This window comes from Microbacterium lacusdiani, from assembly GCF_054779895.1.
In genome coordinates this window covers 57672-111394 of sequence record NZ_BAAGXJ010000029.1, presented here as the reverse complement: position 1 = coordinate 111394, position 53723 = coordinate 57672, and the positions used below count along the sequence as shown (strand labels likewise).

Annotated in this window: 67 protein-coding genes (2 of these 67 cut by a window edge); 9 read left to right on the top strand and 58 right to left on the bottom strand. The window is 70.2% G+C overall.

Annotated elements, in window-relative coordinates:
- The 8 genes from rimI to coaA form a co-directional block, all read right to left on the bottom strand.
- Window positions 1–344 carry the 5' portion of a ribosomal protein S18-alanine N-acetyltransferase gene (gene rimI, locus ACYVGN_RS12895; RefSeq protein ID WP_460791229.1) on the bottom strand. Its footprint begins 154 nt before the window's first position, so the window shows 344 of its 498 coding nt (coding positions 1–344); the start codon lies at window positions 342–344; its stop codon lies off the left edge, out of view.
- On the bottom strand, window positions 341–988 hold the full coding sequence (tsaB, locus tag ACYVGN_RS12890; protein ID WP_460791228.1) for a tRNA (adenosine(37)-N6)-threonylcarbamoyltransferase complex dimerization subunit type 1 TsaB: 648 nt from the start codon (window positions 986–988) through the stop codon (window positions 341–343). The genes rimI and tsaB overlap by 4 nt, the downstream gene beginning before the upstream one ends.
- A 113-nt stretch (window positions 989–1101) precedes the next feature.
- A complete protein-coding gene (locus tag ACYVGN_RS12885; RefSeq protein ID WP_460791226.1) occupies window positions 1102–1434 on the bottom strand; it encodes a GIY-YIG nuclease family protein in 333 nt (110 codons plus the stop codon).
- Between the two features lie 445 nt (window positions 1435–1879).
- Window positions 1880–2302, bottom strand: coding sequence for a tRNA (adenosine(37)-N6)-threonylcarbamoyltransferase complex ATPase subunit type 1 TsaE (gene tsaE, locus ACYVGN_RS12880; RefSeq protein WP_460791335.1), 423 nt, complete (start codon window positions 2300–2302; stop codon window positions 1880–1882).
- Window positions 2303–2366: 64 nt separating this feature from the next.
- Window positions 2367–3464 (bottom strand): alanine racemase, encoded by a 1098-nt coding sequence (gene alr, locus ACYVGN_RS12875; protein WP_460791333.1) that lies wholly within the window; start codon window positions 3462–3464, stop codon window positions 2367–2369.
- Window positions 3465–3481: 17 nt separating this feature from the next.
- Entirely contained in the window at window positions 3482–3943 is a 462-nt protein-coding gene (locus ACYVGN_RS12870) for a holo-ACP synthase (RefSeq protein WP_460791225.1), read from the bottom strand.
- 4 nt (window positions 3944–3947) lie between these two features.
- Window positions 3948–5801, bottom strand: coding sequence for a glutamine--fructose-6-phosphate transaminase (isomerizing) (gene glmS, locus ACYVGN_RS12865; protein WP_460791224.1), 1854 nt, complete (start codon window positions 5799–5801; stop codon window positions 3948–3950).
- Window positions 5802–5972: 171 nt separating this feature from the next.
- Window positions 5973–6926: a type I pantothenate kinase gene (gene coaA, locus ACYVGN_RS12860; RefSeq protein WP_460791222.1), complete on the bottom strand. Its 954-nt coding sequence runs from the start codon at window positions 6924–6926 to the stop codon at window positions 5973–5975.
- An 80-nt stretch (window positions 6927–7006) separates the two neighbouring features.
- Here coaA and ACYVGN_RS12855 point away from each other — a divergent pair, with 80 nt between their 5' ends.
- The gene (locus tag ACYVGN_RS12855; RefSeq protein ID WP_460791220.1) at window positions 7007–7939 is read left to right on the top strand and encodes a Ppx/GppA phosphatase family protein; all 933 of its coding nucleotides are present in this window, start codon (window positions 7007–7009) and stop codon (window positions 7937–7939) included.
- On the opposite strand, the gene glmM is transcribed toward ACYVGN_RS12855, so the two are convergent.
- The 10 genes from glmM to ACYVGN_RS12805 form a co-directional block, all read right to left on the bottom strand.
- On the bottom strand, window positions 7936–9291 hold the full coding sequence (gene glmM, locus ACYVGN_RS12850) for a phosphoglucosamine mutase (RefSeq protein WP_460791218.1): 1356 nt from the start codon (window positions 9289–9291) through the stop codon (window positions 7936–7938). The two genes, ACYVGN_RS12855 and glmM, sit on opposite strands and share 4 nt — an antisense overlap.
- A gap of 20 nt (window positions 9292–9311) precedes the next feature.
- Window positions 9312–9779 (bottom strand): 30S ribosomal protein S9, encoded by a 468-nt coding sequence (gene rpsI / locus ACYVGN_RS12845; protein ID WP_308068649.1) that lies wholly within the window; start codon window positions 9777–9779, stop codon window positions 9312–9314.
- 23 nt (window positions 9780–9802) lie between these two features.
- Window positions 9803–10249 (bottom strand): 50S ribosomal protein L13, encoded by a 447-nt coding sequence (gene rplM, locus ACYVGN_RS12840; RefSeq protein WP_134747314.1) that lies wholly within the window; start codon window positions 10247–10249, stop codon window positions 9803–9805.
- Window positions 10250–10423: 174 nt separating this feature from the next.
- A complete protein-coding gene (locus tag ACYVGN_RS12835) occupies window positions 10424–11548 on the bottom strand; it encodes a polysaccharide pyruvyl transferase family protein (protein WP_460791216.1) in 1125 nt (374 codons plus the stop codon).
- Between the two features lie 186 nt (window positions 11549–11734).
- Window positions 11735–12211 (bottom strand): RrF2 family transcriptional regulator, encoded by a 477-nt coding sequence (locus ACYVGN_RS12830; RefSeq protein WP_460791214.1) that lies wholly within the window; start codon window positions 12209–12211, stop codon window positions 11735–11737.
- 43 nt (window positions 12212–12254) lie between these two features.
- Window positions 12255–13418 (bottom strand): adenylyl-sulfate kinase, encoded by a 1164-nt coding sequence (gene cysC, locus ACYVGN_RS12825; RefSeq protein WP_460791212.1) that lies wholly within the window; start codon window positions 13416–13418, stop codon window positions 12255–12257.
- A gap of 76 nt (window positions 13419–13494) precedes the next feature.
- Window positions 13495–15795, bottom strand: coding sequence for a hypothetical protein (locus ACYVGN_RS12820; RefSeq protein WP_460791210.1), 2301 nt, complete (start codon window positions 15793–15795; stop codon window positions 13495–13497).
- Window positions 15796–15910: 115 nt separating this feature from the next.
- A complete protein-coding gene (gene cysN, locus ACYVGN_RS12815; RefSeq protein ID WP_460791208.1) occupies window positions 15911–17161 on the bottom strand; it encodes a sulfate adenylyltransferase subunit CysN in 1251 nt (416 codons plus the stop codon).
- 2 nt (window positions 17162–17163) lie between these two features.
- Window positions 17164–18075, bottom strand: a complete 912-nt coding sequence (gene cysD / locus ACYVGN_RS12810) for a sulfate adenylyltransferase subunit CysD (RefSeq protein WP_460791206.1) — start codon at window positions 18073–18075, stop codon at window positions 17164–17166.
- 11 nt (window positions 18076–18086) lie between these two features.
- Complete coding sequence (locus ACYVGN_RS12805) at window positions 18087–18860, bottom strand: inositol monophosphatase family protein (RefSeq protein WP_460791204.1); 774 nt, start codon at window positions 18858–18860, stop codon at window positions 18087–18089.
- A gap of 163 nt (window positions 18861–19023) precedes the next feature.
- On the opposite strand from ACYVGN_RS12805, the gene ACYVGN_RS12800 reads away from it, so the two are divergent.
- From ACYVGN_RS12800 to ACYVGN_RS12790, 3 genes are all read left to right on the top strand, one after another.
- Complete coding sequence (locus tag ACYVGN_RS12800) at window positions 19024–19971, top strand: sulfite exporter TauE/SafE family protein (protein WP_460791202.1); 948 nt, start codon at window positions 19024–19026, stop codon at window positions 19969–19971.
- 94 nt (window positions 19972–20065) lie between these two features.
- Complete coding sequence (locus ACYVGN_RS12795) at window positions 20066–21049, top strand: GDP-mannose 4,6-dehydratase (RefSeq protein ID WP_460791201.1); 984 nt, start codon at window positions 20066–20068, stop codon at window positions 21047–21049.
- 1 nt (window position 21050) lies between these two features.
- Window positions 21051–21953 (top strand): NAD-dependent epimerase/dehydratase family protein, encoded by a 903-nt coding sequence (locus ACYVGN_RS12790; RefSeq protein ID WP_460791199.1) that lies wholly within the window; start codon window positions 21051–21053, stop codon window positions 21951–21953.
- 2 nt (window positions 21954–21955) lie between these two features.
- Here ACYVGN_RS12790 and ACYVGN_RS12785 read toward each other — a convergent pair whose 3' ends face one another.
- Genes ACYVGN_RS12785 through ACYVGN_RS12750 form a run of 8 tightly spaced genes read right to left on the bottom strand, consistent with a single transcriptional unit; the run spans window position 21956 to window position 30329 of the window.
- The gene (locus ACYVGN_RS12785) at window positions 21956–22852 is read right to left on the bottom strand and encodes a sulfotransferase family protein (RefSeq protein ID WP_460791198.1); all 897 of its coding nucleotides are present in this window, start codon (window positions 22850–22852) and stop codon (window positions 21956–21958) included.
- A 40-nt stretch (window positions 22853–22892) separates the two neighbouring features.
- Window positions 22893–24335, bottom strand: coding sequence for an oligosaccharide flippase family protein (locus ACYVGN_RS12780; protein WP_460791196.1), 1443 nt, complete (start codon window positions 24333–24335; stop codon window positions 22893–22895).
- A complete protein-coding gene (locus tag ACYVGN_RS12775) occupies window positions 24332–25585 on the bottom strand; it encodes an acyltransferase family protein (protein WP_460791195.1) in 1254 nt (417 codons plus the stop codon). Before ACYVGN_RS12775 ends, ACYVGN_RS12780 begins: the two co-directional genes overlap by 4 nt.
- The gene (locus ACYVGN_RS12770; RefSeq protein ID WP_460791193.1) at window positions 25582–26706 is read right to left on the bottom strand and encodes a glycosyltransferase family 4 protein; all 1125 of its coding nucleotides are present in this window, start codon (window positions 26704–26706) and stop codon (window positions 25582–25584) included. Before ACYVGN_RS12770 ends, ACYVGN_RS12775 begins: the two co-directional genes overlap by 4 nt.
- Window positions 26703–27617 carry an NAD-dependent epimerase/dehydratase family protein gene (locus tag ACYVGN_RS12765; protein WP_460791192.1) on the bottom strand — a complete coding sequence of 305 codons (915 nt, stop codon included), beginning with the start codon at window positions 27615–27617 and terminating at the stop codon, window positions 26703–26705. Before ACYVGN_RS12765 ends, ACYVGN_RS12770 begins: the two co-directional genes overlap by 4 nt.
- The gene (locus ACYVGN_RS12760) at window positions 27617–28687 is read right to left on the bottom strand and encodes a glycosyltransferase (RefSeq protein ID WP_460791190.1); all 1071 of its coding nucleotides are present in this window, start codon (window positions 28685–28687) and stop codon (window positions 27617–27619) included. Before ACYVGN_RS12760 ends, ACYVGN_RS12765 begins: the two co-directional genes overlap by 1 nt.
- A complete protein-coding gene (locus ACYVGN_RS12755; protein ID WP_460791188.1) occupies window positions 28687–29805 on the bottom strand; it encodes a hypothetical protein in 1119 nt (372 codons plus the stop codon). Before ACYVGN_RS12755 ends, ACYVGN_RS12760 begins: the two co-directional genes overlap by 1 nt.
- On the bottom strand, window positions 29802–30329 hold the full coding sequence (locus tag ACYVGN_RS12750; RefSeq protein ID WP_460791186.1) for an acyltransferase: 528 nt from the start codon (window positions 30327–30329) through the stop codon (window positions 29802–29804). The genes ACYVGN_RS12755 and ACYVGN_RS12750 overlap by 4 nt, the downstream gene beginning before the upstream one ends.
- Before the next feature lie 284 nt (window positions 30330–30613).
- Here ACYVGN_RS12750 and ACYVGN_RS12745 point away from each other — a divergent pair, with 284 nt between their 5' ends.
- The 5 genes from ACYVGN_RS12745 to ACYVGN_RS12725 all read left to right on the top strand — a co-directional run bounded on the left by ACYVGN_RS12745 (window position 30614) and on the right by ACYVGN_RS12725 (window position 35780).
- On the top strand, window positions 30614–32050 hold the full coding sequence (locus tag ACYVGN_RS12745) for a tyrosine-protein kinase domain-containing protein (RefSeq protein WP_460791184.1): 1437 nt from the start codon (window positions 30614–30616) through the stop codon (window positions 32048–32050).
- A 6-nt stretch (window positions 32051–32056) separates the two neighbouring features.
- Entirely contained in the window at window positions 32057–32659 is a 603-nt protein-coding gene (locus tag ACYVGN_RS12740; RefSeq protein ID WP_055992229.1) for an arsenate reductase/protein-tyrosine-phosphatase family protein, read from the top strand.
- A gap of 44 nt (window positions 32660–32703) precedes the next feature.
- The gene (locus ACYVGN_RS12735) at window positions 32704–33588 is read left to right on the top strand and encodes a hypothetical protein (protein ID WP_460791182.1); all 885 of its coding nucleotides are present in this window, start codon (window positions 32704–32706) and stop codon (window positions 33586–33588) included.
- Between the two features lie 4 nt (window positions 33589–33592).
- Window positions 33593–34843 carry a hypothetical protein gene (locus ACYVGN_RS12730; protein ID WP_460791180.1) on the top strand — a complete coding sequence of 417 codons (1251 nt, stop codon included), beginning with the start codon at window positions 33593–33595 and terminating at the stop codon, window positions 34841–34843.
- Between the two features lie 124 nt (window positions 34844–34967).
- Window positions 34968–35780: a hypothetical protein gene (locus tag ACYVGN_RS12725; RefSeq protein WP_460791179.1), complete on the top strand. Its 813-nt coding sequence runs from the start codon at window positions 34968–34970 to the stop codon at window positions 35778–35780.
- 10 nt (window positions 35781–35790) lie between these two features.
- On the opposite strand, the gene ACYVGN_RS12720 is transcribed toward ACYVGN_RS12725, so the two are convergent.
- From ACYVGN_RS12720 to rplD, 32 genes are all read right to left on the bottom strand, one after another.
- Window positions 35791–36462, bottom strand: a complete 672-nt coding sequence (locus ACYVGN_RS12720) for an endonuclease/exonuclease/phosphatase family protein (RefSeq protein WP_460791177.1) — start codon at window positions 36460–36462, stop codon at window positions 35791–35793.
- 52 nt (window positions 36463–36514) lie between these two features.
- The gene (locus tag ACYVGN_RS12715; RefSeq protein ID WP_460791175.1) at window positions 36515–37366 is read right to left on the bottom strand and encodes a tRNA pseudouridine synthase A; all 852 of its coding nucleotides are present in this window, start codon (window positions 37364–37366) and stop codon (window positions 36515–36517) included.
- 29 nt (window positions 37367–37395) lie between these two features.
- The gene (gene mtnN, locus ACYVGN_RS12710) at window positions 37396–38091 is read right to left on the bottom strand and encodes a 5'-methylthioadenosine/S-adenosylhomocysteine nucleosidase (protein WP_460791173.1); all 696 of its coding nucleotides are present in this window, start codon (window positions 38089–38091) and stop codon (window positions 37396–37398) included.
- Window positions 38088–38567 carry an S-ribosylhomocysteine lyase gene (locus ACYVGN_RS12705; RefSeq protein WP_460791171.1) on the bottom strand — a complete coding sequence of 160 codons (480 nt, stop codon included), beginning with the start codon at window positions 38565–38567 and terminating at the stop codon, window positions 38088–38090. The genes mtnN and ACYVGN_RS12705 overlap by 4 nt, the downstream gene beginning before the upstream one ends.
- A gap of 180 nt (window positions 38568–38747) precedes the next feature.
- Window positions 38748–39287 (bottom strand): 50S ribosomal protein L17, encoded by a 540-nt coding sequence (gene rplQ, locus ACYVGN_RS12700; protein WP_460791170.1) that lies wholly within the window; start codon window positions 39285–39287, stop codon window positions 38748–38750.
- Window positions 39288–39326: 39 nt separating this feature from the next.
- Complete coding sequence (locus tag ACYVGN_RS12695) at window positions 39327–40316, bottom strand: DNA-directed RNA polymerase subunit alpha (RefSeq protein ID WP_055992209.1); 990 nt, start codon at window positions 40314–40316, stop codon at window positions 39327–39329.
- A gap of 164 nt (window positions 40317–40480) precedes the next feature.
- Window positions 40481–40879 carry a 30S ribosomal protein S11 gene (gene rpsK / locus ACYVGN_RS12690; protein ID WP_055992206.1) on the bottom strand — a complete coding sequence of 133 codons (399 nt, stop codon included), beginning with the start codon at window positions 40877–40879 and terminating at the stop codon, window positions 40481–40483.
- 25 nt (window positions 40880–40904) lie between these two features.
- Window positions 40905–41279: a 30S ribosomal protein S13 gene (rpsM, locus tag ACYVGN_RS12685; RefSeq protein WP_055992202.1), complete on the bottom strand. Its 375-nt coding sequence runs from the start codon at window positions 41277–41279 to the stop codon at window positions 40905–40907.
- 154 nt (window positions 41280–41433) lie between these two features.
- The gene (gene rpmJ, locus ACYVGN_RS12680) at window positions 41434–41550 is read right to left on the bottom strand and encodes a 50S ribosomal protein L36 (protein ID WP_005050492.1); all 117 of its coding nucleotides are present in this window, start codon (window positions 41548–41550) and stop codon (window positions 41434–41436) included.
- A gap of 63 nt (window positions 41551–41613) precedes the next feature.
- Complete coding sequence (infA, locus tag ACYVGN_RS12675; protein WP_055992200.1) at window positions 41614–41835, bottom strand: translation initiation factor IF-1; 222 nt, start codon at window positions 41833–41835, stop codon at window positions 41614–41616.
- A 171-nt stretch (window positions 41836–42006) separates the two neighbouring features.
- Window positions 42007–42693 carry a DsbA family protein gene (locus ACYVGN_RS12670; protein ID WP_460791168.1) on the bottom strand — a complete coding sequence of 229 codons (687 nt, stop codon included), beginning with the start codon at window positions 42691–42693 and terminating at the stop codon, window positions 42007–42009.
- 23 nt (window positions 42694–42716) lie between these two features.
- Window positions 42717–43565, bottom strand: a complete 849-nt coding sequence (gene map, locus ACYVGN_RS12665; RefSeq protein ID WP_460791167.1) for a type I methionyl aminopeptidase — start codon at window positions 43563–43565, stop codon at window positions 42717–42719.
- 20 nt (window positions 43566–43585) lie between these two features.
- A complete protein-coding gene (locus tag ACYVGN_RS12660) occupies window positions 43586–44185 on the bottom strand; it encodes an adenylate kinase (RefSeq protein WP_460791165.1) in 600 nt (199 codons plus the stop codon).
- A complete protein-coding gene (gene secY, locus ACYVGN_RS12655; protein WP_055992191.1) occupies window positions 44182–45504 on the bottom strand; it encodes a preprotein translocase subunit SecY in 1323 nt (440 codons plus the stop codon). The genes ACYVGN_RS12660 and secY overlap by 4 nt, the downstream gene beginning before the upstream one ends.
- 102 nt (window positions 45505–45606) lie before the next feature.
- A complete protein-coding gene (gene rplO, locus ACYVGN_RS12650; RefSeq protein WP_082543140.1) occupies window positions 45607–46107 on the bottom strand; it encodes a 50S ribosomal protein L15 in 501 nt (166 codons plus the stop codon).
- Window positions 46107–46292, bottom strand: a complete 186-nt coding sequence (gene rpmD / locus ACYVGN_RS12645; RefSeq protein ID WP_055992188.1) for a 50S ribosomal protein L30 — start codon at window positions 46290–46292, stop codon at window positions 46107–46109. Before rpmD ends, rplO begins: the two co-directional genes overlap by 1 nt.
- The gene (rpsE, locus tag ACYVGN_RS12640) at window positions 46292–46984 is read right to left on the bottom strand and encodes a 30S ribosomal protein S5 (protein WP_134745969.1); all 693 of its coding nucleotides are present in this window, start codon (window positions 46982–46984) and stop codon (window positions 46292–46294) included. Before rpsE ends, rpmD begins: the two co-directional genes overlap by 1 nt.
- A complete protein-coding gene (gene rplR / locus ACYVGN_RS12635; RefSeq protein WP_055992182.1) occupies window positions 46981–47340 on the bottom strand; it encodes a 50S ribosomal protein L18 in 360 nt (119 codons plus the stop codon). The genes rpsE and rplR overlap by 4 nt, the downstream gene beginning before the upstream one ends.
- A gap of 2 nt (window positions 47341–47342) precedes the next feature.
- On the bottom strand, window positions 47343–47879 hold the full coding sequence (rplF, locus tag ACYVGN_RS12630) for a 50S ribosomal protein L6 (protein WP_460791163.1): 537 nt from the start codon (window positions 47877–47879) through the stop codon (window positions 47343–47345).
- A 6-nt stretch (window positions 47880–47885) separates the two neighbouring features.
- Window positions 47886–48284, bottom strand: a complete 399-nt coding sequence (rpsH, locus tag ACYVGN_RS12625; RefSeq protein ID WP_055992177.1) for a 30S ribosomal protein S8 — start codon at window positions 48282–48284, stop codon at window positions 47886–47888.
- 172 nt (window positions 48285–48456) lie between these two features.
- Entirely contained in the window at window positions 48457–49044 is a 588-nt protein-coding gene (gene rplE / locus ACYVGN_RS12620; RefSeq protein WP_082543139.1) for a 50S ribosomal protein L5, read from the bottom strand.
- A gap of 2 nt (window positions 49045–49046) precedes the next feature.
- The gene (gene rplX, locus ACYVGN_RS12615; RefSeq protein ID WP_055992171.1) at window positions 49047–49406 is read right to left on the bottom strand and encodes a 50S ribosomal protein L24; all 360 of its coding nucleotides are present in this window, start codon (window positions 49404–49406) and stop codon (window positions 49047–49049) included.
- Between the two features lie 3 nt (window positions 49407–49409).
- Window positions 49410–49778 (bottom strand): 50S ribosomal protein L14, encoded by a 369-nt coding sequence (rplN, locus tag ACYVGN_RS12610; RefSeq protein ID WP_055992168.1) that lies wholly within the window; start codon window positions 49776–49778, stop codon window positions 49410–49412.
- On the bottom strand, window positions 49775–50083 hold the full coding sequence (gene rpsQ / locus ACYVGN_RS12605) for a 30S ribosomal protein S17 (protein ID WP_055992166.1): 309 nt from the start codon (window positions 50081–50083) through the stop codon (window positions 49775–49777). The genes rplN and rpsQ overlap by 4 nt, the downstream gene beginning before the upstream one ends.
- Window positions 50083–50388: a 50S ribosomal protein L29 gene (gene rpmC / locus ACYVGN_RS12600; protein WP_460791160.1), complete on the bottom strand. Its 306-nt coding sequence runs from the start codon at window positions 50386–50388 to the stop codon at window positions 50083–50085. The genes rpsQ and rpmC overlap by 1 nt, the downstream gene beginning before the upstream one ends.
- Window positions 50388–50807 carry a 50S ribosomal protein L16 gene (rplP, locus tag ACYVGN_RS12595; RefSeq protein WP_055992161.1) on the bottom strand — a complete coding sequence of 140 codons (420 nt, stop codon included), beginning with the start codon at window positions 50805–50807 and terminating at the stop codon, window positions 50388–50390. The genes rpmC and rplP overlap by 1 nt, the downstream gene beginning before the upstream one ends.
- Entirely contained in the window at window positions 50807–51565 is a 759-nt protein-coding gene (gene rpsC, locus ACYVGN_RS12590) for a 30S ribosomal protein S3 (RefSeq protein ID WP_055992158.1), read from the bottom strand. The genes rplP and rpsC overlap by 1 nt, the downstream gene beginning before the upstream one ends.
- Window positions 51565–51960 carry a 50S ribosomal protein L22 gene (gene rplV, locus ACYVGN_RS12585; RefSeq protein ID WP_055992155.1) on the bottom strand — a complete coding sequence of 132 codons (396 nt, stop codon included), beginning with the start codon at window positions 51958–51960 and terminating at the stop codon, window positions 51565–51567. Before rplV ends, rpsC begins: the two co-directional genes overlap by 1 nt.
- A 25-nt stretch (window positions 51961–51985) precedes the next feature.
- On the bottom strand, window positions 51986–52267 hold the full coding sequence (gene rpsS / locus ACYVGN_RS12580) for a 30S ribosomal protein S19 (protein WP_055992152.1): 282 nt from the start codon (window positions 52265–52267) through the stop codon (window positions 51986–51988).
- Between the two features lie 11 nt (window positions 52268–52278).
- On the bottom strand, window positions 52279–53118 hold the full coding sequence (rplB, locus tag ACYVGN_RS12575) for a 50S ribosomal protein L2 (RefSeq protein WP_055992148.1): 840 nt from the start codon (window positions 53116–53118) through the stop codon (window positions 52279–52281).
- A gap of 22 nt (window positions 53119–53140) precedes the next feature.
- Window positions 53141–53440 carry a 50S ribosomal protein L23 gene (gene rplW, locus ACYVGN_RS12570; protein ID WP_055992145.1) on the bottom strand — a complete coding sequence of 100 codons (300 nt, stop codon included), beginning with the start codon at window positions 53438–53440 and terminating at the stop codon, window positions 53141–53143.
- A protein-coding gene (gene rplD / locus ACYVGN_RS12565) for a 50S ribosomal protein L4 (protein WP_055992142.1) crosses the window boundary here: on the bottom strand, window positions 53437–53723 show its final stretch. Its footprint extends 373 nt past the window's final position; the window shows 287 of its 660 coding nt (coding positions 374–660); the start codon falls outside the window, past its right edge — the gene reads right to left on this strand; its stop codon occupies window positions 53437–53439. The genes rplW and rplD overlap by 4 nt, the downstream gene beginning before the upstream one ends.

Below are 53723 nucleotides of genomic sequence, written 5' to 3'. Positions count from 1 at the left end.
TGCGCCACGGGGTTGTCCGCGCGCACCTCCAGGAACACCTCGCGCACGCGACGACGCTCGGCCTCCTCGAGCAGCGCGCGCAGCAGGGCGCGGCCGCGCCCGCGGCCGCGCGCCGACTCGGCGAGCGCGATGGTCTGCACGTCGGCGTCGCGCGATCCGGGCAGTGCCCGCAGGCCCGCGTAGCCGGTCACGCGGCCGGCGAGCTCGTCCACGAGGTAGTGGCCGTGCGGGCCGGCGAGCTCCTCGCGCATCATGGCCTCCGACCAGGCGTCGGTCGGGAACGAGGCGCGTTCGAGCGCCATGATCGCGCCCAGGTCGTCGAGGGTGGCGGGACGGATGGTCATGCGCTCACCTTCTTCGGGGCGTGGCCGATCGTGACATCCGGGGAGCGCAGGTACAGAGGCTCGGTCTCGGCGAGCTCGCCCGTCGGCTCCCAGCCGGCGGCGAGCGCGAGCGCGGCGACGCGGCCGAGCGCGGCGGCCGAGATGGCGGGGGTGTCGACGATGTCGGCGTCGGCGGTCAGCGGGTCGGCGCCGAGGTCGGCCGTGCGGGGGCGCAGCTCGGGCCCCGCGACGCGCCGGGGAAGGCCGCGGTCGTCGGCGCCGTCGTAGACCGTGATCGCGTTCTCGCGGCGACGGGCGTCGGTGACGATCGCGAACGCCCCGGCGGGGTTCGTGTCGAGGTGCCGCAGCGCCGCCGCGTCGTGGCTCGCGACGGGCACGACGGGGATGCCACGGCCGAGCGCGAACGCGCGTGCGGCGGCGATCCCGATGCGCAGGCCGGTGAAGGCGCCGGGGCCCATGCCCGCCGCGACGTGCGTGACGTCGGCGGGCGCGATGCCGGCCTCGTCGAGCGCGCGGACCAGCAGCGTGCCGATCAGCTCGGCGTGACCGAGCGTGACCTCGCTGCCCGCCTCGGCGCGCACGACCCCCGACGGCTCGACGACGGCGACGGTCGAGCCGATCGACGTGTCGATGGCGAGGATCACCCCTCCAGGGTATCGACGCCACCTGACGGGACGCCGGGACATGACGCCCCGCGGCCACTGCTGCTCGCCGGTCGTTGAGCGGAGTGAGCGCCAGCGAACAGAGACGAAACGCCCTAAGCATCGCCGGTCGGCCTCCTGCCGCGCGTCACCCGTCGGTCGCTCCGAGAAGGGTGCGCGTCGCTCCAGCGCCGGATCGCCGCGATGCCGCCGTCGATGAAAGCCTCCCTCTTCGCATGGCTCCAGCCCTGGATGCTCTTCTCCAGCGCGAAGGCGTCTTCCACCCTTTCGAAGTCACACGACCACACGAGCTCCACAGGAAGCCGCCGCTTCGTATAGGCGGCGCCGAGCCCCTGCTTGTGGGCCGCGACGCGATTGTGCAGATCGATCGTGCTGCCCGCGTAGTAGGTACCGTCCGCGCAGCGGAGGATGTAGGTCCAGGCCGTCATGCGAGGACCGTACCGATCCAAGCGCCGGCAGCCGAAGCAGAGCGGAGTCGGGGCGCACGACTCGCGGCCTGTGGACGAGCGGCTCGCTTGGGCCGTTTCGTCTCCGCTTCGCTCCGCTCAACGACCGGGGCCTACGGGTCGTTGAGCGGAGGCGCGCCAGCGCCGGCGACGAAACGCGTCGAACCCCTGCCGGTCGTTGAGCGGAGGCGCGCCAGCGCCGGCGACGAAACGCGTCGAACCCCTGCCGGTCGTTGAGCGGAGGCGCGCCAGCGCCGGAGACGAAACGCACCGAACCCCTGCCGGTCGTTGAGCGGAGGCGCGCCAGCGCCGGAGACGAAACGCACCGAACCCCTACCGGCGTTTCGTCTCCGCTTCGCTCCGCTCAACGACCGGCCGCACGCGCTCGGTCGCTCAACCACCACGGCGCCGCGCCGCGCCACGCCCGTCAGCCGCGCACGCGCGCGATCGTCACCACGCGCGGGGCGTCGGCGTCGAGGTCTTCGGTGTCCGCGGCGGCGCCGACGGGGCGTTCGATCTCGATGTCGATCCATTCCTCGCGCAGGCCGTCGACCTTGCCGCGGCCCCACTCGACGATCGTGACGGAGCCGTCCACGTCGACGTCGAGGTCGTCGAGCTCCATGGCCGAGTCGAGGCGGTACGCGTCCGCATGCACGAGGGGCGCTCCGCCCACGAGCGAGGGATGCGTGCGCGCGATCACGAACGTCGGGCTCTGCACCGGCCCGCGCACGCCGAGCCCCTCCGCGATCCCGCGGGTCAACGTGGTCTTCCCCGCGCCCAGCGGCCCGGTCAGCACGATCAGATCTCCCGCGACCAGCCCGGCGCCGAGGCGGCGCCCCAGCGCCTCCATGTCCTCGGACGTCGCGATGTCGTGCCGCCCGAGCAGCTCGCCCGCAATCACAGAGCCGTCCTGTTCACCGCGCCACCCGCGGCACGCGGGCGCCGATCCGCGTGACGATCTCGTAGTTGATGGTTCCCGCGGCGTCGGCCCACTCGGTCGCCGAGGGCACGCCGGCGGCCGGATCGCCGAACAGCACGACCTCGTCGCCCACCTCGACCGGGTGATCCCCCACGTCGACCACGAACTGGTCCATCGCGATCCGCCCGGCCACGCGGAACCGCTCCCCGCGGATCACGACGGGCCCGGCGCCGGAGGCCTGGCGCGGCACCCCGTCGGCGTAGCCGAGGGGCACGAGCGCGAGGGTGCTGTCGCCGTCGGTGCGGTGCGTGTAGCCGTACGAGACGCCGTGGCCATCCGGAACGCGGCGCACCGCCGCGACGCGGGCGCGCAGCGTCATGGCGGGGCGCAGGCCGAGGTCGGCCGCGTCGCGGTCCTCGAACGGCGAGAGTCCGTAAAGGCCGATCCCGATGCGCACGGCGTCGAGCCGCGCCTCGGGCAGGTCGATGGCGGCGGCGGTCGCGGCGATGTGCGTCACGCTGGGGGTCAGGCCGGCCCCGTGCGCGGCGGCGACGCCGACCTCGAAGCGGCGCAGCTGCACGCGGTCGTCCTCGAGCGAGGTGTTCGACAGATGGCTGAACAGGCCGTCCACCCGCAGGACGCCCTCGCGCTCGAGCGCGGCGGCCTCGCCGAACACGGCCGACCAGTCCTGCGGCGCGAGGCCGTTGCGGGCCAGGCCGGTCTCGAGCTTCAGGTGCACGACGGCCGGATGCCCCTCGGTCGCCGCGCGAGCGGCGTCGCGCAGCTGGCGCAGGCTCGAGATGCCGAGCTGCACGTCCTGGGCGACGGCATCCGCGAACTCCGTCTCGGGCCCGTGGAGCCAGGCCATGATCGGCGCGTCGACACCGGCGGCGCGGAGGGCGAGCGCCTCGTCGACGTCCGCGACGCCGAGGCGCGTCGCTCCCCCGGCGAGCGCGGCGCGCGCGGCGGGCACCGCGCCGTGCCCGTAGGCGTCGGCCTTGACGACCGCGATGAACTCGCGGGTCCCGGTGACCTCGCGCAGCGTGCGGGTGTTGTGCGTGATGGCGTCGAGGTCGATGAGCGCCTGGCGCATCCAGGTGCCGGCCCCCGTCACCGGGGCTCCTCCGGGTCCATCGGCTCCGGCACATCCAGCAGCGCGGCCTCGTCGTCGGCCGGGACGTATTCGGCGCCGACCGCGTCGACCACCGCCGGACCGCCGTCGCCCTCCGCCGTGACGTACGCGATCGCGAGGCCCGCGTCGTGCGAGAGCGACAGGTGCAGCGTGGTGATGCCGCGCGCGGCGACGACCGCGGCGGTCGAGCCGGACAGCGAGAACAGCGGCGGCTGGCTGTCGCCCAGGCGGGCGATCTCGATCTCGTCCCAGTGCACCCCGTCCGAGCCGCCGAGCGCCTTGATCAGCGCCTCCTTGGCGGCATAGCGCGCGGCGAGCGAGCGCAGCGGCAGCTCGCGCTCGTGCGGCGTGAAGAGACGCTCCAGCAGCTTCGGCGTGCGCTCGATCGTGCGCTCGAAGCGCGGGATGTCGACCAGGTCGACGCCGATGCCGACGATCATGGCGTCACTCGACCGTGACCGACTTGGCGAGGTTGCGCGGCTGGTCGACGTCCAGGCCCTTCGCATTCGCGAGGCCCATGGCGAAGATGTGCAGCGGCACGACCGCCAGGATCGGCTCGTGCAGCGGCGACGCGAGCGGGATGCGCAGCACCTCGTCGGCGAAGGGCAGCACGGCGGCGTCGCCCTCCTCCGCGATCGCGATCACGCGGGCGCCGCGCGCGCGGATCTCCTGGATGTTCGAGACGACCTTGGCGTGCAGCACCGAGGCGCCGCGCGGCGAGGGGACGACCACGAACACCGGCTGACCGGGCTCGATCAGGGCGATGGGCCCGTGCTTGAGCTCGCCGGCGGCGAAGCCCTCGGCGTGGATGTACGACAGCTCCTTGAGCTTGAGCGCGCCCTCGAGGGCGATCGGGTAGCCCACGTGGCGACCGAGGAACAGGACGGCGCGGGTGTCGGCCATCCAGCGCGCGAGCTGCTCGATGCGCTCCTGCTCGGTGTCGAGGATCCACTGGATCTTCTCGGGCAGCGCCGCGAGCTCCTGGATCTGCGCGGCCTGCTCCTCGGGGGCGAGCGTGCCGCGGATGCGGGCGACGTGCAGCGCGAACAGGTACAGCGCCGTGATCTGCGCGACGAAGGCCTTGGTCGACGCGACCGCGACCTCGGGGCCGGCGTGCGTGTAGACGATCGCGTCGGACTCGCGCGGGATGGTGGCGCCCTGCGTGTTGCAGATGGACAGCGTCCTGGCGCCCAGGCGCGCGGCCTCCTTGACGGCCATCAGCGTGTCCATGGTCTCGCCGGACTGGCTGATCGAGATCACGAGCACGTCCGGCCCGACGAGCGGGTCGCGGTAGCGGAACTCGTGCGCGAGCTCCACCTCGACGGGGATGCGCGCCCACTGCTCGATCGCGTACTTGCCGACAAGGCCCGCGTAGGCGGCGGTGCCGGCGCCGAGGATGACGATGCGCGAGATGCCCGCGAACAGCTCGTCCATGCCGTCGAGCTCGGGGATGACCACCTGGCCGTCCTGGACGCGGCCGCGGATGGTGTTGGCGACGGCTTCGGGCTCCTCGGAGACCTCCTTGGCCATGAAGCTCGACCAGCCGCCCTTCTCGGCGGCGGACGCGTCCCACATGACCTCGAACGGCGACGTCTCGACCGGGGCGCCGTCGAAGTCGGTGACCTCGACGCCGTCTGGCGTGATGGCGACGATCTGGTCCTGGCCGATCGCGAGGGCCTTGCGGGTGTGCTCGACGAACGCGGCGACGTCGGAGCCGAGGAAGTTCTCGCCCTCGCCCAGACCGATCACGAGGGGCGAGTTGCGGCGCGCGCCGACGACCAGCCCGGGGTGGTCCTGGTGCATGGCCAGCAGCGTGAAGGCGCCTTCGAGGCGGCGCGCGACGGCGCGGAACGCGGCGACCAGGTCGCCCCCGCTCGCGCGGTACTCGCGGCCGAGGAGCACCGCGGCGACCTCGGTGTCGGTCTCGCTGCGGAACGCGAATCCCTCGGCGACGAGCTCGGCCTTGAGCTCCGAGAAGTTCTCGATGATGCCGTTGTGGATGACCGCGAGGCGGTCGTCGTCGGCGAGGTGCGGGTGCGCGTTGACGTCGGTGGGGCCGCCGTGGGTGGCCCAGCGGGTGTGGCCGATTCCGGTGGTGCCGGCCGCGATCGGATGCGCCGCCAGCTCGTCGCGCAGCATCGCCAGCTTGCCCGCCTTCTTGGCGGCGTGCAGCGCGCCGTCGCCGTCGATCACGGCGATGCCGGCCGAGTCGTAGCCGCGGTACTCCAGGCGGGCGAGGCCCGCGATCAGGATGTCCTGGCTGTCACGGGGCCCGACGTATCCGACGATTCCACACATGCGCTCCATCCTACGGTTCCGCCGACTGGAACCCGCCTGGGCGCCCCTCGGTCGTCGAGCGGAGCGCAGCCCCCGTCGCCGAGCGGAGCGCCCCCCGGTCGTTGAGCGGAGCGCAGCGGAGTCGAAACGGGCTGAGCGAGCGCAGCGAGCCGAAGCCGGCCGTCCCGGGCGCTACAGCTTCCGCAGCAGCACGGACTCGACCGAGTGGTCCACGCCCTTGCGCAGGACGAGCGAGGCGCGGTGCTTGGTCGGCAGCACGTTCTCGAGCAGGTTCGGCAGGTTGATGTCGTTCCAGTAGCCCCGCGCGGTCTCGGTCGCCTCCTCGTCCGTGAGGTGCGCGAAGACGTTGAAGTGCGAGGCGGGGTTGGAGAAGGCGCCCTCGCGCAGCGCGAGGAAGCGGTCGATGTACCACTGCTCGATGTGCTGAGCGTCGGCGTCGACGTAGATCGAGAAGTCGAACAGGTCGCTGATCGCGACGTCGTTCGGCGCGGGCGGGGGCTGCAGCACGTTCAGACCCTCGACGATCACGACGTCCGGTCGCCGCACCACCACGTGCGCGTCGGGCATGATGTCGTACTTCATGTGCGAGTAGAACGGGGCGCGCACCTCATCCGCCCCGCTCTTCACCTTGGTGACGAACTCGACCAGCGCGCGACGGTCGTAGGACTCCGGGAAGCCCTTGCGGTCCATGAGCCCGCGCCGCTCGAGCTCGGCGTTGCTGTAGAGGAAGCCGTCGGTGGTGACGAGCTCCACGCGCGGGGTGTCGGACCAGCGGCTCATGAGCTCGCGGAGCAGGCGCGCGATCGTCGACTTGCCGACCGCGACCGACCCGGCGACGCCCACGACGAACGGCGTGGTCTGGTCGTCGCGGCCGAGGAAGCCGCTGACGTCGCTGCCGAGGCGCTTGGTCGTCTTGGCGTAGATCGAGAGCAGGCGGCTCAGCGGCAGGTAGACCTCGCGCACCTCGGCGACGTCGAGCCGGTCGCCGATGCCGCGCAGCTGCACGACCTCCGCTTCGGTGAGCGGCTGATCCATGCCCGCCGCGAGGCGCGACCAGTCGCCACGGGCGATCTCGCTGTAGAGCGAGAGCGGGGCGGGGGGAGGGACGGCGCTCATCCGGCCCATCGTATCCGCGCATCCGCCCGTCGTTGAGCGGAGCGAAGCGGAGACGAAACGCGTCTGCACCCGCCCGATACCCTGGCCCCATGCGCCTGGGAGTCCTCGACATCGGGTCCAACACCGTGCACCTGCTGGTCGCCGACGCCCATCCGGGCGGACGCCCGCTGGCGGCATCGAGCCACCGGACCGTGCTGCGCCTGATGCGCTACCTCACGCCCGAGGGCGCGATCTCGGAGGAGGGCGTCCGCGCGCTGGTCGACGCCGTCACGCGCGCGAAGGAGCTCGCCGCCTCGGAGAACGTGCGCGAGCTGCTGCCGACCGCGACGTCTGCGGTGCGCGAGGCGGCGAACGGCCCCGAGGTGATCGCCCGCATCGAGGAGGCGCTGGGCCAGAGCCTGCAGGTGCTGGGCGGCGAGACCGAGGCGCGCTTCACGTTCCTGGCGGTGCGGCGCTGGTTCGGATGGTCGGCGGGGCGCATCCTGCTGTTCGACATCGGCGGCGGATCGCTCGAGATCGCGGCGGGCGACGAGGAGCTGCCCGACTACGCTGAGTCGGTGCCGCTCGGCGCCGGCCGGATGACGCTGGCGTACCTTCCGGAGGATCCGCCCGGCGAGCACGCGGTGGCCGAGCTGCGCGCGCACGCGGCCGCCACCCTGGCCCCGATCGCGGACGGGTTGAAGGGATCGCCGCGCCCGGATCACGTCGTCGGGTCGTCGAAGACCATCCGCTCGCTCGCGAAGCTCGCCGGCTACCCGCGGCCGGGATGGTCGGGCTCGCCCCGCATGGTGCTCCCGCGCCAGTCGCTCGGCCAGTGGATCCCGCGCCTGGCGCGCATCCCGGCGGCCGTGCGCAAGGAGCTGCCCGGCATCACGCCCGAGCGGACCGTGCAGATCACCGCGGGCGCGGTCGTGCTGCACGAGACCATGAAGGCCTTCGGCGTCTCGGAGCTCGAGGTCTCCCCCTGGGCCCTGCGCGAGGGCGTCATGCTCCGCTACATCGAAGAGCTCGGCTGGGCCTAGAGCCCGATGCGCTCCCGCACGACCTCGGCGAGCTGCTCCGCGTAGCGCTGCGCCGACTCCTCGTCGGCGGCCTCGACCATGACGCGCACGAGCTGCTCAGTGCCCGATGCGCGCAGCAGCACGCGCCCGGTGTCGCCCAGCTCGGCCTCGACCTCGCGCACCGCCTGCTGCACGCCCTCGTCCGAGACGCGCCCGCGGTCGACGTTCTTCACGTTCATCAGCACCTGCGGGTACACGGTCATGATCGACGCCAGCTCGGCGAGGGTCTTGCCCGTGCGGGCCATCTCGGCCACGAGGTGCAGGCCGGTCAGGAGGCCGTCGCCCGTCGTGGCGTAGTCGCTCATGATCACGTGGCCCGACTGCTCGCCGCCGAGCGAGTAGCCGCCCTCGTCCATCATCTCGAGCACGTACCGGTCGCCGACCGCGGCCTGCAGCACGGTGATCCCGCGCTCGCGCATGGCGACGTGGAGTCCGAGGTTGCTCATCACGGTGGCGACGAGCGTGTCGTCCTTGAGCCGGCCGCGCTCCTTCATGGAGCTGGCGAGGATGGCCATGATCTGGTCGCCGTCGACGACGCGGCCCTGCGCATCGACCGCGAGGCAGCGGTCGGCGTCGCCGTCGTGGGCGATGCCGACGTCGGCTCCGACGCGCACGACGGCGTCCGAGAGCTGCTCGAGGTGCGTGGATCCGACGCCGTCGTTGATGTTGACGCCGTCCGGGTCGGCGCCGATCACCGTCACGGTGGCGCCCGCATCCCGGAACGTCTCGGGCGAGACGCCGGCCGCCGCGCCGTGGGCGCAGTCGAGCACGACGTGGATGCCGTCGAGGCGGTGCGGCAGCGACTGCAGCAGGTGCACGACGTAGCGGTCCTCGGCGTCGGCGAAGCGCTTGATGCGGCCGACGTCGCCGCCCGTGGGGAGGAGCTTGGGGCCCTGGAGGGCCTCCTCGATGCGCTGCTCGACCACGTCGGGCAGCTTGACTCCGCCGTGAGCGAAGATCTTGATCCCGTTGTCCGGCGCCGGGTTGTGAGATGCGGAGATCATCACGCCGAAGTCGGCGTCGCGGTCGGCGACGAGGAACGCCAGGCCGGGGGTCGGGATGACGCCCGCGTCGTACACGTCGATGCCCGACGCGGCGAGGCCGGCCGACACGGCGGCGCTCAGGAACTCGCCGGAGATGCGCGGATCGCGGCCGATGACCACGGCCGCGCGCCGGCCTTCGGCCCGTCGGGCCTCGGCCGAACGGCCCTGGCCCAGGACGACGGCGGTCGCCTGGGCCAGGGACAGAGCAAGGTCGGCGGTGAGGATGCCATTGGCGAGTCCTCGCACGCCGTCCGTGCCGAAAAGGGGCATTCGGATGTGCCTCGTGCGCCTTAGCGCTTCGAGAACTGCGACGCCTTGCGGGCCTTCTTGAGACCGGCCTTCTTGCGCTCGATGACGCGGGCGTCGCGCGTGAGGAAGCCGGCCTTCTTCAGGGTCGGGCGGTTGTTCTCACGGTCGATCTCGTTCAGCGCACGGGCGATGGCGAGACGCAGCGCGCCGGCCTGACCCGAGGGGCCGCCACCCGAGATGCGCGCGATCACGTCGTACGCACCGGCGAGGCTGAGCACCGTGAAGGGGTCGTTGATCAGCTGCTGGTGCAGCTTGTTCGGGAAGTAGTCCTCGAGCGTGCGGCCGTTGACCGTGATCGTGCCCGAGCCCGGGACGACGCGCACGCGGGCGATGGCCTGCTTGCGGCGACCCACGGCGGCGCCGGAGACGTTGAGGACGGGGCGCTCGGCGACGGGGGCCTCGGCGGCCGGCGTCTCGGTCGAGTAGTTCTGGATGTCGTTGTCAGTCACGTTGAATCCTTGGATGCCGGCGCTTACTGGGCGACCTGGTCGAGGGTGTACGTCTTGGGCTGCTGCGCGGCGTGCGGGTGCTCGGCACCGGCGTACACCTTCAGCTTGGCGAGCTGCTGACGGCCGAGGCTGTTCTTGGGGAGCATGCCACGGATGGCCTTCTCGACAGCGCGGACCGGGTTCTTCTCGAGCAGCTCGGAGTACGAGACGGCCTTGAGACCACCCGGGAAGCCCGAGTGACGGTAGGCCATCTTCTGCTGGAGCTTCTGGCCCGTGAGCGCGACCTTCTCGGCGTTCACGATGATGACGAAGTCGCCCATGTCCATGTGGGGGGCGAAGGTGGCCTTGTGCTTGCCACGCAGGAGCGCGGCGGCGTGCGAGGCGAGGCGGCCGAGGACGACGTCGGTGGCGTCGATCACGAGCCACTCGCGCTGGGCCTCACCGGCCTTCGGGGTGTAAGTGCGCGTCACAGTAGTGCTGCTTTCTGTTCGAACGGAGTCGTTCGTGAATCCCGCTCCGGGGCGGTTCTCCCGACGATGTCGGGCAAACCAGCCGGTGGAGGGCTCACGTTCGCTGTGCCCGCAGTTGGGCACCAAGGGTCTACCTTACCGCACGACACGCCCGGGCGCGAATCGGCCCCCCGATCACGCTCCGGGCATCCACGGAACGCCGATGGACCGGAGGCGCCCGCTCGCGGCCGTGATCGCGGCGCGACGCGCGTCCCGCTCCGCCCACACCCGCTGCGCGACCGCCAGCGCTTCACCCGCGTCGCCGTTCGCGGGCGTCACCGCGTCACCCTGGCCGTACCACTCGAACTGCCCTCGGAACTTGTCGAGATAGTCGAGACCGACCGTCGGGACTCCCGAGCTCAAGGCCGCGACGGCAGCGTGCATGCGCGCGGTCACGCACAGGTCGACGCCGCCGAGCAGCCCCTTCGCCGAAGCCGCGCTCACAGGCGACACGGCGGAGGCACGCTCTCCGAGCTCGCCGGCGATCCGCTCCGCGAGGGCCGGGTCGCCCGGAGTCGGTCTCAGATCGTGGGCGACCACGAGGACCCGGTCCGCGCGCTCGAGCAGGCCGCTTCCCAGTGCGAGGAAGTAATCGTGGACGCGCTCGGCCGCTCCGAGCCCGAACAGACCCAGGTGACCGTTCACGACGAGCGCGATCGTGCCCGGCGAGGACCGGCGCGCATCATCGGGCATGAGACTGAATGCGATGTCGGGCACGGCCCCGACTCGCCGGCCGAAGATGTCCTCGGCGCGACCTCGTGACGCCTCGTCACGGACCCAGATCCCGACGTCCGGCTCGAGCCGGCGCAGCAGTCGCGCGACGACGGCGGGCACCCCTTCTCGGATGCTGAAATTGACCAGGCGCGCCGGGATTCCCGCACGGGCGGCCTGGTTCAGGAAGTCGATGCGCGCGCTGACGCCACGAGCCCCGTAGGCGGCGTCCATCGCGTCAGCCCCCAGGACCACCGCCGCCCCGGCGCCATCCAGGGCCCGGCGCCGCACGAGGAAGCCGGCACCCACCGCGTCGTCGTCCATCGCGCGCACATCTGCGAGCCCGGCATCGGCCCAGCCCGATGCGCTGCCCGGCGTCAGGAGCGACACGTCCCACCCCTGAAGGGCGGCCGCCTGTCGCGTGGCGACGACCATGGCCTCATCGCCGAGCGACCCGTGGACCGCCGGAGAAGCGAGGAGCAGGCTGCGGGTCGGCTGCACCCGGATGGCCGGATCGCGCGGATCGAGGACATGGCTGAGCGTCGCCATGCGCAACGCCGCGGGCCGGATCGCCCGCTTGAGCATCCGCCACGCGGCGTCCCCTCGCGCACCGGCCGCATCAGTTCCTTCGAGCCGTGATCCGCCCATCGGAGCGATTCCCCTTTTCCGTGTTTTCCGACTGTTTTTGTCGAGAATAGCCGAAGCAACGTCGCCCGACAGGTCCTGCCGACTCGGTCAGTCGCCGAAGGGGCTGGACTGCTCCCAGGCCGACGGATCGTCGACCAGCGCCCGCACGACGGACGGAAGCCTTCCCTCCGCGAGATCCGCGATGCTCGTCGTCTCGAGCACGTTGCGGACGCTCGCGCGGAGGGCGACCCACAACTCGACCATCGCGCGGCCGCCCGCCTGCGGATACTCCATCTCCGATGGCCGCACGTCCCGCACGTAGACGAGCGGGCCGTCGACCGCTCTGACGACGTCCGCGACCGTGACCTCCTCCGCCGGGCGCCGGAGCCGGAAGCCACCGCCGGCACCACGACGACTTTCGATCAGACCGGCACGACGCAGCTGGGTCAGGATGCTCTCGAGGAAGGCCGTCGGGATCTCCTCGTCCGCGGCGATCGTCTCGGCGCGGATGAGGCCGTCGAGGCGGGCCTGCGCCAGCGCGACCACCGCACGCACCGCGTAGTCGGCCCGGGCGGAGATGCGCATCGCCCCATTATCGCCGCCCGCTCGCAGACGTCTCGTGCCCGCGTCAGCCGCGGGCCGCCTGGGCGTCGAGACGGCGGAGCGACGCGAGGATCCGCTCCACCGCCTCGCCCGGCTCCACCTCGGAGGCGTCGATGACGACGTCCGCGTCGGAAGGCACCTCGTAGGGATCGCTGATGCCGGTGAACTGCGGGATCTCGCCCGCACGAGCCTTGGCGTACAGTCCCTTGCGATCACGCTGCTCGCACACCTCGAGCGGAGTCGCGATGTGCACGAGCAGGAACCGCCCGACGCTCTCGACCCGCTCGCGCATCTCAGCGCGCATCACCTCATACGGGGCGATCGGCGCACACACCGCGATGCCACCGTGCTTTGCGACGAGTGCGGCGACCCAGCCGAGGCGTCGCACGTTCATCATCCGGTCGTCACGCGAGAACCCGAGGCCCGACGAGAGGATGAGGCGGACCTCGTCCCCGTCCAGGAGGCTCACCGTGCGGTCATCCCGTGCCGCGAGCTCCTGCACCAGAAGCTTCGAGATCGTCGACTTGCCGGATCCGGACAGCCCGGTCAACAGGATCGCACGCCCGCGCGAACCCTCGAGCGGGGTCTCCACGAGGTCGATCTCGTCGGCGACGAGCGCACGCGCCGCCGACACCACGGCCTCACGCCACTCCTCCGGGGAGCGATCCCGCACATCGGGCGACGGCAGCACGACGACGCGGCGCCCATGGGCCTCGGCAGCCTTCACGCCATCCGCGAGCGCGTGGGAGTCGCCGTGATCGAGCACGACGACCGCGGCGCCCTCCCCAGCCTGCACCGGAAGCTCCCCCGGCGGCGGAACAGCGCCGGTGAACACCACCGCCCTCGGCGAGCGCTCGGCGCCCGCTCGCGCACGGATATCCATCCAGTCGCGGTGACCGAGCTCACGCCGTTCGGCCACGGCGCCGGTGAACACGGCGCGGCGAGGTGGTGCAGGCGCCTCCCCCGCACCGATCCGTGCGGGCTCACCCGCCGCGGAGGCCTCGGCTGCCGCCACCGCCTGCACTGCCAGCTCGGCGACGTCCGTCCCCTCGCTGTCGAGGAGCCTCAGCCGATCGCCGGCTCCCGCCTCGACACCCGCGAGAACGAGTCGCAGGCGCATCGCCCCCGCGAGGGCGAGTTCGACATCTCGCAGCTGCGGCTCGGTCAGAGTCACATCGTGGACGCTCATCTTCTCCCATTCGTCGTCGGGGCGGCCGTCGCATCAATCCAAGCATCGCCGCACGGATCGCGAGGCGCGCCTGCGATCATCGGGTCAGAGCCGCTTCGAGTCGCGGGACGTCCAGGCCGTAGTACATGCTCGGCGCGCCGTCGAGCGCGATCCGCACTTCGCCGTCCTTCACGGGGACGGCGCTGCGACGCCCGATCACGTCGATTCGGGTCACCGCTCCGCTTGCGGGCACCGTGACCTCGTCACGGGTGCGCCAGGTGTCCTCCCACGGTTCGGGCGAGGGAAAGAAGTCGCCGTCGCGCGCCCCTTCCGTGTTGAGGATGTACCCGTCGGCCCGGGTCCACAGCAGCGTGAGCAGACCGCGCGGCGTATCGAACACCATGCCCCGCCGGGCGGTCCCCCTGAAGTCGAGCCACCTCCGGAACGAGGACTGGTCGAGCTGCTCGGCGATGTTCGCGAAGGCGAGCAGCGAGGGCTTCGGACTGCGGTCCCGCAGCATGAGACCGAAGTGGTACTCGCGATTGCCCGGATCGGCCCGGTGCAGGTCCGCATACAGTCCGTCGTACAGCTGATACCAGAGCAACGCCGTCACATCGTGCGCCTTCGCGATGGCCGCCGAGAGCACGACGTTCTCGGCGGCGTGCCGATAGGTGTCGCTCCACCAGGAATTCGGCTTGGTGACCGCGTACGCCTCGGTCAGCCAGAGCTCGAGAGCGCCGCCGGCACGCTGCTCGATGAGCCGTCGCGCCTCCTTGAGCGCGCCGAGGAAGTTCCAGTACACGCCTTCGCCGCGCGTCCAGTCTGCGGGAGGCGGCGCATAGTCCGGCGTGACGTTCGCGCGGCCCGGATGGAGGTTGAACGCGTGCGCGTACTTCGCGAGGCCGGCGTCGTACATCCCCTCGGCATAGGCGAGGTCCATCCCGGCGAGTCCCTGAGCGAGAAGGCGCACGGTGCTGCTCCGGCGGTCGAGCTCGCGACGGAACGCGGTCAGCCACTTCTCGACGTAGCGCCGCGCGCCGTCGCCGCTCAGGATCCCGTCTCCCAGCATGTTCCACTCGTTCGCGCATTCGTAGTGGGTCGCGCCACCCGCCTCGGCCTCGTCGATGACCTTCGCCGCGTACGCCTGGAGTGCCGCGTCATCTCCATCGAACTGCCCGGGGGTCTCCGGGATCGTCAGATGGCTCTGGGTGAATCCCAGACGGGCCGCCTCGCCGCTCGGGTAGACCAACCGGCGCACCTTCCGGACGCCGATCCGCTTGAGGAGCGTGCGCTCCTCCGGCAGGTCGAACAGATGCCCGGCGGCCGTGCCGAACATCGACGTCGCGCCCTCCACGAAACGATGCGGAGGAAGAACCGCGACGTTCGTGCGCACGAGATCGCGGTCGGCGCCGGCGGACACCGTCAGCTCGACGAACGCGATGCCTCGACCCGGCAGCCGGACCTCGACGTCGTCGGTCGCGGTCGAGCCCTCGTCCGCGACCACGGTGCGCCGGCGGTCCGCGACGACCCGTCCGTCGAAGTCGTGCGCCAGCCAGCGGAACGTGATGGCCCGCTCCGGCCCTTCGTTGTGCGCCACCCCGTGCACCACGAGCGGCCTGTCGGCTCGATCCCAGATGTTGAAGGGCCTGTCCGTCCATACGCCGGCCGCGAGCGGCTTGCCGAATGCCGCGGCGGCGTACACCGCCGGGTGCGGCGCGTCGCCGATGAGCACGACGGACCGGGCACGGAACACTCCGGCAGAGAGCCGCTCGCCCGGAAGGCTCAGCTCAGATCCGCTGCGCCAGTCGGCATTGCCCTCGCGTGCGACGATCGCGAGCGCGCGGCCCGCCACGTGCTGGACGTACACGAGATCCGTCTCGTCCTCGAACGGGATCCCGCCCCGCGGGTCGCGGCGCCACGCGGCGACGCCGTAGGCCACCTCCTCTGTCGCACCACCCGCAGCGGGCTCGCGACGCATGAGCGCCGTCGCGCTGCTCTCGAGGCCGGGAGAGCTGACGTCGAACTGGATCTCCAGGCGCCGTCCCCGCGGAGTGAAGGTCCCACGGAGAGTGGCGGATCCGGCGACCTCGTAATCCACCGTGAGCGCGGACGCGCCGTCCTCGCCGCGCGTGATCGAGACGGATCCAGAGGTTCCGATCACCTCGCCGACCCGATACCCCCCGAACCGCTGCAGCGGAGTGCCGTCGCCGGCGCGCAGGACGACGGCTCCCCCGCCGCCGGCTTCCGCCGCGATCGAGAACCCGACGCCGGGCACCATGAGCTCCGAATCCGGTGATGTGGTCGGCTGCGGAGGCCGGGGCCGGGAGTCCTCCAGCAACGGCGCCACCGCCGGGTACAGCGCCGCCGTGCCCAGCACCGCGACGCCGCCGATCAGCATGCCCCGCCGAGTCAGGCGAGAAGGCCCTCGCGAGCCCTTCGCATCGGTTTCCCTGGACATCACACCCCCTGAGCAGGTCAGGGCCGGACGCGCGCGTCGCCGGCCGCGGGCTGAGTCAGTCGGCGTCGTTGATGGTGCAGGCGGCGACGGTCGAGTTGGTCGACTCGTCGATCATGACGAAGGCCCCCGTGTTCCTGTTGCGGGAATACGGGTCCGCGACCAGCGGGGACGTCATGCGGAGGGTGACGCGGCCGATCGCGTTCAGACCGAGCGTGTCCACATCCTGCTTGCGGTGCAGCGAGTTGACGTCGAGCTCGTACTGCACGGCCTTGACGACGCAGCGCGCCTCGCGGCTGTTGTGCAGCACCGCATACTTCTTGCCGACCACGAGCGGCGCCTCGTCCATCCAGCAGATGGTCGCGTCGATGTCCTGCGACACGTGAGGGTGGTTGTGGGGACGACAGATCACGTCGCCGCGCGAGATGTCGATCTCGTCCTCCAGCCGGACCGTGACCGACATGGGCGGGAAGGCCTCCTGAATCGGCCCGTCGGCGGTGTCGATGCCGGAGATGCGGCTCGTGAGGCCCGAGGGGAGCACGAGGACCTCATCGCCGACCTTCATCAGGCCACCCGCGACCTGACCCGCGTAGCCCCGGTAGTCGCGGTGCTCGCTCTGCTGCGGACGGATCACGTACTGCACGGGGAAGCGGACGTCCTGCAGGTTGCGGTCGCCGCCGATGTACACGTTCTCCAGGTGGTGCAGAAGCGACGGACCGTCATACCAGGGCATCTTCTCGCTGCGCGTCACCACATTGTCTCCGGCGAGCGCGGACAGCGGGATGGCCGTCAGGTCGTTGATGTTCAGGCGGGTGCAGAAGTCGTAGAACTCGTCGCGAATGCTCGTGAAGACGTCTTCCGACCAGTCCACGAGGTCCATCTTGTTCACGGCGAGCACCAGGTGCGGGACCCGCAGCAGCGATGCGATCGTGGCGTGCCGTCGGCTCTGCTCCAGCACGCCCTTGCGAGCGTCGACGAGCACGATGGCCAGATCGGCGGTCGACGCCCCCGTGACCATGTTCCGGGTGTACTGGGCGTGGCCCGGGGTGTCCGCGATGATGAACTTGCGCTTCGGCGTCGCGAAGTAGCGGTACGCCACGTCGATCGTGATGCCCTGTTCGCGCTCGGCGCGAAGCCCGTCCGTCAGGAGCGACAGGTCGACGTACTCGTCGCCACGGCTCTTGCTGGTCGCCTCGACGCTCTCCAGCTGATCGGCGAAGATCGACTTCGAGTCGTAGAGCAGGCGGCCGATGAGGGTGCTCTTGCCGTCGTCGACCGAACCGGCGGTCGCGAATCGCAGCATGTCCATGATCAGAAGTACCCCTGCTTCTTCCGGTCCTCCATCGCGGCCTCGCTCACCTTGTCGTCGCCGCGCGTGGCGCCGCGCTCCGTGATGCGCGTGGTCGCGACCTCTTCGATGACGAGATCGATCGTGGTCGCCTCCGAGGCGACCGCAGCCGTCAGCGTGGCGTCCCCGACCGTGCGGTAGCGCACCATGCGCGGCCCGACGATCTCCCCGTCCTTGGGGCGGCAGAACTCGTTCGCCTCGAAGAGCATGCCGTTGCGCTCGAACACCTGACGCTCGCTCGCGTAGTAGATGGGCGGCAGCTCGATCGAGTCATGCCGGATGTACTCCCAGATGTCGAGCTCTGTCCAGTTCGACAGCGGGAAGACGCGGATGGACTCGCCGGGGTGCACGCGGCCGTTGTAGAGATTCCAGATCTCCGGACGCTGGTTCTTCGGGTCCCACTGGCCGAACTCGTCGCGGAAGGAGAACACCCGCTCCTTCGCCCTGGCCTTCTCCTCGTCGCGACGGGCGCCGCCCAGCATGGCGGTGAAGCCGTTGCGCTCGACCGTCTCGAGCAGCACGGGCGTCTGGATCCGGTTGCGCGATCCGTTCGGCTCCTCGCGCACCAGACCGCGCTCGATCGCCTCGGGCACGGACCCGATCACGAGACGCAGGTTGTGCTTCTCGACGTGGGCGTCGCGGAATGCGATCACCTCGGGGAAGTTGTGACCCGTGTCGATGTGGACGATCGGGAAGGGCAGCGGCGCCGGGTGGAACGCCTTCATCGCCAGGTGCAGCAGGACGATCGAGTCCTTGCCGCCCGAGAAAAGCAGCGCGGGCTTCTCCATCTGCGCCACCACCTCGCGGATGATGTGGATGGACTCGGCCTCCAGCTGCTTCAGCTGGGAGAGCGAGTAGTGGGCGTCGGACGTCACCGAGACTCCTTTCACTCGGGCTGGGCCGCGAGAGCGTCGGCGATCGCGCTCATGATGCGGTCCGTCAGCTCGGGTCGGCAGACGACGAGGTCGGGCAGGTAGGGGTTCGGCTGGTTGTACACCAGCTCAGAACCGTCGAGCCGGGAAGTGTGCAGGCCCGCGGCGCGGGCGACGGCGATGGGCGCGGCGGAATCCCACTCGTACTGGCCGCCACCATGGATGTACGCGTCGGACTCGCCCGTGACCACGGACGAGATCTTCACTCCTGCGGAGCCCATCGGGACCAGCTCCGCGCCGAGAGCGGCGGCGACGTGCTCGACCAGAGCGGGCGGACGAGTCCGACTCACCGCGATGCGGATCGGTCCGTCCTGCGCGGGGGCGTGTCCCGACAGGTCGCTCGACACGAGCACCCGCTCGGGGCCGCCGAGCGCGACCGCTCCCAGCGCCAGCTCGCCGTCGACCACCAGTCCGGCATGCACGGCCCAGTCGTCCCTGCCCTCGGAGAACTCCCGGGTGCCGTCGAGCGGGTCGATGATCCATACCCGCGACGCGGCGAGGCGGGCATCACTGTCGGCGGCCTCCTCGCTCAGCACGGCGTCCCCGGCGGCACGCTCCGCGAGCGTCGCCGCGATCACGAGCTGCGCCTCGGCGTCGCCGAGATCCTTGAGGGCGCGACCCTCGAGGCCGGGATTGGCGGCACGCACGTCGATGAGCCGGTGGGCGGCGGCCTCCGCGACGGCGCGCGCCGTCTCGGCGTCGGCAGGGCGGAGGCGATCGGTGGTCATCACAGAGCTCAGGGCGTCGTCCAATCGGCGGAGTGTCGGCATCCTGACGATACCCCAGCCACGGGAGGGCCTCCCACACGGGCGCCGGTACGGGTACGGGTGCCCGTCATGCAAGGCCTCGCGGCGACGGGGCCCCGATGCCGAAGTGTTAGCGTCGGTGTTCGTGGACTGGGGATTGGCACTCGCGGCATTCGGCATCGGGATCGTCGTCGGCCTCACTGGTATGGGCGGCGGCGCGTTGATGACGCCGACCCTCGTGCTGTTCTTCGGAGTGAACCCCCTGACGGCGGTCTCCAGCGATCTGATCACCTCGGCTGTCATGAAGCCGGCAGGATCCATCGTCCACGCGCGGCACGGCACCGTGCACTGGCGGATCGTGCTGTGGCTGATGATCGGCTCGGTGCCGTCCGCGTTCCTCGGCGCGGTGCTCATCGGCGCGATCGGCCCGCTCGTGGGCGTGACGGCGTTCGTGAAGACGGCTCTCGGCATCGCGCTTCTCATCGCGGCCGGCCTGCTCATCGTGAAGGCCTACCTCGGCCTCGTCGAATGGGCGCGCGAGCGGAAGGGCCTGGCGGCCCCGAAGCTCGACGTGCCCTCCAGCGACATCCCCGTGCGCGTCATCCCCACCCTGCTCGTCGGCATCGTCGGCGGCCTCATGGTGGGCGTGACCTCGGTCGGCTCCGGATCGTTCATCATCATCGCCCTGATGGCGCTCTACCCGCTTCTGTCCATGAACCGCCTCGTCGGCACGGATCTCGTGCAGGCCGTCCCGCTCGTCATCGCCGCGGCGGGCGGGCACCTGCTGTTCGGGCACGTCGACTGGTCCATCGTGCTCCCCCTGACGATCGGCAGCGTGCCGGGCGCGATCCTGGGTGCGCAGTTCTCGTCGCGCGTCCCCGGCGGGCTCGTCCGCCGGGCACTGGCGATCGTCCTGCTCGCGGCGGGGCTCAAGCTGCTTCAGGTGAGCAACGAGGTGACGCTGATCGCGGTGGCGGCAGCGCTGGTCGTCGGGACGGTCGGCTGGATGATGGTCCGGAAAGGACACGGCCTCGAGTCGTCGTCCCGGCGCGAGCGCCGCATCCTCGAGGCCCAGGCCACCGGAGACGACTGATTCGCCCGATACCATGTCGTCGTCTCCGGCCGACCGCATGGCCACCAGGGCCGTCTGACACGATCACGGCCGCCCCCAAAGGAACGGAACAAGTATGCGCGCACTGATCACCGGAATCACGGGACAGGACGGCGGCCATCTCGCCGAGCTGCTCCACGAGAAGGGGTACGAGATCTTCGGCCTCATCCGCGGGCAGCAGAACCCGCGCCGCGATGAGGTCGCGCGCGAGTTCCCCTACGTCCAGCTGATCGAGGGCGATCTTGCCGACCCGACCTCCATCGTGCGCGCGGTCGACGTCTCCCAGCCCGACGAGGTGTACAACCTCGCGGCGATCAGCCACGTGGGGTACTCGTTCAAGAACCCCACCCTCACCGCCGAGGTGACCGGCAAGGGCGTGCTCAACGTGCTCGAGGCGGTCCGCCTGGCGGGCCGCGCCGAGTCCACGAAGGTCTACCAGGCCTCGACGTCCGAGATGTTCGGCGGACTGGACTACAACCGCCCCGGGAAGGGTTACAACGAGAACTCCCTGTTCCACCCGCGGAGCCCATACGGCGTCGCGAAGCTCTACGGCCACTGGATCGCCAAGAACTACCGGGAGAGCTACGGGATGTTCGTGTCGTGCGGCATCCTGTTCAACCACGAGGGCGAGCGCCGCGGCGTCGAGTTCGTGACGCGCAAGATCACGAACGCCGTCGCCCGGATCCACGCCGGCCTGCAGGACCACATCGAGCTCGGCGACCTGTGGCCGAAGCGCGACTGGGGCTACGCGGGCGACTATGTGCGGGGCATGTGGCAGATGGTCCAGCACGACACGCCGGACGACTTCGTGCTCGCGACGGGCGAGACGCACTCCATCGAGGAGTTCCTCACGCTCGCGTTCGCCGAGATCGGCGTCGACGACTGGAAGCCCTACGTCAAGCAGAACCCGGCGTTCATGCGCCCGGCGGAGGTCGACATCCTTCTCGGGGATCCCGCCAAGGCCGAGACCGAGCTGGGGTGGACCCGAGAGGTCGACTTCCCCGGCCTCGTGAAGCGCATGGTCGCGCACGATCTCAAGCTCATCGGCGCCGCCCGCTGACATGGGCCTCCGCATCGCCGTCACGGGAGTCGACGGCTTCGTGGGCCGTCATCTCGCTGCGCGTGCAGCGGCGCGAGGGCATGAGGTCCTCGGGATCACGCGCCGGCAGCCAGCCGACGAACCCGAGGGGGTCGCCGACCTGGTCGTCGCAGACCTGACCGAGCGATGGCCCGCCCTCCCACGGTTCGACGTCGTGATGCATCTCGCCGGACTCGCGGCCGTCGGCCCGTCGTTCGACGACCCGATGCGCTATATCCAGGCGAACGGGGCGATGGTCGTCAACATGTGCGAATCCCTGATCGCCCAGGGCCGCGCGGGCACGCGCGTCGTCGCGTCCAGCACGGGCGCCGTCTACGCGGGCACCGCATCGCCCATCGATGAGACATCACCGGTCACGGCGACCTCGCCCTACGCGATCAGCAAGCTCCTGGCGGAGCATCTCCTCTCGTACTACGGCCGCCGCGGCCTCAGCACCGTCTCGGCACGCCCGTTCAACCACATCGGACCGCACCAGGGTCCAGGCTTCCTCGTCCCCGACCTCATCAGCCGGCTGCGAGACCTGCCACCCGGCGTCCCCCTGACGACCGGCGACCTCACGACCGCCCGTGACTACACGGACGTGCGAGACGTCGTCGACGCCTATCTGCTGCTCTGCGAAGCGCCCGCACTGCAGCACGAGGTGTACAACATCGCATCGGGACGGGCCAGGACCGGGAACGAGGTCCTGGCCGCGATCTGCGCCGCCATGGGACGCGAGGTCCCCGCGACCGACATGACCGGCGCGCGGCCCATCGACGTGGCCTCGGTCACAGGCGACTCGAGCCGCCTGCGCTCCGAACTGGGCTGGCGGCCGGCGATCGAGTTCGAGAACTCGATCGCCGACGCGGTCGCCTCAAGCGCCTGAGCTCAGGCGAGGTCCTCGAAGCTGTAGCCGAAGCGTGCGATCCGCGGCTCGTAGCGCTCGATCGTCCGGGCCAGCCTGCGGCGCCCGATCGTCGGGACGATGAGCCGCTCGAGGATGCGGGCGACCTCACGATGCGCGCCGCCCTTCGGGTTGAGCGGCACGAGCCGCTCGCCCTGACCGCGCATCGCCGACCAGTAGCGGCGGTAGACGCCATCGCGGTCGGAGACGTCCGATACGTCGAACCCCACGTCACGCAGGCCCAGGAACGCCCCCACGGCGGACATCGTCGCGTCGGGCTTCGCGATCAGGTCCTCGTACTTCACGAGGAGCGACTCCCGCAGGTGCGGCTGGTCCGCCTCGAACATCTCCATGGCGACGCACCAGTGATCGATCAGCTGCTCGAAGTCCAGCCCGATCCGCGCAGCCGGGTGCGTCCACTTGCGGGTCGCGAGGGCCTGTGTGACAGGGTGGCGGGAGATCACGATGGAGGTGCTGCGCGGGAACGCCTCCTGGAGGAAGCGCATTCGCCCGAGGTTGCTCGGGGACTTCTCGACGTAGAGCTCGGCCTCAGGACGCGACCAGTACGGCTGCCAGCCTGCGAGCATGCGGGCGGCCGCATCCGGGATGCGCTTCGCATCGGCCTCGTCCATATGCGCTGCCGGGTGGAACGCCCAGTGGCTGATCCCGCCGATCCATCCGGCCTGCTCCTTCGCCATGCGGTGGTCGTCGATGACGACGTCCTGCACGAACTGCCCCTCGTCCTCGGGGGTGTGCGTGCCGACCAGGCCTGCCGCATCGGGGTGCGCCGCGATCAGACGACCGAGCAGGGTCGTGCCGCTGCGCTGCAGGCCGCCGATGAAGGCGATTCGAACGTCCGGGGTCAACGTCGTCGTGGTCATTCCGCTCCTCGTGCTTGCTTCGATCGAAAGTGCTCGGCGCTCATCGGGCGCGCCTCACGGTGTCTGCGAGAGCCGCGAAGTCCCGCTTCACGGCGGGGATCACCGCCGCGACGGCGATCGTGACGACGGCTGCGGCCGCCCCGACCAGGAGCGTGATGATGTCGGGCAGCGCCATGAGAGTCGTCGCCCATGCGCTCGCGGCGGCCGCTCCCGACACCGCCACTCCTCTGAGGGTGACGACGACCTGCGGCGCCCACGGGATGCCTATCGCGCGCGCGGACAGCACGACGCTCACCGGCCACGCGAGCGCCCAGGCGACCGTGTTGCCGATCGCCACTCCGATCACGCCCCCCGGCAGGCCCGCAAGGGTGACGAGCAGGACTGCGACCTGAACCCACGCCGTCATCACCAGTCCCTCCTTGGACCGGCCGGACGCGATCAGGCCCCAGCGCGTCGACTGGGCGGCGGTGCGGAAGACCGCGCCGATGGCGAGGATGCGCACGATCTCGCCGGCGAGCTCCCATCCCGGGCCGAGAGCGACGGCGACGAGCTGCGGGGCGAGCGCGGATACGACGAGGAACAGCGCGGCAGACGGATAGGCGAGGAGCAGCTGAGCCCGGCTCGAGTACGCGGCGAACCGCTCGGGAGAATCGCGCAACCGGGACAGCACGGGCACTGCGATCCGCTGCAGCTGGTCGACCGCGAGCGTGACGGGCATGAAGATGATCTGCTGCGCCCTGTCGAACTGTCCGAGAGGAGCGGGCGCCGTGACCACTCCGAGTGCGGGCACGATCGCGGCATGAGACCCCGACGCGAGCGCGTTCATCCCGAAGATGCGCACGCCTTCGTTCACCAGCGCGGCCACCTCCCCTCGCCAGCGCGCGGGGCGTCCTGGCCGCCATCTTGCGAGGACGACGATCATCGCGCTCTGCAGTCCGATCTGGAGCAGCACCTGCACCGCCAAGGCGGCGGTTCCGTGCCCCGCGGCGGCGACGGCGATCGTGACCGCGAGGGCCAGGACCTGGGAGAGGATCTCGGCGGCGATGATCCGCGCGAACTGGAAATCGCGCAGAAGCTGGGCCTGAGACTGGCATGAGAGCGACGCGAAGAGGGGACCGAGCGCGAGCCACGCGAGAAGCGGGTGCAGCTCGGGCAGTCCGTAGACCTGGGGCAGGACGAACGACAGCGCGAGGACCGCTGCGGCGCCGAGGACGCCGAGCGCGACGTTGACGAGGAACAGCGTCGACCGCGCTGCCTGGGAGACCTGAGGCGCCTGCACCACCGCGAGGGTGAGGCCGAGCGGCATCAGGCTCATCACGTACGTCGCGATCGTGGTCGCGATCGCGGCCACGCCGAACTCCTCGGGCGCGATGAGTCGCGCGAGAACGACGATCGTCGTCAGCTTGACGAGGAGGGTCGCCGCCTGGCCGGCGAGGGAGAAGACGCCTCCCCGCGCCCCCGCCGAGGCGAGAGAACGGCTCACGCGGCGGGCCCGCGGGATACCGCCGGATCCGCCACCCGCGGCGTACGCGCCTTGCCGAATCGCATCGCGGGCTTCTCCACGAGGTGATAGGTCGCGAAGGAGAGGCCGACAGTGATCGCGAACACCAGCGCGACCATCCCGAGCCACCCCGCGAGTCCCTCCTGACGCGGGAAGCCGGCCCTCTCGAGGAAGGCGATGACCGGCATGTGCCAGAGATACACGCTGTAGGAGATGAGACCCGCCTGCACGAACGGCCAGGTCTCCAGAGTCCGCGCCACGCGCGGCACGCCGCCGTCGGAGCGAGGCGCCGCCACGAAGAGGACGAGCGCCGCCGCGAGAACGGCGATGCCCGAGTCCGTCGTGTCCACGATGCGGCCGACGAGCACCGCGGCGACGCCGACGGCCAGGCCGATCCACCGGAGCCGCGCTCCCGCGACTGCGGAGATCCGCCCGGCTGCGATGAGGTTGCAGATCACGGCGGCGACCATGCCCCAGGCGAACAGATCTGCGTGGTACAGGAAGCTGCGCGCCAGCACCGAGGTCCAGTTGGCGCCCCAGGCCATGGCCTGCGCCTCGGCGGCGTTCGCCGGCTCCGTCACGAGGTGGAACCACGACTTGCCGGCGAACCCGATCACGAGGAGCAGGGCGGGGGCGATCAGGGCGCCCCCCACGGTTCCGGGACGCCCGCGGCGGACGCTCAACACGGCCACGGCGATGATCGGCATCACGATGTAGAACACCAGCTCGACCGTGAGAGACCAGGCCACGCTGATCCCGGTGCGCAGGGTGTCCGGGAACAGCGTCTGCGCCATGAAGAGGTTGGCGACGATCATGCCGGGGTCCGTCATGTACCCGAACGGCTGTGCGCCGAACTTGCCGCCCTGCTGCTCGGCACCCAGACTGGCGACGCCGAACACCCACGCGACGAGCGCGAAGATCGCGAGATATCCGGGCCAGATCCGGAAGAACCGGCTGCGCGTGTACCGACGGATGTCAGGCGCGGGTCGGTCGCCCATGATCGCGGCAGCGAAGGGGCGGTACAGCAGGAAGCCGGACAGGGCGAAGAACAGCACGAGCCCCATTCGGCCGTAGTCGAAGGCCTCGCCGACGATCCCGCCGCCGCTCGCCGGTCCGAAGCGGGGCCCCGCGTGACCCACGAGGACCCCGAGTGCCGCGATGCCTCGCAGGCCTTCCAGTCCCGCCAGGCGCCCCTGAGCCGCGATCACCTGGCGCTCCCGGGTCACCGTCATGAGCGCGCTCCCTCTGCGCCCCGGCCGAAGAGCGTTCGGAGCTCTGCGGTGAGGGTCTCCCCGAAGGCTCGCCACGAGTAGGTCGACTCCACCTTCTCGAGCGCGGAGCGCGACGCCGCCTCATAGCGCCCTGGCTCATCCACCAGCCGCTCGACCGCGTCCGCGAGCGACGCTGCTTCGACCCGCTCCGACACCTCGCCGATGCCGAACTCCTCGACCTGCTGCGGCAGCGCGCCGACGGGCGTCGCCGCGACCGGGACGCCGAACGTCGCCGCATTGGTCACGACGCCCGACTGGCTCGCCTCCTTGTAGGGGAGCATCAGGATGTCGAACCCCGCGAAGATCTCAGGGATCTCGCGCTCGTCGATCCAGCGCACCTGCCAGTCGATGAGGTGCTCCGTGCGTCGCACGAGTTCCGGATCCGCCTCGCCGTTGCCCGCCACGATGCCGCGCACCGCGCGGCCCCGCCGGTCGAGCTCCAGCACGGTCTCTGCGAACAGATCGACGCCCTTGTACTCCACGATGCGGCCGAAGAAGCCGAGCTTCAACGGCTCCGACGGGACGTCGCGGACGGGGGCATCCACCGTGTCGGCACCCAGCGGCAGAGAGGTCACCCTCCGCCCGCGGACCTGGCGACGCAGTTCGACGGCGGAATGCTCAGAGTAGGCCGCGACGAGATCCGCGCGCGAGATGTCCCGCTTGCGCGCCAGTGCGACGATCCGGCGCTGCTCTCCCTTGTGCTCCACCGCGTCATGGATCGAGGACACGTACTTGACCCCACGAGGCACGGTGAACGGCATCGCCAGCGACTGCCACAGGCTGAGCATCCCGGAGAAGACGACGTCGATGTCATTGTCGAGGATGTAGCGGCGCAGGGAGCGCACGGCCGCGAACCAGCGGGGCACCCCCAGCACCAGCTCTCGCATCGAGCGGTAGGTGTCCACGACGTGCGACGGCAGGGCGAGCGACTCCCAGTCGCTCGCGTTGTCCGCGTACGCAGAGTAGGCGATGTGCACCTCCACCCCGGGAACCTGCGCCAGCCCGGAGGCCATGCGCTGGCTGAAGCGCGGCCCACCGCCGTTGGCGCCCCAGTGGAGCACGAGCACCTTCAGATCCGTCATTGACGCCAGTCCTTCCACGTCTGTGCGATACCGGCCTCCAGAGTGGCCAGTTCCGGCGTGCCGAAGCGTTCGACGTACCGCCCCAGGTCGAGGACGATGTGCTCGACGAACGAGGGAGGAACCGGGCGCGATTCGACAGGCAGCTCGGCTCCCGTGACCTTGCGCACGGTGTCGATGATCGCCGCCACAGTCGCCCCGCCGCCGCTTCCGATGTTGACCGCGCCGGTGAATTCGCGATCAGCCACGATGGCGGCGACCATCCGCGTCAGGTCGTCGATGTGGATGTAGTCGCGCACCATCGTCCCGTCGCCCAGCTGCATCACCGAGGAACCCGCCTCGGCGGCTCGCAGAAGCGCGCTGACCAGCCCGAATCCCGGAAGCGATCTGTCTGTCCGGAGCCCGTACGGGTTGGCGACCCTCAGCACGACCGACGACAGGCCGTGCTCGACGCCGTAGTACGCCAGGTAGCGCTCGATCGCCGCCTTGCCGATGCCGTACGGCGAGATGGGCAGCAGCGCGTCCTCCTCATGCGCGGCGCGATCGACCGAGCCGTACACCGTGCCGCCGGACGAGACGAAGATCACCCGCCCGACGCCGGTGGCCACGCACTGGCCGAGCATGTGAAGAGTCGGGAGCAGGTTGGCCTCGACGTCCGCCTGCGGACCGCCGAGCGTCTTGGCCGGCGTCGTCGCGGACAGGCTGTGGACCACAAGATCCTGGCCCGTGATCGCGTGCCGGATCTCGTCGCCGCTGGAGAACGTGCCCACCACCTGACGCACGTTGCGAGCCGTGTAGCGGGGGCCGCTCGAGAACCGGTCGAACGCCTCCACGTCCCAGCCGTCGCGCGCCAGCTGGTCGACGAGGTGAGCGCCGATGAAGCCGTTGCCGCCGACCACGAGCGCGCGCGCCATCAGGCCTCTCCCCGATAGATCGCGAGGCTCTGAACCCCGAGCCGGGCATCGGTCAGGCGCTCGAGACCCGAGGCACGCGCCTCGGCGGCCATGCGCTGACGCAGCGCCTCGTCCGTCAGCAGCCGCTCCACGCCGTCACGCAGGCCCTGATCATCGGACGCGACGATGCCCGTGCGGTCGTGGACCACCGCGTCGCGGTTGCCGACGACATCCGACACGACCGCGGGGATCCCCCGCACCTGCGCCATCATGAGCGCATACGGCATGCCCTCCCACAGGGAAGGGAACAGGAGGATGTCCACCTTGGCCAGCTCGGCATCCAGCTCGTCCGGCGACATCCACCCGACCAGCCGCACGGGGGCGTCGCCGATCCATTCGTCGACCGGATCGTCCGGAGCCACGCCGTACCAGACGAAGTCGGCGAGGTGGGCGAGCTCCCGTGCCACGGCCGCGAACCGCCAGGGAGCCTTCTGGTAGACGACGCGACCCACCATCGCGACGATCGGGCGGTCGTGCACGGCTCCGGCCGGGCCCCAGGACTCGGCCTCCTCCCGCGCGACGCCCGTATCCACCAGGTGCGCGCGCTTCGCCTTCAGCACCTCGCGCGCGAGCTCGAACTCCGTCCGGCTGGTCAGGATCAGCTCGCTGCGCCTCGCCAGGACGCGTTCCGCGAGCTTCGTCGCGAACCGGGACGCGCGTGAGGTGTTCTCGCGGAGGAAGGCGAACCCGTGCGGTGAGTAGAACGTGGGCGTCGCCCCCTTCGCCACGAGGCGGCCGACCGCCCCGGCGAACGAGGAATGCAGGTGGATCGCGTCATAGTCGCCGCTGGCCGAGGCCTCGCGGATGAATCGCGCGAGGTGCACCAGATCCCGCCGCCCCGCACCGGCCCCGAGCTCGATCAGCTCGGCGCCTTCGAGCCGCCGCCCGAGGTCGTCCGCATGCGGGGTGTCGGGCCGGCGGGTGTACGCGACGACGGCGTCGGCCCCGAGCTCCAGCTGACGTCGGACATGCGAGCGGAGCACGGCGATGATCCCCCCGCCCATCGCCTCGGTGACATGCAGAACGCGCATCAGCTCTTCCCTCCTGCGAACTCGACGTCCTTCGACTCCGCCGGCTCGCCGACGGGCGCGAAGCGCACCGTGCCCACGGCGATCATCAGCGGGAGCAGGGGCACCAGGTGCCGCAGGGCCGAGCCGTAGTCCGGCTCGAACAGCGACTGGACCATGACGAACGCAAGGACGAGCGAGACGGCGCGGATCGTCAGTATGTTGTGCGGCGAGACGCTGTCCACGGTGCGGCCGAAGCGACTCGCCGACCGGAGGAAGCCGACCCACACGGTCACGAGCATCGCGGCGATCGCGACGTAGTAGACCTCGCCCTTCAGGGCGAGCGGCAGCGGCACGAACAGCGCGCCCACGGTCAGGATGTTGTTCGCGATCCCCGCGAAGGGCTGAGCGCCTTCGATGAAGGGCTCGATGACCGTGGCGGATGCGATCTCGGACCGGGTCTCGTTCGCCCGGGTCCGATACATGTCGGGGGCGATGTCGAAGACGAGCCAGAACCCGAGGCTCACGATCGCGATGCCGACGATCAGCCAGAACAGCAGCCATCTCACGCGCATGGGACGCCGTTGGAGCAGGCGGAACGCCACGTACCCGAGCGCGACGAGCAGCCAGTACTGCCGGAAGTTGAGCCCGTACCAGACCATGATGGCGAGGATCGCGATGTCCCAGAGCAGGTGGGGCCCGGCGATGAGCAGCGCGAGCACGATGAGGAGGACGAACGCGTCCTTCGAGTAGCCGCCGAGGTACACACCGCCGAGCACCGCCGCGATCGACAGAACGGCGACGCGATAGAGCGACGGGGATCCCTTGGAGCGGTTCACCGCGACGAGCAGAGTGACGACGAACAGCGCATAGCCGAGAAGGCCCGCGATGTCCGGGGCGTCCGCGAGCCCGAGGAAGCGATAGATCGCGCTGACGGTGTCGAAGGTGCTGTCGTCGTAGACGCGACCCTGCGCACCCTCCTGGATCTTGTCGGAGTCGAACCGGAAGTGCGCGGGGACGAACTGCTCGCGATAGAGGATGAACGCGGCGCCGATGGCCACGCTCACGACGAGCGCGAGCGGTTCCAGCTGCCGCAGCAGGATGCTTCCCCGCCGCTCCGTGGTCGGTTTCGCGGGCCTCATCGGAGATTCCGCTTGACGACGGCGGGGGCGCCGGCGGCGAGCACGTCGTCGGGGATGTCTCCGCGAACCACCGAGTTCGCACCGATCGTCGTCCGGTCGCCGATCCGCGCTCCCCGGAGCACCACCGTGCCGGCACCCAGCCAGCTGTCCTCGCCGATCCGGACCTCGCTCGTCGCGAACTCGTCCCGCCGCCCCGCGGGGCCGTGGTCCTCGGTGTGCACCGAGACGTTCTCACCGAACAGCGTCCGCGCACCGATGTGAAGAGGTGCGAACGCCACGATCGTCGAGTTCTTGCCGATGTAGACGCCGTCGCCGATCACCAGACGGTCCCTGACGACGATGCGCGCGCCGTGCTCGATCATCACGCCCTCGCCGAATCGGATGGACCCGCCGGCCTCCACACGGAACAGACTCGGGCTGCGCACGATGAAAGACGCCCCGGCCACTCGTCCCGCCGCCCGGAGCCGATACCACGTCGCGAACAGCATGCCCGCGAGGCGACGCACGTCGAACCGACTCGCCATGAGGAGCGCCTCCCGGTTGCTCGATCTTCTGGTCTCTCGCGCGCGGACCCTGCGACGCAAATCGTCCACTAGACCAGGTGCTGGTGCGGCGCGAGCCGCCGACGGCACCCGGGTGGGACGTGCGCCATGCTAACAGTGAGCGGTTACGAGCCCGGTCGGGCGGGCCCCGGGAAAGCGGGCAGAACAGCCCGCGGACGCGTCCCCAGCAGAGGATCCGGGGGCTCGATCCGGGCGCGTTGCGCGGCCATGCAAGAATCGGTATGCCCACGCGACCAGGAGAGCACGTGACCCTACAAGACATCATCCGGATCCTTCACAAGAGCTGGATCGTCATCGTCGTGACCGCGCTGCTCGGTCTCGGCCTCGGCGCCACCGCCTCTCTGCTCGCCACGCCGGTGTATCAGTCGTCGACACAGCTGTTCGTCTCGGTGCGATCCAATGATGCCGCCACGGGGGACCTCGTTCAGGGCAGCACGTTCGCGCGGCAGATCGTGACGAGCTACGTCGACGTCGTGAAGACCGCCATCGTGCTCGAGCCGGCGTCGCAGCAGCTGGGCATCCCGGTGGGCCAGCTCACCGGCCGCGTCACGGCCACGTCGCCCACGAACTCGGTTCTGCTGAACATCACCGCGAGCGCCAACGAGGCTCAGCTGGCAGCCGACATCGCCAACGCGGTCGGCGAGAGCTTCATCCAGGTCGTGACCACCGAGCTCGAGGCTCCCACGGGCGAGGGCGAGTCGAGCCCCGTTCAGCTGAAGACGGTGCAGCCTGCGCAGGTGCCCGGTGCACCGGTGAGCCCGCGCGTGCCCGTCAACCTGGTCGCAGGACTCCTGGTGGGCATCGTGGTCGGCCTCGGCTACGCGTTCCTCCGGAGCATGCTCGACACGCGCATCCACTCGCTGCACGACATCGAGCAGATCACCGACAAGCCGCTGCTCGGCGGCATCGCGTACGACCCGGAGGCGAGCTCGCGCCCGCTCATCGTGCACGCCGACCCGCGCAACCCGCGCGCCGAGTCGTTCCGCACGCTCCGCACCAACCTGCAGTTCCTGCAGGTCGGCGAAGGATCGCGCGCGTTCGTCGTCTCGAGCGCCGGCCCCAGCGAGGGCAAGTCGACCACGACGGCGAACCTCGCGATCTCCCTGGCCGAGACCGGCGCCCGCGTCGCGTTGCTCGACGGCGATCTGCGCCTGCCCAAGCTCGCGACGTACATGGGCATCGAGGGCGGCGTGGGCATGACCGACGTGCTCATCGGCAAGGTCGAGCTGGTCGACGCGCTGCAGCGCTGGGGCCGCACTCAGCTGTACGTGCTGCCCGCAGGCAAGGTGCCGCCGAACCCGAGCGAGCTGCTCGGGTCGACGGCCATGGATCGCCTGCTGGAGATGCTGGGCGAGCACTTCGACTACGTGCTGATCGACGCCCCGCCGCTGCTTCTCGTCACCGATGCCGCGGTCGTCAGCAAGAAGACGAAGGGCGTCATCCTCGCCGCCGCTTCGGGCCAGACCAAGAAGGCCGCTCTGCAGGCTGCCGTCCGCACGCTGGAGACCGCAGGCGCCGAGCTTCTCGGCGTGGTGGTGACGAAGCTGCCGACCAAGGGCCCCGACAGCTACGGCTACGGCGAGTACGGCTACGGCCAGAACAACCCAATCGATGACAGCGTGCTGGAGTCGCGACGCGAGGGCGAGCAGGCCGCCCGGCGCAGCACCGCCGGCAAGAGGTAGACGGCGATGGGGACGTTCACGATCCTGACGGTGTGCACGGGCAATGTGTGCCGCTCGCCGCTCGGCGAGCAGCTGCTCGCCCTGGGCCTCCAGGGCCTGCCGGTCGCCGTCGCCAGCGCGGGCACCGGAGCCCTGGTCGACGAGGGCATGCCCACCCAGTCGCTGCGCATCGCCCGCGGCCTCGGAGTTCTGACGCCCGAGACGCACCGGGCGCGGCAGATCACCGCCGACATGATCCGGGAGGCGGATCTGGTGCTGGGGATGGCTCGTGAGCACCGCCGCCAGATCGTCGAACTCGTCCCCCGCGCCTCGCGCTACACGTTCACGATCCGCGAGTTCGCCCGCATCGCCGAGGCGGTGCCCGCCGAGACGATCGACGACCTCGTCCGCGACGAGCCGGACGCGGCCGAGCGGATGCGGCTGGCCGTCGAGGAGATCGGGTTCTCGCGCGGCACGGTGCCGCCGGCCGCGACCGAGGACGGCGACGATGTGATCGACCCGTACCGCCGATCGGATGACGTGTTCGAGCAGTCCGCACAGCACCTCTCACCCGCGGTTGCGACGACCGTGGCCCTGCTGCGCCGCGCCGCGGATGCGGGATCGGCATGAGACTCCGCCAGAGTCTGGGCACATTGTCCCGAACGTGGACATTCGTGGGAGTCGGGCTGCTCGGCGCCGTCGTGCTGGTGCTGTCTGCGCTCGCTCTCACGCAGCATCGGGGCACGCCGCCCGCGGCTGAATCCCCCTCGGAGACGAGGACGCCCACCGAATCGCCGGAGCCGACCACCTCCGCGACTCCGTCCGCCGAGCCCGAGGCCCCGGCAGCCGTCGCTCCGACCCGTCATCTCACGCAGCTCACCACGGGCACGCTCATCCGGTCGACGTCCGGTGAATGCGGCGGCAGCGCCCCTACCGTCGAGTTCAGCACCGACGCCGGCGCCACCTGGACCCCGGGTGACACGAGCGCCGCCGGCGCGTCGCAGGTGCTGAGGCTGCTGTCGGGCGACATCGGGCAGGCGATCACGCTCGACGCGACGTGCGCCCCGAGCGGCATGTGGTCCTTCAGCGAGGGCGCGGCGTGGGAGCAGGCCGCCGACCTCGTCGGCGGCTCCTGGTACTTCAACCCGGGTGCTCCGACGACCGTGCACGCCCCTGCGGGCGATGTTCCCCTGCCCTGCACCGCTCTCGCGCTGTCCGCCTTCGACACCACCGCGATCGCGCTGTGCGACGACGCCACGGTCGTCACGACGGCCGACAACGCCGCCACGTGGTCTGCTCCTGTCCCCGCACCCGGGGCCCTGACCGTCCACGCCGCCGCGGACGGCTTCCGCGTGATGATCGACGGCGCAGCCGCCCAGTGCGCGGGCGTGCAGGTCGCCGCACTCACGGACGGCGCCATCGCTTCCCCCGGCGCCTGCCTGCCCGCGGAGTTCGCACCCGGTGACGTGGCCCTCGCCGCCGGCGGCGACGGAACGGTCGTCGTGTGGGCCGGCGACGTCGTGGGCCGCTCGGCCGACGGCGGCGCGAACTGGGGCTGACGCCGTGAGCGGGTTGGACTCCCTCTTCGAGGGTGAGAAGCGCGCGGTCCGGCCGGCCGCGAAGCAGGAGCACTCCCCGTCGGGGGCCCCGCTCGAGTCGCTCTTCGACGGACAGCCGCGCCGGCAGCCTGCTTCGGCCGACGCACCGAGCGCGGCCGCCGCGACGACGCGCCTCGACTCCCTGTTCGTCTCGCCCGACGGAGCATCGGATCGCGGAGCCGCGGCGCCGACCCCGCCTGGCGTCGACTCCGGGCCCACTGCACGGCGATCGGCCGCGGCGCTCGCCGTGCTCCGGCGCGTTCCGCCGCGCGCCGTCCTCCTCGGCGGTGCGCTCGTCGTCGCGCTCGTCGGCACCGGCGCAGCGGTGACCGCGATGACCCTTCAGGCGCAGGAGTCCGCAACGTCGCAGCTCGCGGCCACCGCGGCGAACCAGGCGCAGGCCGACGCCCTTGAGCAGGCGCAGTCCGAGCTCGCGTCGGCCACCACCCAGCTGTCCCAGAAGCATCAGGCGCTGCTGGACGCCTCCGCGGCCGCCTCCCAGTTCGCCGATCGCGCCGGCACGGCGCTCCGCGGCGCCGAGGAGGTTCTCGATCCGGCGCTGGTCGCGGCGGCACGCGATGCGGCCACCGCGCTGAAGCGCGAGGCCTCGGCCGTCGACGCGGTCGCGTTGCCGGAGCCCTTCGAGCTCGAGATCGCGGGCGTCGCCACGCCCGCGCAGCTCTCCGACGGGCTCGAGACCGTGGCGCACCAGAGCGCGCTCGTGGATGAGATCCTCACGGCGATCGAGGAGATCGACCGCCGGCTGACCGGCGTCTCGGAGACGGCCCTGGCGTCCGTCAAGGCGCTCACCGACACGTTCCCGGATGTCGCCGCCTCGACCCATGACGCCGCACCGCTCGTCGGCGCGGCGCTCCACGACGCCCTGGACACCGCAGCCTCCGCCACCGGCGTGGACGGACCCGACGCGATCGCGGCCTTCCTCGCCGCCGTCGGGGCCCTGCGCGACGAACAGGCGCGCCTGGAGGAACTGGCCCAGGAGCCGCCCGCGTACGAGGCGCCGGTGGACCCGGTCGCGCCGCCCGCCACCACGGAACCCGAGCCGACGACGGAGCCCGAGCCCACGACGGAGCCGGAACCCACGACCGAGCCCGAGCCGACCACCGAGCCCAGCGAACCGCCGACCGACGAGCAGCCAGGCGGCGGAGGCGGCGTCATCCTGCCGCCCGGACTGGGCGGAACCGACACCCAGGGCTGAGCCCGCCGCCACGGCCGTTCTCGTCCATCCTCCCTAGCAGACGAATGTGACGGTGCGATCCGCGCCCCTTCAGGCTGACCCGGTATGGTTCCGCGGCGGGGGCAGACGGAGAGGTGATGACAGGATGAGCGGACTCGACGAGCTCTTCGCCGACGACGATCATGACCAGCCGATCGGCCCGGCGACGCCGAAGGCGCGGCCGACCACGGACGCGTCGTTCGCGATGCAGTTCGCGGACGCGACCTCGCCCGGCGACATCGCGCGCGCGAACCCCGGCCCCATGCGCCGCGGGCAGCAGCGCCCCGCGCCGGAGCCTGCCGGGGACTCCGCTCCGACCGCTCCCCTGCCCCGGTACGGCCGGCACGAGGACTCCGTCCTGCCGCAGCCCACCGAGCCCGTCCAGGCTCCTCAGCCGCGGCGAGCACGCGGGCCGATCCTCGGCGGCGCGCTCGCGCTCCTCCTCCTCGGCGGCGGCGCCACGACGGCGCTGTGGGCATGGGCCTCCGAGGCGCCGGCCGCCGCGCGCGCCGTCTCCACGCCCGAGCCGCTCGCGTCGCCCACCGTGATCGGCGCGACGCCTCGCCCCACCGCCACACCGAGCCCGAGCCCGGTCGCCTCGCCGTCACAGCCGGCCGCCCCGCCGGCCGCCGACGCGGCGTCCGCTCCCGAGGCGCCCCTTGAGGAAGCCGCCCCCGTCCAGCCCGCGCAGCCCGCCCCCAGCGCTCCGCCGGTCGCCCAGCCGTCGCCGACCGGATCCGCCCCGCCGTCGGCGACCGCGCCGGCTCCAGCGCCGAGCCCCAGCTCGACCGCGGAGGCCCCCGCGAGCGGCGACGACGCGCGCACGCCGACGTCGACCCCGCGGCCCAGCGACTCGCCTGACGAGCCCGAGTCGGACGGTGGCGTGATCGGCGAGATCGTCGACTCGCTGTTCGGCTGAGCGGCGCGCCTCAGTTCCGGTAGGTCGCCGTGACCAGGATCGGCAGGTGATCCGACGCGCCCTGCGGCAGCGTGGTCACCTTGCCGACGTCGAGGCCGATCGATGTCGCGAAGTCGTAGTGCCCCTTGAAGAAGCGGTAGCGCGTGTAGGTGCGCGCGTCGCTGAGCGTGAGGTCGTGCCCGTGACCCCGGATGTGCTCACCGAGGCGCTCCTTGAACACCGGGTAGTTGTAGTCGCCGACCATGAGCACCGGCAGCCCGTCCCCCAGCTTGCTCAGCTCGGTCAACGCGGTGCGGATCTGGTGGCGGCGCAGCGAGTTCAGCGCCGTCAGCGGCGCGGCGTGGAAGGACGCGATCACCACGTCGCGTCCCGCGTCGATGTCGCGCAGCCGCGCGGCGAGCACGCGCTCGTGCGCGGGCCGGAGCAGGATGTCGTGGAGCGACTTCTTGAGCGACAGGCTCACGACATCCTGGAGCTGGAACATGTTCTCGCGGTAGTAGAGCGCCAGGCCGAGGCGGTTCTTCGCGGTCGCGCGCGCGAGCGTCAGTCCCGGGAGATGGGACGGCAGGTGCGCTGTGTCGGCCTCCTGGAGGCACAGGACGTCGGCCTCCCACCGGTCCACCAACTCCTCGAGCTCGTGGGCCGCGGCATGCTTGCGCAGGTTGTACGAGATCACCCTCATGTCGGCTCCACCCTACGCTCGGCGGTCTGCGCGCCCCCTGGGGTTGACGAGGTTATTCGTCGTCCCTCCGACGCCGGGTCTGCTCCGCGCGAGAGGCGAGCAGGTCGTCGGCCGGGTAGCCGACCTCGGTCAGTGTGAGGCCCCGCGCCGCCAGCACCTTGAACTCGCTGGTGCGCAGGCGCGCGTCCCGGATCGCCACGAGGTGCTCGGGCAGCAGCTTGCCTTCGCCTGCCGCGACGCATGCGCCCACGAGGGCGCGCACCATCGAGTGGCAGAACGCGTCGGCCCGCACGTGGGCCACCAGCACACCGAGGTCGTCTCGACTCCATTTGTAGTCGAGCAGCGTGCGGATCGTGGTCGACTCAGGCCGCGGCTTGCAGTAGGCGGCGAAGTCGTGGAGCCCGATCAGACTGCGGGCCGCGGCGTCCATCGCCTCGACGTCCAGCTCGGCCCGCACGGTCGTCGTGCGGTGCCGCTCGAGCGGGTCGTACCCCGTGATGGCGTCGGCCACCCGGTACTCGTATCGCCGCCAGACCGCCGAGAAGCGCGCGTCGAACCCCTCGAGCGCACTCGACGTGCGGAGGACGGCCACGTCGGCGTACTGGCCCAGCACGCCGGTCAGGCGGCGGGCGAGCGGAGCGACCGGGTCCTCCTGACGCACGCTGTCGCGTCGGCGCTGGGTGGCGCGCGCCCACTGCGCGTCGTCCAGGTCGGTGTGGGCGACCTGGCCGCTGGCGTGCACTCCCGCGTCGGTGCGCCCCGCCACGGTCAGCGTAACCGGCGACCCGATGATGCGCTCCAGAGCCCCTTCGAGCACTCCCTGCACGGTGCGCAGGCCCGGCTGGCGGGCCCAGCCCCGGAAGTGCGTGCCGTCGTAGGCGATGTCGAGGCGGATGCGGGGCACGGCTCCAGCCTATGCGGCACCGGCTCGCGTCAGAGCGCCGCGAGCGCGCCCAGCACGACGCGCGCCGAGCGCTCGGCGGCGCCGTCGATGTGGGTCAGGAACTCCGTGCCGTCGGGCGCGCACAGGTCGGAGACCGCGCGCACGGAGACGAAGCGCACGCCGTGGTTGTGCGCCACCTGCGCGATCGCGGCCGACTCCATGTCGACCGCGAGCAGGTGCGGGAAGTCGCGGCGCAGCTCCTCGGCGAGCTCTGCGGTCACGAACCGCTCGCCGGAGCCGATCGAGCCCTCGCGCACCGTGAAGTCGCCCGCCGCCGACAGCATCGCCCGGCGCAGCGCGGGGTCGCCGTCGTAGGCCACGGGCATGCCGGGCACCTGGCCGAGCGCGTATCCGAACGCACGGGCGTCGGCGCCCACGTTGACCAGCGAATCGCTCACGACGACGTCGCCGACCTGGACGCCCTTCGCGAGCCCGCCGGCCGATCCGGCGCTCACGAGGTGCACGTCGCGCCCGTATCGGCCGAGCGCACCCGCGGCGGCGTCGGCCGCGTTCACCATGCCGATGCCCGTGCGCACCAGCACGTGGGTCCGGCCCTCGACCACGATGCCGCGGTGCTCCGCGCGGCCGATGACCACCGGCTCGCTGACCTCGCCCGCTTGCTCGAGGAAGGGCGCGGCCTCCTCCTCCATCGCGACCAGGACGACCGCGACGGAACCGGCGCTCACCGGCTCTCGCCCACGAAGACCTGCGCCCACTGGCCGCGCTCGGCCAGGAACGCTCGCGCGGCCTGCTGCGCGCCCTCGAGCGTGTGGTTCGCGCCCCAGCCGCACTGCACCTCGTTGGCGGCGGGCACCTCGTCGGCGTCGAGGATGTCCTGCAGCGTCGCGGCCACGAGCTCCTCCACCTGCTCGAACGTGTGGTCGCCCTGCAGGATCAGGTAGAAGCCCGTCTGGCAGCCCATGGGCGAGAAGTCGATCACGCGGTCGGAGTGGTTGCGGCTCTTCTCCGCGAACAGGTGCTCGAGCGAGTGGATGGCCGGCATCTCGAGGTGCGCGATGTTCGGCTGCGCGAAGCGCACGTCGTACTTCACGATCACGTCGCCGTGCGGCAGCACCTTGCGGTCGGCGACGCGCAGGTACGGCGCGGCGACGGCGCGGTGGTCCAGGTTGAAGGACTCGACGTTCATGCGGGGCTCGGTCACCCTTCGAGCCTAATCGCGCACGTATCCGAAGGGATCCGCACATCCGAAGGCGGATCCGGATCCATCGGTCTTCGGAATCGCGGATCGCTTCGGATGTGCCGCTCCGGTGACGCCGCGCGGGCCCGGGAACGACGAAGGGCCCTGCCGGACGGCAGGGCCCTTCGTTCGTGGGAGAGGGACTTACTTGGTCTCCTCCGCGGGAGCCTCGGCGGTCTCCTCGGCAGCGGCCTCGGTGGTCTCCTCGGCCGGAGCCTCCTCCACGACCTCGGTCGTGTCCTCGGCGGGGGCCTCCTCGGCCGGGGCCTCCTCGGCGACGGGAGCCTTCTCGGCGGCCGGCGCGGCCTTCTTGACCTTCGGCGAGACGGGCTCGAGGACGAGCTCGATCACGGCCATGGGGGCGTTGTCGCCCTTGCGGTTGCCGACCTTGGTGATGCGGGTGTAGCCGCCCTCACGCTCCGCGACGAGCGGCGCGATCTCGGCGAACAGCGTGTGCACGACCTCCTTGTCGCCGATGACCGAGAGCACGCGGCGACGCGCGTGCAGGTCGCCGCGCTTCGCGAACGTGATCAGGCGCTCGGCGAGCGGACGCAGGCGCTTGGCCTTGGTCTCGGTCGTCTTGATCGACTTGTGCGTGAACAGAGCCGCCGCGAGGTTCGCGAGAAGCAGACGCTCGTGGGCGGGGCCGCCTCCGAGGCGGGGACCCTTCGTGGGCTTAGGCATTTCTTGTTACTCCAGTTGTCGGAAAGAAGTCGAAACGGATCAGAGCGACTCGTCGTCGTAGCCGCCGTAGAAGCCGGTGCCGTCGAAGCCGGGCACCGAGTCCTTGAGCGACAGGCCGAGCGAGGTGAGCTTGTCGCGCACCTCGTCCACCGACTTCTGTCCGAAGTTGCGGATGTTCATGAGCTGCGTCTCCGAGAGGGCGACGAGCTCGCTGACCGTGTTGATCCCCTCGCGCTTGAGGCAGTTGTACGAGCGGACCGACAGGTCGAGGTCCTCGATCGGCATCGACAGCTCGTTCGAGAGGACGGTCTCGACCGGCGCCGGGCCGATCTCGATGCCCTCGGCCTCGACGTTCAGCTCGCGGGCCAGGCCGAACAGCTCGACCAGCGTGCGGCCGGCCGAGGCGACGGCGTCGCGGGGGGCGATCGACGGCTTGGTCTCGACGTCCAGGACGAGCTTGTCGAAGTCGGTGCGCTCACCGGCACGCGTGGCCTCGACGCGGTAGCTGACCTTGAGCACCGGCGAGTAGATCGAGTCGACCGGGATCTGGCCGGCCTCGGCGTACTCGTTGCGGTTCTGCACGGCCGACACGTAGCCGCGGCCGCGCTCGATCGTGAGCTCGAGCTCGAACTTGGCGGTGTCGTTGAGCGTCGCGATGACCAGCTCGGGGTTGTGCACCTCGACACCGGCCGGGGCCGAGATGTCGGCGGCCGTGACCTCGCCGGCGCCGGTCTTGCGCAGGTAAGCCGTGATGGGCTCGTCGCGCTCGCTCGACACCACGAGCTGCTTGATGTTGAGGATGATCTCGGTGACATCCTCCTTGACGCCCGGAATGGTGCTGAACTCGTGCAGCACGCCGTCGATGCGGATGCTGGTCACCGCCGCGCCGGGGATCGACGAGAGGAGGCTGCGACGGAGCGCGTTCCCGATGGTGTAGCCGAAGCCGGGCTCGAGGGGCTCGACGACGAACCGGCTGCGGAACTCCGAGATCTTCTCCTCGGTGAGGGTGGGACGCTGTGCAATGAGCACTGGTTGTTCCTTTCGATCAAGTGCCCGCTATATGACACTTGCGTGGATGAGGTCTTGAGTTGTTCTCGGACGGACGCGCCGTGTCTCAGGGACGCGCGGCCGTGGGACGACGAGACGCCGGGGGGCCAGGGCTGCGAGAGCCTGGCTCCCCGGCGGGGATCACGTCAGACGCGGCGGCGCTTGGGCGGGCGGCAGCCGTTGTGCGCCTGCGGCGTAACGTCCTGGATCGAACCGACCTCGAGGCCAGCGGCCTGCAGCGAGCGGATCGCGGTCTCGCGGCCCGAGCCCGGGCCCTTCACGAAGACGTCGACCTTCTTGACGCCGTGCTCCTGGGCCTGGCGGGCGGCCGACTCGGCCGCCATGCCGGCCGCGTACGGCGTCGACTTGCGCGAGCCCTTGAAGCCCACGCCACCGGCCGAGGTCCAGCTGATGACGGCGCCGGACGGGTCCGTGATCGAGACGATCGTGTTGTTGAACGTCGACTTGATGTGGGCCTGGCCCACGGCGATGTTCTTCTTCTCCTTGCGGCGCGGCTTGCGCGCAGCGGTCTTGGGTGCAGCCATGTTGTTCTCCTAAACCGAACCGCGCTTAGCGGGCCTTCTTCTTGCCGGCGACGGTGCGCTTCGGACCCTTGCGCGTGCGCGCGTTGGTCTTGGTGCGCTGACCGCGGACCGGGAGGCCGCGGCGGTGGCGGAGACCCTCGTACGAGCCGATCTCGACCTTGCGACGGATGTCGGCGGCGACCTCGCGGCGCAGATCACCCTCGACCTTGTAGTTGCCCTCGATGTAGTCACGGAGCGCGACGAGCTGGTCGTCGCTCAGGTCCTTGACGCGGATCTCGGGGCTGATGCCAGTGGCGGCGAGGATCTCGTTCGAGCGAGTGCGTCCAACGCCGTAGATGTACGTGAGGGCGATCACCACGCGCTTGTCGCGCGGGATGTCGACGCCGGCAAGACGTGCCATGCGACTTTCTCCTGAGTGTTGTTGGAGGTGTGGAGCAGGATCGGTGCCCGGGCCTCCGCCCCGAGGTGTCCCCCGCGTGATGCGGGTTCTGATCCTGCCGAGATTCAGATGTTGAGTTGTGTGCTGCGAGAGACGGGGCCCCGAGGGGCCCGCATCAGCCCTGGCGCTGCTTGTGGCGCGGGTTGCTCTTGCAGATGACCATGACGCGGCCGTGGCGACGGATCACCTTGCAGTGGTCGCAGATCGGCTTGACGCTGGGGTTGACCTTCATGATTCTTCTTTCGCTGTCTTCGTACCGCGCCCTCTCGGGCACGGCCGTTACTTCTCGACCGGCCTAGCGGTAGCGATAGACGATGCGGCCGCGCGTGAGGTCGTAGGGGCTGAGCTCCACGACCACGCGGTCCTCGGGGATGATCCGGATGTAGTTCTGCCGCATCTTCCCGGAGATCGTGGCGAGGACCTTGTGACCGTTGGTCAGCTCGACGCGGAACATCGCGTTGGGCAGAGCCTCGGTGATCACACCCTCGATCTCGATGACACCGTCTTTCTTCGCCATAGACTCGCTTTGCTTGTGCAGACCGGTCGGTCTGCGGTGGGTGGATTCGGTGCCGGAGATGCGGTCGCGGCGACACGCCGAAACAGGCGCAAGGCACCAAAGATCTATGTTAGGCGACGCCGGGCGTGTCGGCAACCTCGGCGTGTCGCGCGGTGGTAGGCCGCACCGCGCTCAGCGCACCCGGGAGGCGATGTCGGCCTCCGGGTCGCCCGTGAGGGCGACGAACTCGCCGTTCAGGAGCACGGTGGGCGTGCCGATCCCCTGCGCGCCCGGCTGCACCGGCGTCTCCTCCGTGATCTGCGTCACGTAGTCGCGGTACTCGCCGTCGGCGATGCACGACTCCGCATCGCCCGCACCGGCATCGGCCGCGTAGCCGATGAGCTGCTCGTCCGTGAGACCGGTCGAGCCCTCGGCGGGCTGGTTCGCGTAGAGCGACTCGAAGAACGGGTACACGGCATCCGGGTTCGCGTCGGCGACGCAGTACGTCGCGGCCGCCGCGCGCGTGGAGTACTCGGTGCCCTGCGAATAGCGGTCGAGGATCGAGATCGGATGCAGGTTGAGCGTGAGTTCCCCCGCCGCGACGAGGTCGCGCACGGTCTCGCCGTAGATGTCGTTGAAGTCGCCGCAGATCGGGCACATGAAGTCGACGTACTCGTCCAGGACGTCGTCGCCCTCGCCGATGGAGATCGCGCCCGTCCGCGTGTCGACCACGGCGGAGCCGGGCGACTCGGCGGGGGCCGTCGCCTGGTTGTTCATCCAGACCGCGATGCCGCCGACGGCCACGAGCAGCACGACCACGGCCGCCGAGATCCAGATCGCGAGCCAGTTGGTCCGCTTCGCTCCGCCGTCGGCCGTCATGCTGTGCTCCGTTCGTCCGAGGATCAGGCGATCGGAACCGGCACGACGCCGAACGGCGCGAGGCCGGCCGCACCGCCGTCGGGTGCCGTGAGCACCCAGATGCCTCCATCGTGCACGGCGACGCTGTGCTCCCAGTGGGAGCCGTCCGAGCCGTCCACGGTGGACACGGTCCAGTCGTCGTCCTCGACGAACGTCTCGTCCGATCCGGAGGTCATCATGGGCTCGATGCACACGGCGAGTCCCGGCTTGATCTCCGCGCCGGGATCCGACGTGCGGTAGTTGAAGATCGAGGGCGCCTCGTGCATCTTCCGGCCGATGCCGTGGCCGACGTACTCGCGCAGGATGCCCGCGGGCCGCCCCGAGTGCGACAGCGGGTTCGCCTCGATGTAGTCCTGGATCGCGGCGCCGACCTCGCCGAGGCGCTTCGCCGACGCGAGCGCGGCGATGCCGGCCCACATCGACCCCTCGGTCACACGCGACAGCTCCTCGCGCCGCGCGACCACGTCGGGACGCTCGGGGTCGGGGATCACGACGGTGATCGCCGAGTCGCCGTTCCAGCCGTCCGAAGTCTCGGCCCCGCAGTCGATCGACACGATGTCACCCGGCTGCAGCGGCACATCCGTCGGGATGCCGTGCACGACGGCCTGGTTGACCGAGGCGCAGATCGTGTGCCGGTAGCCGCGCACCAGCTGGAAGTTGGAGCGCGCGCCGCGCTCGGTGATCACGCGGTACGCGACCGCGTCGAGCTCGAGCGTGGTCGCGCCGGGGCGGATCAGCGGGCGCACGGCCTCGAGCGCGGCGGCCGTGATGAGGCCGGGCTCGACCATCGCGCGCAGCTGCGCGGGGGTCTTGTAGATCGACTTGCGGAACACGTGCGGGAGGACGGCGCGGGTCAGACCGCGGCCGTGCGCACGAGGCCGCGCGCCTCGAGCGCCGCGAGGATCCGCTCGGTGATCTCGTCGAGGCTGCCGACGCCGTCGATCGTCTCGACGATGCCGCGCTCGCCGTACACCGCGAGGAGCGGCGCGGTCTGGCGCTCGTAGATGTCGAGGCGGTGCGCGATGGCCTCCTCCGTGTCGTCCGAGCGGCCCTGCTCCGCGGCCCGCAGCGCGATCCGCTTGAGGCTCTCCTCGCGCGGGACCGCGAGCTCGATCACGGCGTCGAGCGACTCGCCCCGCTCGGCGAGGAACTCGTCGAGGTGGTGCAGCTGCGCGATGTTGCGGGGGTAGCCGTCGAGCAGGAAGCCGTCGGCCGCGTCGGGCTGCGACAGGCGGTCGCGCACGATCTCGCCGGTCAGCTCGTCCGACACGAGGTCGCCGGCGTCGGTGATCGCCTTGACCTTCAGGCCGAGCTCCGTGCCCTCCTTGATGTTGGCGCGGAAGATGTCGCCGGTCGAGATCTCGGGGATGCCGTACGCCTCGGCGATCCGCACGCCCTGCGTGCCCTTGCCCGAGCCCTGGGGTCCGACGATCAGGAGACGGGTGGAGGTCATCGGAGGAGCCCTTCGTAGTGGCGCTGCTGCAGCTGCGCGTCGATCTGCTTGACGGTCTCGAGGCCCACGCCGACGATGATCAGGATCGAGGCGCCGCCGAACGGGAAGTTCTGGTTGGCGCCCACGGTCGCGAGCGCGATCAGCGGGATCAGGGCGATGAGACCGAGGTAGATCGAGCCGGGCAGCGTGATGCGCGTGAGCACGTAGTCGAGGTACTCCGCGGTGGGACGTCCCGCGCGGATGCCGGGGATGAAGCCGCCGTACTTCTTCATGTTGTCGGCGACGTCGACCGGGTTGAACGTGATGGCCACGTAGAAGTACGTGAAGCCGATGATCATCAGGAAGTAGATGGCCATGTACAGCGGGTGGTCGCCCGTGGTCAGGTACGTGGAGATCCACGTCACCCACTCCGGGGGCAGGGTGCCGTCGGCCGGGGTGTTGAACTGCGCGATGAGCGCCGGGATGTACAGCAGCGACGAGGCGAAGATGACGGGCACGACGCCGGCCATGTTGACCTTGATCGGGATGTAGGTGTTGGTTCCGCCGTACGTGCGGCGGCCCACCATCCGCTTCGCGTACTGGACCGGGATGCGGCGCTGCGACTGCTCGACGAACACGACGAGCGCCACGACGAGCACGCCGACCGCCATCACGAGCAGGAAGATCTCGAAGCCGCGGGCCTGCCAGATGGCGCCCATGGCGGCGGGGAAGGTCGCGGCGATCGACGTGAAGATCAGCAGCGACATGCCGTTGCCGATGCCGCGCTCGGTGACGAGCTCGGCGAACCACATGATGAGGCCGGTGCCGGCGGTCATCGTGATGATCATGAGCAGCTGGGCCCACCACACGTCGTTGACGAGCAGCTGCGTGCACTCCGGAATGCCCGTCACGCCGAACAGCTGGCCGGTGCGGGCGACGGTCACGAGGGTGGTCGACTGCAGCAGCGCGAGCGCGATCGTGAGGTAGCGCGTGTACTGCGTCAGCTTCGCCTGGCCCGACTGGCCCTCCTTGTAGAGGGTCTCGAAGTGCGGGATCACGACGCGGAGCAGCTGCGTGATGATCGTTGCCGTGATGTACGGCATGACGCCGAGCGCGAAGATCGACAGCTGCAGCAGCGCGCCGCCGGAGAAGAGGTTGACGAGCGAGAGCAGTCCGTCGGTGCCCGACGTCTGGTCGATGCAGCTCTGGACGTTCGGGAAGTTCACGAACGGAGCCGGCACGTGCGCGCCGAAGCGGTAGATCGCGATGATCGCGAGGGTGAATCCGATCTTCCGCCGCAGATCCGGCGTGCGGAAGATCCGCGCGATGGCGCTGAACAAGGACGTGCCTCCCGGGGAATGAGACGGGCCCGCGAGGGCGGGACCGGCCTCCAGGCTAACGCAAGGGGCCGGAAGCGATCGCTTCCGGCCCCTTGACGTGGGTTACTTGACGCTGCCGCCGGCCGCGACGATCTTCTGCTCAGCCGAGCCGGAGACCTTGTCGACGGTCACGTTCAGGGCCACGGCGATGTCGCCGCCACCGAGAACCTTGACCTTCTCGTTCTTGCGGACCGCGCCCTTGGCCACCAGGTCGGCGACGGTCACGTCGCCACCCTGCGGGTAGAGCTCCGCGAGCTTGTCCAGGTTCACGACCTGGTACTCGACGCGGAACGGGTTCTTGAACCCGCGCAGCTTCGGGGTGCGCATGTGCAGCGGCATCTGGCCACCCTCGAAGCCGGGGCGGACGCTGTAGCGCGCCTTGGTGCCCTTGGTGCCTCGACCGGCCGTCTTGCCCTTCGAGCCCTCACCGCGACCGACACGGGTCTTCGCGGTGTTGGCGCCCGGGACGGGACGGAGGTGGTGGACCTTCAGCACACCGGGGCGCTTGGCCTCGGCTGCGGTCTTCTTGTCGGCCTTGTCGGCCGTGGCCTTCTTCTCAGCCATCAGTCGATCTCCTCAACCTTGACGAGGTGGGCGACGGCCTTGACGTAACCGCGCGTCTGCGCGTCGTCGGGACGGACGACCGAGTCGCCGATCCGCTTGAGGCCGAGCGAACGCAGCGTGTCGCGCTGGTTCTGCTTCTCGCTCACCTTGGACTTGGTCTGCGTCACCTTCAGACGAGCAGCCATCAGACACCTGCCTTCGCAGCAGCGGCGGCCTCGGCCTCCGCACGGACGAGACGCGCAGGGGCGACCTGGTCGAACTCGAGGCCACGACGCGCGGCGACCGCACGGGGCTCCTCGAGCTGCTTCAGGGCCTCCACCGTCGCGTGCACGATGTTGATCGTGTTCGACGAGCCGAGCGACTTCGACAGCACGTCGTGGATGCCGGCGCACTCGAGCACGGCGCGCACGGGGCCACCGGCGATGACACCGGTACCCGCGGACGCCGGGCGGAGCATGACGACACCGGCCGCGGCCTCACCCTGCACGGGGTGCGGGATGGTGGCGCCGGCGCGGGGCACGCGGAAGAAGTTGCGCTTCGCGTCCTCGACGCCCTTCGAGATCGCCAGGGGCACTTCGCGGGCCTTGCCGTAGCCGACACCGACCACGCCGTTGCCGTCGCCGACGACCACGAGAGCGGTGAAGCTGAAGCGACGACCACCCTTCACGACCTTCGACACGCGGTTGATCGTGACGACGCGCTCCAGGAACTGGCTGTCGGCGCCACGGTCGTTGCGGTCACGGCCGCCACGGCCCTGGCCGCGCTCACCGCGTCCGCCGCGGCGGTCGCCGCGCTCGGTGCGCTGCTCGGTCTGCGCCTGCTCGGCGCCGGCCTCGGGGGCCTCGGTGGTCACTTCGGTCTCCTTGTTGTCACTCACAGGTTCAGCCCCCCTTCGCGGGCGCCCTCGGCGATCGCGGCGACACGACCGGCGTAGCGGTTGCCACCACGGTCGAACACCACGTCGGTGAACCCGGCGGCCTTGGCGCGCTCAGCGAGCAGCTCGCCGACCTTGCGGGCCTTGGCGGTCTTGTCGCCCTCGAAGCCGCGCAGGTCGGTCTCGAGAGTCGAGGCGGAGGCCACGGTGTGGCCCTTGCTGTCGTCGACGAGCTGCACGAAGACGTGGCGCGCCGAACGGGTCACGACGAGACGAGGACGGGCCTCGGTGCCGACGACCTTCTTGCGGAGGCGAACGTGACGGCGCGTACGCGCGGCCGACTTCGACTTCACAGCCATGATTACTTACCAGCCTTTCCGGCCTTGCGACGCACGACCTCGCCGGCGTAGCGCACACCCTTGCCCTTGTACGGCTCGGGCTTGCGGATCTTGCGGATGTTGGCGGCGGTCTCACCGACGGCCTGCTTGTCGATGCCGCTCACCGTGAGCTTGTTGTTGCCCTCGACGGTGAACGTGATGCCGGCCGGCGGCTCGACGGTCACGGGGTGCGAGAAGCCCAGAGCGAACTCGACGGCCGAGCCCTTCTGCGCCACGCGGTAACCGGTGCCGACGACCTCGAGGCCCTTGGTGTAGCCCTGGGTCACGCCGATGATGTTGTTGCTGATCAGGGTGCGCGTGAGACCGTGCAGCGAGCGCGAGGCGCGCTCGTCGTCGGGGCGGGTGACGAGAACCTGGTTCTCCTCGACCTTGACCTCGATGGGCTTGGCCACGGTGAGCGCGAGCTCACCCTTGGGGCCCTTCACGGCAACCTGCTGCCCGTCGACCGTCACGGTGACGCCGGCGGGGATGTCAATGGGAAGACGTCCGATACGCGACATGAGGGATCACCACACGTAGGCGAGAACTTCTCCGCCCACGCCCTTCTGCTCAGCCTGACGGTCGGTGAGAAGACCGGAGGAGGTGGACAGGATGGCGACGCCGAGTCCGCCGAGCACGCGGGGCAGCTCGGTCGACTTCGCGTACACGCGGAGGCCGGGCTTCGAGACGCGCTTGATGCCGGCGATCGACCGCTCGCGGTTCGGGCCGTACTTGAGGGTCATCGTGAGGGTCTTGCCGACGCGCGCGTCGGTCTCCTCCCACGCCGCGATGTAACCCTCCTGCTTGAGGATCTCCGCGATGTGCGTCTTCAGCTTGCTCGACGGCAGCGACACGGTGTCGTGGTGCGCCGAGTTCGCGTTGCGCAGACGGGTCAGCATGTCTGCGACCGGGTCTGTCATCGTCATATGACGTGTCCTTTGTTCATGAGGTTTCGGCTGCCGGTCCACGACAGACGACCTTCGATGATCGATCCGTATTCAGTTGTGCTTCGCGCGGCTCCGCCGCCGGCCGAGAAGATCCCGGCCGGCGGCGGAACACAAACGCTCGATCTTACCGCAGACCGACCTGAGAGATGTCTCAGGCCTGCTGGTCGTCGGCGCGGAACGGGAAGCCCAGGTGGCGCAGGAGCGCCCGGCCCTCGTCGTCCGACTTCGCGGTGGTGACCACCGTGATGTCGAAGCCGCGCACGCGGTCGATCTTGTCCTGGTCGATCTCGTGGAACACGGACTGCTCCTGGAGACCGAAGGTGTAGTTGCCGTTGCCGTCGAACTGCTTGCCCGACAGACCGCGGAAGTCGCGGATGCGGGGCAGGGCGAGCGAGATCAGGCGGTCCAGGAACTCCCAGGCGCGGTCGCCACGGAGCGTGACGTGGGCGCCGATGGGCTGGCCCTCGCGCAGCTTGAACTGCGCGATCGACTTCTTCGCCTTGGTGACGACGGGCTTCTGACCCGTGATCGCGGTGAGGTCGGCGACCGCACCCTCGATGACCTTGGAGTCGCGAGCTGCCTCGCCGACACCCGTGTTGACGACGACCTTGACCAGGCCAGGGATCTGCATGACGTTCTCGTAGCCGAACTCGTCCTGCAGCTTCTGGCGGATCTGGTCGCGGTAGACCTGCTTCAGGCGCGGCTGGATTTTGCCAGCCTGCGCGTCAATGGTGCTCACTGTCAGATGTCCTTACCCGACTTCTTCGCGTAGCGAACGCGAACAGTCTTCTTGACGCCGTCCTTGACCTGCTCCTCGACGCGGAAGCCGACGCGGGTCGGCTTCTTCGTCTCGGGGTCGACGAGCGCGACGTTGGAAATGTGGATGGGGGCCTCGTACGTCTCGATGCCACCGGTCTTCGTGCCGCGCTGCGTCTGGCCGATCCGGTTGTGCTTCGTGATGTAGTTGACGCCCTCGACGACGACGCGCTGGCCGCCGTCCACGACCTCGAGCACCTTGCCCTGCTTGCCGCGGTCGCCGCCGCGGTCCTGCTTGGCGCCGGTGATGACCTGGACGAGGTCGCCCTTCTTGATCTTCGCCATTGCTTACAGCACCTCCGGGGCGAGCGAGACGATCTTCATGAACTTGCGGTCACGAAGCTCGCGGCCGACCGGGCCGAAGATGCGGGTGCCGCGGGGCTCCCCGTCGTTCTTCAGGATCACGGCGGCGTTCTCGTCGAACTTGATGTACGAGCCGTCAGCGCGGCGCGTCTGCTTCACGGTGCGGACGACGACCGCCTTGACGACGTCGCCCTTCTTGACGTTGCCGCCCGGGATCGCGTCCTTGACCGTCGCGACGATGGTGTCGCCCACGCCGGCGTAACGGCGGTTCGAACCACCGAGGACGCGGATCGTGAGCAGCTCCTTCGCGCCGGTGTTGTCGGCGACCTTGAGGCGGGACTCGGTCTGAATCACTTGGCCTTCTCCAGAATCTCAACCAGGCGCCAGCGCTTGGTCGCGCTCAGCGGACGGGTCTCGTTGATGAGCACGAGGTCGCCGATGCCGGCGGTGTTCTGCTCGTCGTGCGCCTTGAGCTTCTTGGTGCGACGGATGACCTTGCCGTAGAGGGGGTGCTTCACGCGGTCCTCGACCTCGACGACGATCGTCTTGTCCATCTTGTCGCTCACGACGTAGCCGCGGACCGACTTGCGGTAGCCGCGGGCGTCCGCGTCGCGGACGTCGTGCTCGGCGTGCTCGCCGACCTTCTTCTCGGTGGCCATCACTCAGCCTCTCCCTCGGCGACCGAAGTCTCGTCCGACTTCTTCGCCTTGCTCTTCTTGGCCTTCACCTCGGCCGGAGCGGGCGTGGCACGGATGCCGAGCTCGCGCTCACGGATGACGGTGTAGAGCCGCGCGATGTCGCGCTTGACGGCGCGGATGCGGCCGTTGCTCTCGAGCTGGCCGGTGGCCGACTGGAAGCGCAGGTTGAACAGCTCCTCCTTGGCCTTGCGCAGCTCCTCGACGAGGCGCTGGTCCTCGAACGTGTCGAGCTCGCTCGTGGCGAGCTCCTTGGTGCCGATCGCCATTACGCGTCGCCCTCCTCGCGCTTGATGATGCGTGCCTTGAGAGGCAGCTTGTGAATGGCACGGGTCAGGGCCTCACGAGCGAGCTGCTCGTTGACGCCGGCGACCTCGAAGAGGACGCGACCCGGCTTGACGTTGGCGACCCACCACTCCGGCGAGCCCTTACCCGAACCCATGCGGGTCTCGGCGGGCTTCTTCGTAAGCGGACGGTCGGGGTAGATGTTGATCCACACCTTGCCGCCGCGCTTGATGTGACGCGTCATGGCGATACGAGCGGACTCGATCTGACGGTTCGTCACGTACGCGGGCGTGAGGGCCTGGATGCCGAACTCACCGAAGGAGACCTTGGTGCCACCCGTCGCCGCGCCATCCCGCTTGGGGTGGTGCTGCTTGCGGTACTTGACCTTGCGGGGGATGAGCATTACGCCGAAGCTCCTTCCGCGACCGGCGCCTGCGCGTCGTCACGACGCGGGCCACGGCGGCCGCCACGATCGCGGTCGCGGGCCGGCTTCATGTTGGCCTGCTCGCGCGCGAGTTCCTTGTTGGTGAGGTCGCCCTTGTAGATCCAGACCTTCACGCCGATGCGGCCGAAGGTGGTCTTGGCCTCGTAGAAGCCGTAGTCGATGTTCGCGCGCAGCGTGTGCAGCGGCACACGACCCTCGCGGTAGAACTCCGAACGGCTCATCTCCGCGCCGCCGAGGCGGCCCGAGACCTGGATCCGGACGCCCTTGGCGCCGGCGCGCTGGGCGCCCTGCAGACCCTTGCGCATCGCGCGGCGGAAGGCCACGCGGGCGCTGAGCTGCTCGGCGACGCCCTGGGCGACGAGCTGAGCGTCGGCCTCGGGGTTCTTCACCTCGAGGATGTTCAGCTGGATCTGCTTGCCGGTGAGCTTCTCGAGCTCGCCGCGGATGCGCTCGGCCTCCGCGCCACGACGACCGATCACGATGCCCGGGCGGGCCGTGTGGATGTCGACGCGGACGCGGTCACGCGTGCGCTCGATCTCGATGCGGCTCACGCCGGCACGGTCGAGGTTCGTCTGCAGCAGCTTGCGGATCTTGATGTCCTCGGCCACGTAGTCGGCGTACCGCTGACCCGGCTTCGTCGAGTCCGAGAACCAGCGCGAGACGTGGTCCGTGGTGATGCCGAGGCGGAAGCCGTAGGGGCTGACTTTCTGTCCCATTACTTGCTCGCCTTCTTCTTGTCGGCGTCAGCGGTCTCCGCGACCGCCGGCGTCGAGAGCACGACCGTGATGTGGCTCGTGCGCTTCTTGATCTGGAACGCGCGGCCCTGGGCACGGGGCTGGAAACGCTTGAGCGTCGTGCCCTCGTCCACGTAGGCGTTCGCCACGAACAGGTCCTGCTCGTCCAGGTACTCGCCGTCCTTGTCGGCCTTGACCTGCGCGTTGGCCATGGCCGACGCGACGAGCTTGTAGATCGGCTCGGAAGCCGCCTGCGGCGCGAACTTCAGGATCGCGAGAGCCTCCTGGGCCTGCTTGCCCTTGATGAGCGCGACGACACGACGAGCCTTCTGAGGGGTCACGCGGATGTGTCGCACGCGTGCGATGGACTCCACCATTTCTTCTCCTCTTGCGTCACCGCGGTCAGCGGCGACGGCCCTTCTTGTCGTCCTTCTCGTGGCCGCGGAAGGTGCGGGTGGGCGCGAACTCGCCCAGCTTGTGGCCGACAAGCGTCTCGGTGACGAACACCGGGATGTGCTTGCGACCGTCGTGCACGGCGATCGTGTGGCCGAGCATGGCCGGGATGATCATCGAGCGACGCGACCAGGTCTTGATCACGTTCTTGGTGCCGGCTTCGTTCTGCGAGACCACCTTGCGCAGCAGGTGCTCGTCGACGAAGGGGCCCTTCTTCAGACTGCGGGGCATCTTCTTTACTCCTACTTGCGCTTCTTGCCGGCGTTACGGCGACGCACGATGAGCTTGTCGCTTTCCTTGTTGGCGTGACGGGTGCGGCCCTCAGGCTGACCCCACGGGGTGACCGGGTGACGGCCACCGGAGGTCTTGCCCTCACCACCACCGTGCGGGTGGTCGACCGGGTTCATGGCGACACCGCGGACGGTCGGGCGGACGCCCTTCCAGCGCTTGCGGCCGGCCTTGCCCCAGTTGATGTTCGACTGCTCGGCGTTGCCGACCTCGCCGATCGTGGCGCGGCAACGGGCGTCGACGTTGCGGACCTCGCCCGACGGCAGACGGAGCTGCGCGTAGGGGCCGTCCTTGGCGACGAGACGCACCGCGGCGCCGGCCGAGCGCGCCATCTTCGCGCCGCCACCGGGGCGCAGCTCGATGGCGTGCACGACGGTACCGGTCGGGATGTTGCGCAGCGGCAGGTTGTTGCCGGGCTTGATGTCCGCGTTCGGACCCGACTCGACGACGTCGCCCTGCTGCAGCTTGTTCGGCGCGAGGATGTAGCGCTTCGTGCCGTCCACGTAGTGCAGGAGCGCGATGCGCGCCGTGCGGTTGGGGTCGTACTCGATGTGCGCGACCTTCGCGTCGATGCCGTCCTTGTCGTTGCGACGGAAGTCGATCACGCGGTACTGGCGCTTGTGGCCACCACCGATGTGGCGCGTCGTGATGCGGCCCTGGTTGTTGCGGCCACCCGTCTTGGCGAGCGGGCGGAGCAGCGACTTCTCAGGCGTCGACCGGGTGATCTCGGCGAAGTCTGCCACCGACGAGCCGCGGCGACCGGGGGTCGTGGGCTTGTAGTTGCGAATAGCCATGTTCTCTCTTCCTCCCCGACCGTCAGCCGACTGCCGTGAAGATGTCGATGGTGCCCGACTTGAGCGTGACGATGGCGCGCTTGGTGTCCTTGCGCTTGCCGATGCCGAAGCGGGTGCGGCGGGCCTTGCCGACGCGGTTGATCGTGTTGACCGAAGCCACCTTGACGCCGAAGATCTTCTCGATCGCGAGCTTGATCTCGGTCTTGTTCGAGCGGGGGTCCACGATGAACGTGTACTTGCCCTCGTCGATGAGACCGTAGCTCTTCTCCGAGACGACCGGCTTCAGGATGACGTCGCGCGGGTCCTTCTGGACGGCGGTCATGCCGAGACCTCCTCAGTGGCGCCGGCCTTCTGCGCGATGAACGCGTCGATGGCGGCCTTGGTGAAGACGATGTCGTCCGAGACGAGCACGTCGTAGGCGTTCAGCTGGTCGGCCATCAGCACGTGCACGTAACCGAGGTTGCGCACGCTCAGGTAGCCGAAGTCGTCCTCGCGGTCGAGCACGACGAGCACGTTCTTGGCAGGCGACACCTTCGCGAGGAAGGAGGCGGCGGCCTTGGTCGAGGGCTCGGTCACACCGAACGACTCGACGACGTGGATGCGCT

What these genes read in the sequence shown, in the direction of transcription:
- ACYVGN_RS12770 (WP_460791193.1), bottom strand. Translation starts at nt 26,706, where the DNA reads ATGACGGATCTGAAGGTGCTCGTGCTCCACTGGGGCGCCAACGGCGGT.
- rpsC (WP_055992158.1), bottom strand. Translation starts at nt 51,565, where the DNA reads ATGGGACAGAAAGTCAGCCCCTACGGCTTCCGCCTCGGCATCACCACG.
- ACYVGN_RS12805 (WP_460791204.1), bottom strand. Translation starts at nt 18,860, where the DNA reads ATGACCACCGATCGCCTCCGCCCTGCCGACGCCGAGACGGCGCGCGCC.
- ACYVGN_RS12760 (WP_460791190.1), bottom strand. Translation starts at nt 28,687, where the DNA reads ATGCGCGTTCTGCATGTCACCGAGGCGATGGGCGGGGGGATCATCGCC.
- rplP (WP_055992161.1), bottom strand. Translation starts at nt 50,807, where the DNA reads ATGCTCATCCCCCGCAAGGTCAAGTACCGCAAGCAGCACCACCCCAAG.
- ACYVGN_RS12765 (WP_460791192.1), bottom strand. Translation starts at nt 27,617, where the DNA reads ATGGCGCGCGCGCTCGTGGTCGGCGGCAACGGCTTCATCGGCGCTCAC.
- rpmC (WP_460791160.1), bottom strand. Translation starts at nt 50,388, where the DNA reads ATGGCGATCGGCACCAAGGAGCTCGCCACGAGCGAGCTCGACACGTTC.
- ACYVGN_RS12750 (WP_460791186.1), bottom strand. Translation starts at nt 30,329, where the DNA reads ATGGCGAGTCGGTTCGACGTGCGTCGCCTCGCGGGCATGCTGTTCGCG.
- rpsM (WP_055992202.1), bottom strand. Translation starts at nt 41,279, where the DNA reads ATGGCACGTCTTGCCGGCGTCGACATCCCGCGCGACAAGCGCGTGGTG.
- ACYVGN_RS12790 (WP_460791199.1), top strand. Translation starts at nt 21,051, where the DNA reads ATGGGCCTCCGCATCGCCGTCACGGGAGTCGACGGCTTCGTGGGCCGT.
- ACYVGN_RS12830 (WP_460791214.1), bottom strand. Translation starts at nt 12,211, where the DNA reads ATGCGCATCTCCGCCCGGGCCGACTACGCGGTGCGTGCGGTGGTCGCG.
- rplO (WP_082543140.1), bottom strand. Translation starts at nt 46,107, where the DNA reads ATGGCTGAGAAGAAGGCCACGGCCGACAAGGCCGACAAGAAGACCGCA.
- ACYVGN_RS12885 (WP_460791226.1), bottom strand. Translation starts at nt 1,434, where the DNA reads ATGACGGCCTGGACCTACATCCTCCGCTGCGCGGACGGTACCTACTAC.
- ACYVGN_RS12835 (WP_460791216.1), bottom strand. Translation starts at nt 11,548, where the DNA reads ATGGCGACGCTCAGCCATGTCCTCGATCCGCGCGATCCGGCCATCCGG.
- ACYVGN_RS12795 (WP_460791201.1), top strand. Translation starts at nt 20,066, where the DNA reads ATGCGCGCACTGATCACCGGAATCACGGGACAGGACGGCGGCCATCTC.
- ACYVGN_RS12775 (WP_460791195.1), bottom strand. Translation starts at nt 25,585, where the DNA reads ATGACGGTGACCCGGGAGCGCCAGGTGATCGCGGCTCAGGGGCGCCTG.
- ACYVGN_RS12720 (WP_460791177.1), bottom strand. Translation starts at nt 36,462, where the DNA reads ATGAGGGTGATCTCGTACAACCTGCGCAAGCATGCCGCGGCCCACGAG.
- rpsK (WP_055992206.1), bottom strand. Translation starts at nt 40,879, where the DNA reads ATGGCTGCACCCAAGACCGCTGCGCGCAAGCCGCGCCGCAAGGAGAAG.
- ACYVGN_RS12660 (WP_460791165.1), bottom strand. Translation starts at nt 44,185, where the DNA reads ATGACCTCCACCCGTCTCCTGATCGTCGGACCCCAGGGCTCGGGCAAG.
- rplR (WP_055992182.1), bottom strand. Translation starts at nt 47,340, where the DNA reads ATGGCTGTGAAGTCGAAGTCGGCCGCGCGTACGCGCCGTCACGTTCGC.
- rplQ (WP_460791170.1), bottom strand. Translation starts at nt 39,287, where the DNA reads ATGCCTAAGCCCACGAAGGGTCCCCGCCTCGGAGGCGGCCCCGCCCAC.
- rpsQ (WP_055992166.1), bottom strand. Translation starts at nt 50,083, where the DNA reads ATGGCCACCGAGAAGAAGGTCGGCGAGCACGCCGAGCACGACGTCCGC.
- cysC (WP_460791212.1), bottom strand. Translation starts at nt 13,418, where the DNA reads ATGAGCGTCCACGATGTGACTCTGACCGAGCCGCAGCTGCGAGATGTC.
- ACYVGN_RS12725 (WP_460791179.1), top strand. Translation starts at nt 34,968, where the DNA reads ATGAGCGGACTCGACGAGCTCTTCGCCGACGACGATCATGACCAGCCG.
- glmM (WP_460791218.1), bottom strand. Translation starts at nt 9,291, where the DNA reads ATGCCCCTTTTCGGCACGGACGGCGTGCGAGGACTCGCCAATGGCATC.
- ACYVGN_RS12870 (WP_460791225.1), bottom strand. Translation starts at nt 3,943, where the DNA reads ATGATCGTCGGCATCGGCGTCGACCTGGTCGACATCCCGCGCTTCGAG.
- rplV (WP_055992155.1), bottom strand. Translation starts at nt 51,960, where the DNA reads ATGGTGGAGTCCATCGCACGCGTGCGACACATCCGCGTGACCCCTCAG.
- rpsH (WP_055992177.1), bottom strand. Translation starts at nt 48,284, where the DNA reads ATGACGATGACAGACCCGGTCGCAGACATGCTGACCCGTCTGCGCAAC.
- rpsS (WP_055992152.1), bottom strand. Translation starts at nt 52,267, where the DNA reads ATGCCCCGCAGTCTGAAGAAGGGCCCCTTCGTCGACGAGCACCTGCTG.
- glmS (WP_460791224.1), bottom strand. Translation starts at nt 5,801, where the DNA reads ATGTGTGGAATCGTCGGATACGTCGGGCCCCGTGACAGCCAGGACATC.
- alr (WP_460791333.1), bottom strand. Translation starts at nt 3,464, where the DNA reads ATGCGCCAGGCGCTCATCGACCTCGACGCCATCACGCACAACACCCGC.
- ACYVGN_RS12740 (WP_055992229.1), top strand. Translation starts at nt 32,057, where the DNA reads ATGGGGACGTTCACGATCCTGACGGTGTGCACGGGCAATGTGTGCCGC.
- tsaE (WP_460791335.1), bottom strand. Translation starts at nt 2,302, where the DNA reads ATGGAGGCGCTGGGGCGCCGCCTCGGCGCCGGGCTGGTCGCGGGAGAT.
- coaA (WP_460791222.1), bottom strand. Translation starts at nt 6,926, where the DNA reads ATGGGCCGGATGAGCGCCGTCCCTCCCCCCGCCCCGCTCTCGCTCTAC.
- ACYVGN_RS12820 (WP_460791210.1), bottom strand. Translation starts at nt 15,795, where the DNA reads ATGCTGATCGGCGGCGTCGCGGTGCTGGGCACGGCGGCGCTGTACCCG.
- rplX (WP_055992171.1), bottom strand. Translation starts at nt 49,406, where the DNA reads ATGGCGAAGATCAAGAAGGGCGACCTCGTCCAGGTCATCACCGGCGCC.
- ACYVGN_RS12755 (WP_460791188.1), bottom strand. Translation starts at nt 29,805, where the DNA reads ATGAGGCCCGCGAAACCGACCACGGAGCGGCGGGGAAGCATCCTGCTG.
- infA (WP_055992200.1), bottom strand. Translation starts at nt 41,835, where the DNA reads ATGGCGAAGAAAGACGGTGTCATCGAGATCGAGGGTGTGATCACCGAG.
- ACYVGN_RS12670 (WP_460791168.1), bottom strand. Translation starts at nt 42,693, where the DNA reads ATGACGGCCGACGGCGGAGCGAAGCGGACCAACTGGCTCGCGATCTGG.
- rplF (WP_460791163.1), bottom strand. Translation starts at nt 47,879, where the DNA reads ATGTCGCGTATCGGACGTCTTCCCATTGACATCCCCGCCGGCGTCACC.
- rplW (WP_055992145.1), bottom strand. Translation starts at nt 53,440, where the DNA reads ATGACCGCCGTCCAGAAGGACCCGCGCGACGTCATCCTGAAGCCGGTC.
- rpmJ (WP_005050492.1), bottom strand. Translation starts at nt 41,550, where the DNA reads ATGAAGGTCAACCCCAGCGTCAAGCCGATCTGCGACCACTGCAAGGTG.
- rpmD (WP_055992188.1), bottom strand. Translation starts at nt 46,292, where the DNA reads ATGGCTGCTCGTCTGAAGGTGACGCAGACCAAGTCCAAGGTGAGCGAG.
- ACYVGN_RS12785 (WP_460791198.1), bottom strand. Translation starts at nt 22,852, where the DNA reads ATGACCACGACGACGTTGACCCCGGACGTTCGAATCGCCTTCATCGGC.
- cysN (WP_460791208.1), bottom strand. Translation starts at nt 17,161, where the DNA reads ATGGACATGCTGCGATTCGCGACCGCCGGTTCGGTCGACGACGGCAAG.
- rplB (WP_055992148.1), bottom strand. Translation starts at nt 53,118, where the DNA reads ATGGCTATTCGCAACTACAAGCCCACGACCCCCGGTCGCCGCGGCTCG.
- ACYVGN_RS12855 (WP_460791220.1), top strand. Translation starts at nt 7,007, where the DNA reads ATGCGCCTGGGAGTCCTCGACATCGGGTCCAACACCGTGCACCTGCTG.